General features: G+C 67.5%; 49 protein-coding genes (2 of these 49 only partly in view). 17 read left to right on the forward strand and 32 right to left on the reverse strand.

From position 1 onward, the window contains the following. Together DN412_RS04005 and DN412_RS04010 are read right to left on the reverse strand one after the other, a co-directional pair. On the reverse strand, positions 1-284 hold the beginning of the coding sequence (locus DN412_RS04005; RefSeq protein ID WP_115013334.1) for a LysR substrate-binding domain-containing protein. Its footprint begins 709 nt before the window's first position; 284 of the gene's 993 nt are visible here — the first part of the coding sequence; it begins with the start codon at positions 282-284; the stop codon falls past the left edge of the window. An 82-nt stretch (positions 285-366) separates the two neighbouring features. After that, positions 367-2,265 carry an ABCB family ABC transporter ATP-binding protein/permease gene (locus DN412_RS04010; RefSeq protein ID WP_115013335.1) on the reverse strand — a complete coding sequence of 633 codons (1,899 nt, stop codon included), beginning with the start codon at positions 2,263-2,265 and terminating at the stop codon, positions 367-369. Between the two features lie 109 nt (positions 2,266-2,374). Here DN412_RS04010 and DN412_RS04015 point away from each other — a divergent pair, with 109 nt between their 5' ends. Beyond that, positions 2,375-2,779 (forward strand): acyl-CoA thioesterase, encoded by a 405-nt coding sequence (locus tag DN412_RS04015; RefSeq protein ID WP_115013336.1) that lies wholly within the window; start codon positions 2,375-2,377, stop codon positions 2,777-2,779. Between the two features lie 245 nt (positions 2,780-3,024). Here the strand turns inward: DN412_RS04015 and DN412_RS04020 are convergent, their stop codons facing one another. The 7 genes from DN412_RS04020 to clsB form a co-directional block, all read right to left on the reverse strand. Next, the gene (locus tag DN412_RS04020) at positions 3,025-3,801 is read right to left on the reverse strand and encodes an enoyl-CoA hydratase (RefSeq protein ID WP_115013337.1); all 777 of its coding nucleotides are present in this window, start codon (positions 3,799-3,801) and stop codon (positions 3,025-3,027) included. Positions 3,802-3,835: 34 nt separating this feature from the next. Beyond that, positions 3,836-4,792, reverse strand: a complete 957-nt coding sequence (locus DN412_RS04025; RefSeq protein ID WP_115013338.1) for a DegV family protein — start codon at positions 4,790-4,792, stop codon at positions 3,836-3,838. A 123-nt stretch (positions 4,793-4,915) separates the two neighbouring features. Continuing rightward, positions 4,916-6,115 (reverse strand): acetyl-CoA C-acyltransferase, encoded by a 1,200-nt coding sequence (locus tag DN412_RS04030; protein ID WP_115013459.1) that lies wholly within the window; start codon positions 6,113-6,115, stop codon positions 4,916-4,918. Between the two features lie 20 nt (positions 6,116-6,135). Then, positions 6,136-8,559, reverse strand: coding sequence for a 3-hydroxyacyl-CoA dehydrogenase/enoyl-CoA hydratase family protein (locus DN412_RS04035; protein ID WP_115013339.1), 2,424 nt, complete (start codon positions 8,557-8,559; stop codon positions 6,136-6,138). Between the two features lie 76 nt (positions 8,560-8,635). After that, complete coding sequence (locus DN412_RS04040) at positions 8,636-10,423, reverse strand: acyl-CoA dehydrogenase C-terminal domain-containing protein (protein WP_115013340.1); 1,788 nt, start codon at positions 10,421-10,423, stop codon at positions 8,636-8,638. A gap of 76 nt (positions 10,424-10,499) precedes the next feature. Continuing rightward, positions 10,500-11,090: a TetR/AcrR family transcriptional regulator gene (locus DN412_RS04045; protein WP_078195265.1), complete on the reverse strand. Its 591-nt coding sequence runs from the start codon at positions 11,088-11,090 to the stop codon at positions 10,500-10,502. Between the two features lie 346 nt (positions 11,091-11,436). Continuing rightward, a complete protein-coding gene (clsB, locus tag DN412_RS04050; protein ID WP_244222556.1) occupies positions 11,437-12,783 on the reverse strand; it encodes a cardiolipin synthase ClsB in 1,347 nt (448 codons plus the stop codon). 141 nt (positions 12,784-12,924) lie between these two features. On the opposite strand from clsB, the gene mobB reads away from it, so the two are divergent. Continuing rightward, entirely contained in the window at positions 12,925-13,455 is a 531-nt protein-coding gene (gene mobB / locus DN412_RS04055; RefSeq protein WP_115013342.1) for a molybdopterin-guanine dinucleotide biosynthesis protein B, read from the forward strand. 2 nt (positions 13,456-13,457) lie between these two features. Here the strand turns inward: mobB and DN412_RS04060 are convergent, their stop codons facing one another. The 17 genes from DN412_RS04060 to DN412_RS04140 all read right to left on the reverse strand — a co-directional run bounded on the left by DN412_RS04060 (position 13,458) and on the right by DN412_RS04140 (position 34,082). Further along, the gene (locus DN412_RS04060; RefSeq protein WP_115013343.1) at positions 13,458-14,240 is read right to left on the reverse strand and encodes an endonuclease/exonuclease/phosphatase family protein; all 783 of its coding nucleotides are present in this window, start codon (positions 14,238-14,240) and stop codon (positions 13,458-13,460) included. Then, positions 14,237-14,719, reverse strand: coding sequence for a dihydroneopterin triphosphate diphosphatase (gene nudB, locus DN412_RS04065; protein WP_115013344.1), 483 nt, complete (start codon positions 14,717-14,719; stop codon positions 14,237-14,239). Before nudB ends, DN412_RS04060 begins: the two co-directional genes overlap by 4 nt. Before the next feature lie 76 nt (positions 14,720-14,795). Continuing rightward, the gene (locus tag DN412_RS04070) at positions 14,796-15,707 is read right to left on the reverse strand and encodes a hypothetical protein (protein WP_115013345.1); all 912 of its coding nucleotides are present in this window, start codon (positions 15,705-15,707) and stop codon (positions 14,796-14,798) included. Positions 15,708-15,926: 219 nt separating this feature from the next. Next, a complete protein-coding gene (aspS, locus tag DN412_RS04075) occupies positions 15,927-17,735 on the reverse strand; it encodes an aspartate--tRNA ligase (protein WP_115013346.1) in 1,809 nt (602 codons plus the stop codon). A gap of 65 nt (positions 17,736-17,800) precedes the next feature. Beyond that, positions 17,801-18,514 carry a DUF502 domain-containing protein gene (locus tag DN412_RS04080; RefSeq protein WP_078195259.1) on the reverse strand — a complete coding sequence of 238 codons (714 nt, stop codon included), beginning with the start codon at positions 18,512-18,514 and terminating at the stop codon, positions 17,801-17,803. Between the two features lie 14 nt (positions 18,515-18,528). Continuing rightward, a complete protein-coding gene (locus DN412_RS04085) occupies positions 18,529-18,816 on the reverse strand; it encodes an FmdB family zinc ribbon protein (RefSeq protein ID WP_115013460.1) in 288 nt (95 codons plus the stop codon). Positions 18,817-18,980: 164 nt separating this feature from the next. Next, the gene (locus DN412_RS04090) at positions 18,981-20,417 is read right to left on the reverse strand and encodes a high affinity choline transporter 1 (protein ID WP_078195257.1); all 1,437 of its coding nucleotides are present in this window, start codon (positions 20,415-20,417) and stop codon (positions 18,981-18,983) included. A 1,059-nt stretch (positions 20,418-21,476) separates the two neighbouring features. Then, on the reverse strand, positions 21,477-22,094 hold the full coding sequence (locus DN412_RS04095; protein ID WP_115013347.1) for a methyltransferase domain-containing protein: 618 nt from the start codon (positions 22,092-22,094) through the stop codon (positions 21,477-21,479). 33 nt (positions 22,095-22,127) lie between these two features. After that, entirely contained in the window at positions 22,128-23,705 is a 1,578-nt protein-coding gene (ubiB, locus tag DN412_RS04100) for a ubiquinone biosynthesis regulatory protein kinase UbiB (RefSeq protein ID WP_115013348.1), read from the reverse strand. A gap of 73 nt (positions 23,706-23,778) precedes the next feature. Next, positions 23,779-24,456, reverse strand: coding sequence for a ubiquinone biosynthesis accessory factor UbiJ (locus tag DN412_RS04105; RefSeq protein WP_115013461.1), 678 nt, complete (start codon positions 24,454-24,456; stop codon positions 23,779-23,781). Positions 24,457-24,585: 129 nt separating this feature from the next. Next, positions 24,586-25,578, reverse strand: a complete 993-nt coding sequence (locus tag DN412_RS04110) for a Tim44 domain-containing protein (protein WP_115013349.1) — start codon at positions 25,576-25,578, stop codon at positions 24,586-24,588. 62 nt (positions 25,579-25,640) lie between these two features. Then, entirely contained in the window at positions 25,641-26,372 is a 732-nt protein-coding gene (ubiE, locus tag DN412_RS04115) for a bifunctional demethylmenaquinone methyltransferase/2-methoxy-6-polyprenyl-1,4-benzoquinol methylase UbiE (protein ID WP_115013350.1), read from the reverse strand. A 34-nt stretch (positions 26,373-26,406) separates the two neighbouring features. Beyond that, the gene (locus DN412_RS04120) at positions 26,407-26,829 is read right to left on the reverse strand and encodes a gamma-butyrobetaine hydroxylase family protein (protein ID WP_078195253.1); all 423 of its coding nucleotides are present in this window, start codon (positions 26,827-26,829) and stop codon (positions 26,407-26,409) included. Positions 26,830-26,901: 72 nt separating this feature from the next. Further along, a complete protein-coding gene (locus DN412_RS04125) occupies positions 26,902-28,767 on the reverse strand; it encodes an ABC transporter ATP-binding protein/permease (protein WP_115013351.1) in 1,866 nt (621 codons plus the stop codon). 134 nt (positions 28,768-28,901) lie between these two features. Further along, complete coding sequence (locus DN412_RS04130) at positions 28,902-29,339, reverse strand: HIT family protein (RefSeq protein WP_115013352.1); 438 nt, start codon at positions 29,337-29,339, stop codon at positions 28,902-28,904. Between the two features lie 9 nt (positions 29,340-29,348). Then, positions 29,349-33,323: a DUF3683 domain-containing protein gene (locus DN412_RS04135; RefSeq protein ID WP_115013353.1), complete on the reverse strand. Its 3,975-nt coding sequence runs from the start codon at positions 33,321-33,323 to the stop codon at positions 29,349-29,351. Positions 33,324-33,503: 180 nt separating this feature from the next. Next, a complete protein-coding gene (locus DN412_RS04140; protein ID WP_115013354.1) occupies positions 33,504-34,082 on the reverse strand; it encodes a YqaA family protein in 579 nt (192 codons plus the stop codon). Between the two features lie 281 nt (positions 34,083-34,363). Between DN412_RS04140 and DN412_RS04145 the strand changes: the two genes are divergently transcribed. The 8 genes from DN412_RS04145 (at position 34,364) to DN412_RS04180 (ending at position 42,607) form a co-directional block, all read left to right on the forward strand. Next, positions 34,364-34,861, forward strand: coding sequence for a (2Fe-2S)-binding protein (locus tag DN412_RS04145; protein ID WP_115013355.1), 498 nt, complete (start codon positions 34,364-34,366; stop codon positions 34,859-34,861). Between the two features lie 12 nt (positions 34,862-34,873). Next, a complete protein-coding gene (locus tag DN412_RS04150; RefSeq protein ID WP_115013356.1) occupies positions 34,874-37,249 on the forward strand; it encodes a xanthine dehydrogenase family protein molybdopterin-binding subunit in 2,376 nt (791 codons plus the stop codon). A 27-nt stretch (positions 37,250-37,276) separates the two neighbouring features. Further along, entirely contained in the window at positions 37,277-38,077 is an 801-nt protein-coding gene (locus tag DN412_RS04155) for an FAD binding domain-containing protein (RefSeq protein WP_115013357.1), read from the forward strand. Between the two features lie 194 nt (positions 38,078-38,271). Beyond that, positions 38,272-39,168, forward strand: a complete 897-nt coding sequence (locus DN412_RS04160) for an AAA family ATPase (RefSeq protein ID WP_078195245.1) — start codon at positions 38,272-38,274, stop codon at positions 39,166-39,168. Positions 39,169-39,170: 2 nt separating this feature from the next. Beyond that, positions 39,171-40,427: a vWA domain-containing protein gene (locus DN412_RS04165; protein ID WP_115013358.1), complete on the forward strand. Its 1,257-nt coding sequence runs from the start codon at positions 39,171-39,173 to the stop codon at positions 40,425-40,427. Next, positions 40,418-40,972, forward strand: coding sequence for an SRPBCC family protein (locus DN412_RS04170; RefSeq protein ID WP_078195243.1), 555 nt, complete (start codon positions 40,418-40,420; stop codon positions 40,970-40,972). Before DN412_RS04165 ends, DN412_RS04170 begins: the two co-directional genes overlap by 10 nt. Then, positions 40,945-41,982: an XdhC family protein gene (locus DN412_RS04175; RefSeq protein ID WP_115013359.1), complete on the forward strand. Its 1,038-nt coding sequence runs from the start codon at positions 40,945-40,947 to the stop codon at positions 41,980-41,982. The genes DN412_RS04170 and DN412_RS04175 overlap by 28 nt, the downstream gene beginning before the upstream one ends. Positions 41,983-42,001: 19 nt before the next feature. Beyond that, on the forward strand, positions 42,002-42,607 hold the full coding sequence (locus tag DN412_RS04180) for a nucleotidyltransferase family protein (protein ID WP_078195241.1): 606 nt from the start codon (positions 42,002-42,004) through the stop codon (positions 42,605-42,607). Positions 42,608-43,515: 908 nt separating this feature from the next. On the opposite strand, the gene DN412_RS04185 is transcribed toward DN412_RS04180, so the two are convergent. Genes DN412_RS04185 through otsB form a run of 4 tightly spaced genes read right to left on the reverse strand, consistent with a single transcriptional unit; the run spans position 43,516 to position 48,009 of the window. Beyond that, the gene (locus DN412_RS04185) at positions 43,516-43,860 is read right to left on the reverse strand and encodes a 4a-hydroxytetrahydrobiopterin dehydratase (RefSeq protein WP_115013360.1); all 345 of its coding nucleotides are present in this window, start codon (positions 43,858-43,860) and stop codon (positions 43,516-43,518) included. Positions 43,861-43,894: 34 nt separating this feature from the next. Then, the gene (gene otsA, locus DN412_RS04190) at positions 43,895-45,286 is read right to left on the reverse strand and encodes an alpha,alpha-trehalose-phosphate synthase (UDP-forming) (protein ID WP_078195238.1); all 1,392 of its coding nucleotides are present in this window, start codon (positions 45,284-45,286) and stop codon (positions 43,895-43,897) included. Between the two features lie 50 nt (positions 45,287-45,336). After that, on the reverse strand, positions 45,337-47,202 hold the full coding sequence (locus tag DN412_RS04195) for a glycoside hydrolase family 15 protein (protein WP_115013361.1): 1,866 nt from the start codon (positions 47,200-47,202) through the stop codon (positions 45,337-45,339). Between the two features lie 12 nt (positions 47,203-47,214). Then, the gene (otsB, locus tag DN412_RS04200) at positions 47,215-48,009 is read right to left on the reverse strand and encodes a trehalose-phosphatase (RefSeq protein ID WP_115013362.1); all 795 of its coding nucleotides are present in this window, start codon (positions 48,007-48,009) and stop codon (positions 47,215-47,217) included. Positions 48,010-48,340: 331 nt separating this feature from the next. Here otsB and ilvA point away from each other — a divergent pair, with 331 nt between their 5' ends. After that, positions 48,341-49,879, forward strand: coding sequence for a threonine ammonia-lyase, biosynthetic (gene ilvA / locus DN412_RS04205; RefSeq protein WP_115013363.1), 1,539 nt, complete (start codon positions 48,341-48,343; stop codon positions 49,877-49,879). A 32-nt stretch (positions 49,880-49,911) separates the two neighbouring features. Beyond that, positions 49,912-50,745, forward strand: a complete 834-nt coding sequence (gene queF, locus DN412_RS04210; protein ID WP_115013364.1) for an NADPH-dependent 7-cyano-7-deazaguanine reductase QueF — start codon at positions 49,912-49,914, stop codon at positions 50,743-50,745. Positions 50,746-50,760: 15 nt separating this feature from the next. Here the strand turns inward: queF and DN412_RS04215 are convergent, their stop codons facing one another. Further along, positions 50,761-52,137, reverse strand: a complete 1,377-nt coding sequence (locus DN412_RS04215; protein ID WP_115013462.1) for a carbohydrate porin — start codon at positions 52,135-52,137, stop codon at positions 50,761-50,763. 190 nt (positions 52,138-52,327) lie between these two features. On the opposite strand from DN412_RS04215, the gene DN412_RS04220 reads away from it, so the two are divergent. Genes DN412_RS04220 through DN412_RS04240 form a run of 5 tightly spaced genes read left to right on the forward strand, consistent with a single transcriptional unit; the run spans position 52,328 to position 57,636 of the window. Next, entirely contained in the window at positions 52,328-53,035 is a 708-nt protein-coding gene (locus DN412_RS04220; protein WP_115013365.1) for a TetR/AcrR family transcriptional regulator, read from the forward strand. Beyond that, positions 53,032-54,012 (forward strand): HlyD family secretion protein, encoded by a 981-nt coding sequence (locus DN412_RS04225; RefSeq protein ID WP_115013366.1) that lies wholly within the window; start codon positions 53,032-53,034, stop codon positions 54,010-54,012. Before DN412_RS04220 ends, DN412_RS04225 begins: the two co-directional genes overlap by 4 nt. Beyond that, a complete protein-coding gene (locus DN412_RS04230; protein ID WP_115013367.1) occupies positions 54,009-54,977 on the forward strand; it encodes an ABC transporter ATP-binding protein in 969 nt (322 codons plus the stop codon). The genes DN412_RS04225 and DN412_RS04230 overlap by 4 nt, the downstream gene beginning before the upstream one ends. Further along, the gene (locus tag DN412_RS04235) at positions 54,974-56,137 is read left to right on the forward strand and encodes an ABC transporter permease (RefSeq protein ID WP_115013368.1); all 1,164 of its coding nucleotides are present in this window, start codon (positions 54,974-54,976) and stop codon (positions 56,135-56,137) included. Before DN412_RS04230 ends, DN412_RS04235 begins: the two co-directional genes overlap by 4 nt. 11 nt (positions 56,138-56,148) lie before the next feature. Beyond that, a complete protein-coding gene (locus DN412_RS04240; protein WP_115013369.1) occupies positions 56,149-57,636 on the forward strand; it encodes an efflux transporter outer membrane subunit in 1,488 nt (495 codons plus the stop codon). 9 nt (positions 57,637-57,645) lie between these two features. Here DN412_RS04240 and DN412_RS04245 read toward each other — a convergent pair whose 3' ends face one another. After that, positions 57,646-57,671: the 3' end of a pyridoxal phosphate-dependent aminotransferase gene (locus DN412_RS04245; protein ID WP_115013370.1), read on the reverse strand. The gene runs 1,171 nt beyond the window's last position; 26 of the gene's 1,197 nt are visible here — the last part of the coding sequence; its start codon lies off the right edge, out of view; the stop codon is at positions 57,646-57,648.

Here is a 57,671-nt window from a genome sequence, read left to right on the forward strand (position 1 = left end):
AACTCCAGCACCTGGGCATTGGCCGAGCGCTGGCCGCGCATCAGCGCGCGGGTCTCGCTGACCTGCGCCAGCATGGCCAGCGCCTGCTCGTAGAACACCTTGCCGGCCGGGGTCAGGCTGGTGGGGTAGCTCGAGCGGTCGATCAGCTCGGTGCCGACCCACGCCTCCAGCGACTGGATGCGGCGCGAGAACGCGGGCTGCGTGACGTGGCGCAGCTCGGCCGAGCGCGAGAAGCTGTGCGTCTCGGCCAGGCTGACGAAGTCTTCAAGCCATTTGATTTCCATGACGCGGATTATCCACCCGCGCCCGCCTGTTCGTCACCTGCGCGGCGCCGGACGTGGCCGGCCCGGTGGCGATATTGACCCGTCAGGCGTCCTGCGTGGCGTCGCCCACGTCGAGTGCCAGCGCATCCGCGACCACGGCTTCGCCGCCCTTGGCGGCGGCGCGGGCCTGGATTTCCCACATCTCGGCATAGCGGCCGCCCGCGCGCATCAGCTCGGCATGGGTGCCGCGCTCGACGATGCGGCCGTGGTCCATCACCAGGATCTGGTCGGCATGCACGACGGTGGACAGCCGATGCGCGATCAGCAGCGTGGTGCGGTTCTGCGCCAGCCGCATCAGCTCGGCCTGAATCGCCTGCTCGGTGCGTGAATCGAGCGCCGAGGTGGCCTCGTCGAAGACCAGCACCGGCGGGTTCTTCAGCAGCGTGCGCGCGATCGCCACGCGCTGCTTCTCGCCGCCGGACAGCTTCAGGCCGCGCTCGCCCACCGGCGTATCGTAGCCCTGCGGCAGCTCGCGGATAAAGCTGTCGATCTGCGCGGCGCGCGCGGCGGCGATAACCTCGTCGCGGCTGGCGTCGGGCCGGCCATAGGCGATGTTGTAGAAGATGCTGTCGTTGAACAGCACCGTGTCCTGCGGCACGATGCCGATGGCGCGGCGCAGGCTGTCCTGCCTGATCGCGCGGATATCCTGGCCGTCGATCTCGATGGCGCCGCCGTTAACGTCGTAGAAGCGGAACAAGAGTCGGGCCAGCGTCGACTTGCCCGAGCCGCTGTGCCCCACCACCGCGGTGGTGGTGCCCGCCGCGATGGTGAAGTCCACGCCGTCCAGGATCAGCCGGTCCGGCTCGTAGCTGAAGCGCACGTCGCGGAAGCGCACCTGCGCGCCGTTGACCTGCAGCGGCCTCGCGCCGGGCGCGTCCGCCACCTCCTGGTTCGTGCCCAGCAGCACGAACATGCGGTCCATGTCGGTGGTGGCCTGCTTGATCTCGCGGTAGATCACACCGAGGAAGTTCAGCGGGATATAGAGCTGGATCATCAGCGTATTGACCAGCACCAGGTCGCCCAGCGTAAGCTTGCCGTCGACCACGCCCACGGTGGCGCGCCACAGGATCAGGATCAGCCCCACCGCGATGATGGCCTGCTGGCCGAAGTTCAGGAACGACAGCGAGTTCTGCGAGCGGATTGCCGCGGTACGGTACTTGCGCAGGTTCTCGTCGTAGCGCTGCGCCTCGTATTCTTCATTGCCGAAGTACTTGACGGTCTCGAAGTTGAGCAGCGAATCAATCGCCTTCTGGTTGGCGCGCGAATCCAGCTCGTTCATGCGGCGGCGGAAATGCGTGCGCCACTCGGTCACCACGATGGTGAAGACGATATAGCCTACCAGCGCGCAGCCGGTGATGGCCGCGAACCAGATGTCGTAGTGCAGGATAAAGAAGCCGATCACCAGCCCCATCTCCACCAGCGTGGGCAGGATGCTGTACAGCGAATACGAGATCAGCGACTGGATGCCGCGCGTGCCACGCTCGATGTCGCGGCTCATCCCGCCGGTCTGCCGGTCCAGGTGGAAGCGCAGCGACAGCGCATGCAGGTGCCGGAACACCTGCAGCGCGATCTCGCGCACGGCGCTCTGCGTGACCTTGGAAAAGAGGATTTCACGCAACTCGGTGAACAGCGTCGCCGACAGCCGCAGCACGCCGTAGGCGACGATCAGCCCGACCGGCACCGCCAGCAGCGCGCGCGGGTCGCCCGGCTGCAGATTCATGCTGTCGATCAGCCGCTTCATCAGCACCGGCACGCCCAGGTTGGCCACCTTGGCCGCCACCAGGCACACCAGCGCCAGCATCACGCGCCACTTGTAGTGCCAGACATAGGGCAGCAGGTTGCGTACCGTCTGCCAGTCGCTGCGCGGCGCGCGCTGACCGGGGAAGAGCGTGTTGGAAGCAGGAGCGGGGGCCGGCTCAGCGGTCGTGGAATAGCGGCGCATACGTTAGAATTCGGGCCAATGCGCGATTGTCGCAGAGTTCGCATTACGTGGCAGGCGAAGGGTCTTTCGCCGCGCCCCGCCCCTCTTCCGCAGTCCACCACACACCGTCATGAACGCTCCCGACACCGTCCCCGCCCTGCCCGCCGGCAAGAATCCCGCTCTGCGCGTGGTGCCGATGCCCGCCGACGCCAATGTGCACGGCGACGTGTTTGGCGGCTGGATCATGGCGCAGGTGGATATCGCCGGGTCGATCCCGGCGGTGGAACGCGCCCAGGGCCGCGTGGCCACCGTCGCGGTCAACTCCTTCCTGTTCAAGCACCCGGTGTTTGTGGGCGACCTGGTCAGCTTTTATGCGGACATCGTCAAGACCGGCCGCACCTCGATCACGGTCGCGGTCGAGGTCTATGCGCAACGGATGCGCCACAGCAATGAGATCGTCAAGGTGACGGAGGCCACGCTGACGTATGTGGCCACGGATGAATCGCGGCTGCCGCGGGTGTTGCCGTCAGCTTGAGGGCCTTGCCTGGCCCGAATGCAAAGAAGCCGCCTGCACTGTGCAGGCGGCTTTTTTTTGGGGCTTATTGCTACGCGGTTGGTTTTCGTGCTTGGTGGGCGTGGGCTGTTTCGCCGGCTTTAACCGGCGGGGCTTCTTGCTCGTTGGCTTGCTTGGGTATGTCTACATAACCAAGCCAACGACCAGCAGCCCCGCCAAGAGCCACAAACCAACCGCATAAAACGCTACCCCAAATCCCTCCCCCCTCACTCAAACTTCATAAAATCCGGCCTCCGCTTCTGGAAGAAGGCAGCAAACGCCTCTTTCGCTTCCGGCGCCACCAGCATCCGGCGGAACACCGTGCCCTCGTCGGCCATCTGCTTTTCCACCGCCGCCACATCGCCCGCCTTCATCAGCCGCTTGGTCTCGCGCAGCGAAGACGCCGGCAGCGCCGCCAGCTTGCGCGCCTGCTGCAGCGCGAAGTCATGCAGTTCGGCCACCGGCAGCACGCGCGTCACCAGCCCCATCTCCAGCGCCTCCTGCGCGCTGAAGGCCTCGCCCAGCAGCAGCTTCTCGGCTGCACGCTGGTAGCCGACCAGGCGCGGCAGCAGCAGGCTGGAAGCTGCCTCGGGGCACAGGCCCAACTGCACGAACGGCAGCGACAGCTTGGCCGTGTCGGACGCATAGACCAGATCGCAATGCAGCAGCATGGTGGTGCCCACGCCGACCGCGGCGCCACTGACGGCCGCGACGATCGGCTTGGTGGCGTGGCTGATCTGGTAGAGGAACTGGAACACCGGCGCCTGCTCCGCGCCTTCGCCCGCGGTCGGCGGGCGCTGCATGAAGTCTTCCAGGTCGTTGCCGGCGGTGAAGATCTCCGGCTTGCCGAGCAGCAGGATGGCGCGCACGTTGCGGTCGGTCTCGGCCGCGCGCAGCGCGTCGGCCATGGCCTGGTACATCGCCGCGGTGATGGCGTTCTTCTTGTCGATGCGGTCGAACTCGATGGTCAGGATGCCCTGCTCAATGCCGGTGCGGATGCTCATGGTGTCCTCGTCTGTGGATGCATTGCTGGGAGGGTTATTCAAAAGGCGGCGGCGATTCCGAAAGATAGCTCAGCCCGAACGCGCGCGCGCCGACATTCAGCGCCACGGTCAGGCTCATCGGCGCCAGCATCAGTTCCACGCCCTGGCCGCGCGCGGTGCGCGACAGCGACTGGAACGCCGGCATCGCGCGCACCGCGTCGAGCGGGCCGGCATAGCAGACCGAGATCGCCGGCACCATCAGGTCGCCGCCGCGGATGCACTGCTCGGCATGCTGCAGCACGCGGCGCGCGCCCTCCTCGGAGCCACGCGCCTTGGCGATGGCCTCGGTATGGCCGCGGTGCATGCGCACCACCGGGCGGATATTGAAGGCGCTGCCCATCACGTAGCGGCCCCAGGTGATGCTGCCCTCGCCCTTCTGGCGCGCGCGCGTGTACATGTAGAGCAGCTCGTCGGGCACCAGGAACATGTGGGCGGCATCGCGCATGCGGGTCTCGACCGCTTCCCGCACCGCTTGCGGGCTGGCGCCCGCGGTGGCCATGCGCGCGGCTTCGCGCACGATCAGCGCCTGGCCCGGGCCGATCGCGCCAGTGTCGACCACGGTCAGGTCGAACAGTCCCGTGCGCCCCGCTTCCTTGCGCAAGCGCACGCTGCGCGCCACGGTGCCGATCACGGCGCCGGTGGCATGCGCATACAGCTTGCTGCGCGAACTGGCGATGGTGAACAGGATGGCGCGGTCGCAGTGGGCCACCACGTTGCTCAGCAGGTGTTCTTCCAGCTCGCGCTCGAGCAGCGGAATCGATTCGGCGTAGTGGTCCTGGCGGCCGACCAGGTATTGCTGGTAGAGCGTGGGCAGCGCGTCTTCATCGCGCGTATCGGCGACGAAATGCTCGCCCGCGCGGATGCGGAACGGAATGGTGTGGACCTTCAGCTCGGCCATGACGTCGCGCGGCAGATCGCACGCGGCATCGGCCAGGATGGCTGTCTCCTGCATATTATTGTCTCCCCTACCTGGTGACCCGCGTCGCGGGCGGCAGCCCCGGTACTGCTTTCTTCACCTGACAGAAGGGCGTGACGGTCCGGGGCGGCAATGCCCCGGACCGTCACGCAGGCGCGTTTAGACGCGCTCGAAAATACCTGCGGCGCCCATGCCCGTGCCGACGCACATGGTCACCATGCCGTACTTCAGGTTGTGGCGGCGCAGCGCATGCACCACCGTGGCCGAACGGATCGCACCGGTGGCACCCAGCGGGTGGCCCAGCGCAATCGCGCCGCCCATGCGATTGACCTTGGCCGGATCGAGTTGCAGGTCGCGCATCACCGCCAGCGACTGCGCGGCAAAGGCCTCGTTCAGTTCGATCCAGTCGAGCTGGTCCTGGGTCAGTCCTGCCGCCTTCAGCGCCGCCGGAATCGCTTCCTTGGGGCCGATGCCCATGATCTCTGGCGGCACGCCGCGCACCGCGAACGAGACGAAGCGTGCCAGCGGCACCAGGTTGAACTGCTTGAGGATCCTTTCCGAGACCAGGATCAGCGCGCCGGCGCCGTCGGAGGTCTGCGAGCTGTTGCCGGCGGTGACGCTGCCCTTGTTGGCAAACACCGGGCGCAGCTTGCCCAGGCCTTCCAGCGAGGTCTCCGGGCGCGGACCTTCGTCCAGCGAGATCGTACGCGTCTTCACGCTCACCTGGCCACTTGCGAGATCCGGGAAGCGTTCGACGATTTCGATAGGCGTGATCTCGTCCTTGAATTCTCCCGCCTGTTGCGCGGCAATGGCCTTCTGGTGCGAGGCCAGCGAGAACGCATCCTGGTCTTCGCGGCTGACCTGCCATTGCTGCGCCACCTTCTCGGCGGTCAGGCCCATGCCGTAGGCAATGCCGACGTTCTCGTCGCGGGTGAAGATCTCCGGCGACATCGACGGCGAGTTGCCCATCATCGGCACCATGCTCATCGATTCCACACCGGCGGCGATCATCACGTCGGACTCGCCCACGCGGATGCGGTCGGCGGCCATCGCCACCGCGCTCACGCCCGAGGCGCAGAAACGGTTGACGGTGATGCCGCCCACGGTATTGGGCAGACCCGACAGCAGCGCGCCGATGCGCGCCACGTTCAGGCCCTGCTGCGCTTCAGGAATTGCGCAGCCGACGATGGCGTCTTCGATCAGCTTGGGGTCCAGGTTCGGCACCTGTGCCACCGCGGCCTTCAGGATGGTGGCCAGCAGGTCGTCCGGGCGCGTGTTCTTGAACGCGCCCTTGGGCGCCTTGCCGATCGGCGAGCGGGTGGCCGCAACGATATATGCGTCTTGCAGTTGTTTCATGATGTCGGTTCCTCGCTTGCCTTTTAGTTGCGCACCGGCTTGCCGGTCTGCAGCATGCCCATGATGCGCTCCTGCGTCTTGCCGGTGCCGAGCAGGTCGACAAAGGCCTTGCGCTCCAGCGCCAGCAGCCAGTCCTCGCTCACCAGCGAGCCGGCCTCGACGTCGCCGCCGCACACCGCTTCGGCAATGCGGCTGGCGATCAGGAAGTCGTGCGCCGAGATAAAACCCCCGTCGCGCATATTGACCAGCGATGCCTTGATGGTGGCAATGCCCGAGCGGCCCGCCACCGGCACCAGCGTCGGCAGCGGCGCGCGGTAGCCGGCATTGGCCAGCGCGCGCACTTCGTTCTGCGCCACGTACAGCAACTCATGCACATTGAACACGATCCTGTCGGACGGCTGCAGGTAGCCCATCTGGCGCGCCTCCAGCGCCGAGCCGGACACCTTGGCCATGGCCGCGCTCTGGAAGCGGCTGGTCAAGAATTGCAGGTAATTGGTGCTGCCCGCGGCTTGCGCCGCACGCGCGGCTGCCAGCGCGGCTTCCTTCAGGCCACCGCCGGCCGGCACCAGGCCCACGCCCACTTCGACCAGGCCGATGTAGGTTTCCAGCGCGGCCACGCGCGCGGCCGAGTGCAGCATCAGTTCGCAGCCACCGCCGAGCGCAATGCCGGACGCCGCCGACACCACCGGCACCGAGGCGTACTTCACGCGCATCATGCCGTCCTGGAACTTCTTCACGAACGGCTCGATGCCCTTGGCACCACCCATCATGAAGGCGGGCATGGCCGCTTCCAGGTTGGCACCGGCGGAGAATGGACCACCCGGCGCGCCGAGCTGCAGCGAGGTCGGCTGCCACACCACCAGGCCCTTGTAGCCGGCTTCGGCCAGGTCGATGGCGCGGGTCAGGCCGTCGATCACGTCCGGCCCGATGGTGTTCATCTTGCTCTTGAACGAGACCACCAGCACATCGTCCTGGCCCTCGCTCACCCAGATGCGCACGGCGTCGTTCTCTTCGACGGTGCGCCCCGCCTTGCGCGAATCGGCCGCGGCGGTACCCTTGATCGCAGCGCGGAACGCCTGGCGCTGATACACCGGCAGCGTGCTGCGCGCTTCGAACGACTGGGTCGCGGGCGACCACGAACCGGCGGCGGCGTGCACGCCCTGGTTCTCGGCCACGGGGCCGGAGAACACCCAGGCCGGCAGCGTCGCGTCGGAGAGCGCCTTGCCGCCTTCCACGTCTTCCTTCACCCATTCGGCCACCTGCTTCCAGCCGGCCGACTGCCAGTCTTCGAACGGACCCGAGTTCCAGCCGAAGCCCCAGCGGATCGCCAGGTCGATATCGGCGGCGGAACCGGCGATCTGCTCCAGGTACACGGCGATGTAGTGGAACACGTCGCGGAACACCGACCACAGGAACTGCGCCTGCGGATTGGTCGATTCGCGCAGCAGCTTGATGTGCTCGGCCGGCTCCTTCTTCAGCATGCGCACGACGATCTCGTCGGCCTTCTTGCCGGCATCGACGTACTGGCCGGTCTTGGCATCCAGCACCTTGATGGCCTTGCCTTCCTTCTTGTAGAAGCCGGCGCCGGTCTTCTGGCCCAGCGCGCCCGCGTCGACCAGACCCTTGAGCACGGCCGGGGTCTTGTACACCGGCGCGAACGGGTCGTCGTGCAGGGTGTCCTGCATGGTCTTGATAACGTGCGCCATGGTGTCCAGGCCGACCACGTCCGCGGTGCGGAAGGTGGCGGACTTGGCGCGGCCCAGCTTGGAGCCGGTCAGGTCGTCGACCACGTCGAACGGGATGCCGAACTTCTCGGCTTCGGCAAACACGGCCAGGATCGAGAAGATGCCGACGCGGTTGGCGATAAAGTTGGGCGTGTCCTTGGCGCGCACCACGCCCTTGCCGAGCGTGGTGGTCAGGAAGGCTTCGAGCTGGTCGAGGATCTGCGGCTGCGTGGTCGCGGTCGGGATCAGCTCGACCAGGTGCATGTAGCGCGGCGGGTTGAAGAAGTGCACGCCGCAGAAGCGCGACTTCAGGTCGGCATCGAAGCCATCGGACAGCGCGGTGATCGACAGTCCCGAAGTATTGGTGGCGAAAATCGCGTGCGAGGCCAGGTGCGGGGCGACCTTCTTGTACAGGTCGTGCTTCCAGTCCATGCGCTCGGCGATCGCTTCGATCACCAGGTCGCATTCCTTGAGCAGCGCGATATCGTCTTCGTAGTTGGCCGCCTGGATCAGGCCGGCTTCGTCCTTGATGCCCAGCGGCGCGGGCGACAGCTTCTTCAGGTTCTCGATGGCGCGCAGCGCGATGCCGTTCTTCGGGCCTTCCTTGGCCGGCAGATCAAACAGCACCACGGGCACACGCGCATTGATCAGGTGGGCGGCAATCTGCGCCCCCATGACGCCGGCACCCAGCACGGCGACTTTCTTGACGATGAAATTGGACATGCTCGCTCCTGGATTAGTGAGCGTTAGACAGATGCGAAGCCGCCGTCCCCGGTCGGGAGCGGCGGATAGAGTCGACTCAGAACAGGTCTGCGTCCAGCGCCATCAGCGTGGCCGAGCCGGCGCGCGCCTTGCGGATCTCGGCGGCGGTTTCCGGCAGCAGCCTGGCAAAGTAGAAGCGTGCCGTGGCCAGCTTGGTGGCGTAGAACTTGTCGCCACTGCCTTCCTTCTCCAGCGCGATCTTGGCCATGCGGGCCCAGAAGTACGAGAACACCAGGTGGCCCACCACGCGCAGGTACGGCACCGCGGCAGCGCCCACTTCATCGGCGTTGCCCATCGCCTTCATGCCGATTTCCATGGTGAGCTTCTGCACCTTGTCGCCCAGGTCGGCCAGCGGGTTGACGAACTCCTGCATGGCTTCGTTGGTGCCTTCGGCCTCGACGAACTCCTGCACGATCTTGCCGAAGGCCTTCATCCTGGCGCCCATGTCGCCAAGGATCTTGCGGCCCAGCAGGTCCAGCGCCTGGATGGTGTTGGTGCCTTCGTAGATCATGTTGATGCGCGCATCGCGCACGTATTGCTCCATGCCCCACTCGGCGATGTAGCCGTGGCCGCCGAACACCTGCATGCCCTCGTTGGTGGACGTAAAAGCGTTGTCGGTCAGGAAGGCCTTGATCACCGGCGTCAGCAGCGCGACCAGGTCGCCGGCCTGCTTGCGCACGGCCTCGTCCGGATGCGACAGCTCGCGGTCGATCTGCAGCGCGGTCCAGTAGCTGAACGCACGGCCGCCTTCGGCGTAGGCCTTCTGCGTCAGCAGCATGCGGCGCACGTCCGGGTGCACGATGATCGGGTCGGCCGGCTTGTCCGGCGCCTTCGGGCCGGTCAGCGAGCGCATCTGCAGGCGGTCCTTGGCGTAGGCGACCGAGTTCTGGTACGCCACTTCGGTCAGGCCCAGGCCCTGCGCGCCCACACCCAGGCGGGCGGCGTTCATCATCACGAACATGGCGTTCAGGCCCTTGTTGGCCTCGCCCACCAGCCAGCCGCGCGCGCCGTCCAGGTTCATCACGCAGGTGGCGTTGCCGTGGATGCCCATCTTGTGCTCGATCGAGCCGCACTTGATGCCGTTGCGCTCGCCCGGGTTGCCGCTGGCATCGGGGATGAACTTGGGCACCACGAACAGCGAGATGCCCTTGGTGCCGCCCGGCGCATCCGGCAGGCGGGCCAGCACCAGGTGGATGATGTTCTCGGCCAGGTCGTGCTCGCCGGCGGAGATGAAGATCTTGGTGCCGGTCAGCAGGTAGGAGCCGTCGGCCTGCGGTTCGGCCTTGGTGCGCAGGATGCCCAGGTCGGTGCCGCAGTGCGGCTCGGTCAGGCACATGGTGCCGGTCCACACGCCCGAAACCAGCTTGGGCAGGTAGGCCTGCTGCAGTTCGGGCGTGCCGTGTGCATGCAGGGCCTCATAGGCGCCGTGCGACAGGCCCGGATACATGGTCCAGGCCTGGTTGGCCGAGTTCAGCATCTCGTAGACAACGTTGTTGACCACGATGGGCAGGCCCTGGCCGCCGTAGGCCGGGTCGCACGCCAGTGCCGGCCAGCCGGCTTCGACATACTGCTGGTAGGCTTCCCTGAAGCCGGTGGGGGCCTTGACCACGCCGTCGCCGACGTAGGTGCAGCCTTCGCGGTCGCCCACCTGGTTCAGCGGGAACACGACGTCCGAGCAGAACTTGCCGGCTTCCTCGATGACCTGGTTGATGGTGTCCGCGTCGATGTCCGCGTGCGGGGGCATCGCCTTGAGTTCGGCTTCGGCGCCGAGCAGTTCATGGAGCACGAACTGCATGTCGCGCAACGGTGCGGTGTACTGGCCCATCTGAGACTCCTTGGAGTTATACGATGCCGCCACGCCGCCCGTCCCGCTTGCGCGCGACGGCCTGACCGGGGCGACCTCAGGTACGGTAAGACTGAATCAGTTTGTTGAGCGCGACCATGGCAAGCTCGGCACTGTCAGGCAGGCGCAGGAAACGGGCGTCATGATGCAAGCCTAGTTCAAGGCTGTACATCTCGAACAGCATCAGGCGCGGATCGCAATCCGCGCGCAGGTGCCCCTCTTCCTTGGCCTGTGCGATGGCGCGATTCAGCGCTGCCCGCCAGATCGTGACGCTCTTGACCAGCTCGTCACGCACCAGGCTGCCGGCGCGGTCGTCGTACTCCACGGCGCCGCTGATGTAGATGCATCCCGTCGTCACTTCCTGGATGCGCTTCTCCATCCAGCGCCGCACCATCGACCACAGCCGGGGCAGGCCGCGCGGCTCCTGCAGCGAGGGATAGAACACCTCCTGCTCGAACCGGCGGTGATACTCCCGCACCACCTCTACCTGCAGGTCCTCGCGCGAACCGAAATGCGCGAAGACACCGCTCTTGCTCATCTGCATGCGTTCCGCGAGCAGCCCGATGGTCAGACCTTCGAGCCCGTCGCGGGACGACAATTCCAGTGCGGCATCCAGAATCGCCACGCGCGTCATCTCACCCTTGCGCATTGGCGCGGGGGAGGCGGCGGCGGATTCGAGACGGGCTGACTGGTGTCGCATGTTTTTTCTCCGTTCTGCGGGACCCTGCTGCGGCCCCGCGTATGACCCTGACGTTGCATTCAGTGCTTGCGGCCGACCGGCGGAATTGCCGGTGCATACCGCGAATGCACGCAGTCTAAGCCAAAAAAGAACGGTCGTTCAGATTATTCTGGCGCAGCGGTCGGCCATCAAGCTTTTAATTAGACCGCTGTTTCTAAACGGACTGCGATGCAGCATGTCCGTGTGGCCTGCGCTGCAACCGGTTGCAGCCTGCGCATTGCCGCATGGCAACAAACGCACACCGCGCGTGGCGGGCTCAGTAGCGCCCGGTCACGCCGGCAATGATCACGCCCAGGCGCAACAGCATGTAGGCCGCCCAGTTGGCCAGCCGGTGCAGCGGCGAGCGGCGCGCATGCACGTCCGGCAGCACGCGCACGCTGCGGTGCGCAATGGCGTATTCCAGCGCGGTACGCAGTTCAGCGGCGAAGGTCGCATCATAAACGGCGAGGTTGGCCTCGCGCGCGAGCAGCAGGCTGAAGGGGTCCATATTGCTCGACCCGACCGTGGCCCAGGCTTCGTCCACCACGCCGACCTTGGCGTGCAGGAAGCTCTCGGCGTACTCGTAGATTTCGACCCCGGCCTCCAGCAGCGACGCATACAGCGCGTGGGTGGCGTAGTGCTGCAAGCGGTATTCGACCATGCCCTGCAGCAGCAGGCGCACGCGCACGCCGCGCGCGCGGCAGGCCAGCAGCGCACGCCGCATCTTGTGGCCAGGCAGGAAGTACGCGTTGGCAAGAATGACGTCGTGGCGCGCGGCGCCGAGCGCGCGCAGGTATTCGCGCTCGATGGTGCGGCGGTTGCGCAGGTTGTCGCGCAGCAGCAGCGCGGCGCGCACCCCGCCCGACGCTTCCGGGCGCGGCGGCAAGTCGGTGAGCAACGGGTATTCGGCCACCGCGGCGGCGCGCTCGCTGCCGCGCGCCTCGCGCAGCGACAGCCGCCACCAGAGCCGCTCCGAAGACAGCGCGATGCGGTCCACCAGCGGGCCGCTGACCTGCACCGCGAAGTCATAGCGCGGCCCCAGGTTGGCGCCTTCGAACGGGCCGTGGTTGTGGTCGTCGATGATGTTGATGCCGCCAACAAAGGCCACGCGCCGGTCGATCACCGCCAGCTTGCGGTGCAGCCGGCGCAGGTGGCGCCGCGCCAGCCGGAAGCCGCGCAGCGCGCGGTAGACCCGCAGCTGTACGCCGCCGGCGCGCAGGCGCTCGGCCAGTTCTGCGGGCATGTCGCCGGCGCCAAAGCCATCCACCGTGACGCGCACCGTCACGCCGCGCGCGGCGGCACGGACCAGGGCGTCGGCGACCGCGCGGCCGACGTCGTCGTCGGCATAGATGTAGGTTTCCAGCATGACCTGGAACGCGGCCTGGTCGATGGCGGCGATCAGCGCGGGGAAGAAGTCCTGGCCGCCATGCAGCAGCTGCACGGCGTTGCCGGTGGTGGGCTTGCCGCGGCGCCAGGCCCAGCGCAGCATGTGATGGCGCGATGCCTGCTCGCCGGTTGCGGCCGTGTCGTGCGCGGAGGCTTCCGCCTGCGCGGCCGGGCCTGTCGCGCGGTCCGCCGGGACCTCGGTGCCGGCGCCATGGGCGGAGTGGGATATCCGTGACATGCCGTGATTATCGGACAGTTTGCCGCGCCAGGGCGCCGCCTGCACATTGGCGCGCGGAACTCTGCTATCGTCGATGCCGATGCTTGCCCGCAGGCGACCAGCCCCGGGCAGACCACACCTGACGCCCCCACGGAAACCATTGTGAAGGTATTCGGCATTACCGGTTCTTCCGGCAGCGGCAAGACCACGCTGCTGGACCAGCTCATCCCCTGCTTTGTCGGCGCCGGCCTGCGCGTGGCCGGCGTCAAGCACACCCACCACGGCTTTGATCCCGATACGCCCGGCAAGGATTCCTGGCGCATGCGCGAGGCCGGCTGCGCCAATGTCGTGCTGGTCGGCGCGCGCCACCTGACGCTGATGCGCCACTACCCGGAAGCCGTGCCCTCGCCCGAACTGGACGATGCGCTCGCGGTGCTGCCGCCCGACACCGACCTGGTGCTGGTGGAAGGGTACAAGCGCAGTGATTTTCCCAAGCTGGAGGTCTATCGCCCGGCGCTGGGGCGCACGCCGCTGTGGGACGAGGTGCCGGGCGTGGTGGCGGTGGCCAGCGATGATCCCGCCGCCGTGGCCGCCATGACCGCGCTGCCGGTGCTGGACCTGAACGACCCGCAGGCGGTGTTCGCCTTTATTCGCGACTTCCCCAAGCGCGACTACCCCGGCCGCGCGGGCTGAACTCAGGCCGCCTTGTCGGCGTGCGCGGGTCGCTCCACCGCTTCACCCGGCGGATGGCCCAGTTCCGCCACCAGCGGCACATGGTCTGACCGTTGGGCCCAATCGCGGCCGGTCAGCGCGTGGGCGCGCTCGATCTCGTAGCCGCGCACATAGATACGGTCGAGCTGCCACCACGGCATATGGCTCGGGAAGGTACGCAGCCGCGCGCCGCGCGCGTGCGAGGCCTCGACCGCGCCCAGCGTATTGCAGATCTGCGCGTCCAGCCGGTGGTTCCAGTCGTTGAAGTCGCCGGCGATTACCAGCGGCACGCCCGCGGGCACCACGGTGCGCACGCGTTCCACCAGGGCCTCGGCCTGGCGCGCGCGGCTGCGCGCGAACAGGCCGAAATGCACGCAGATCAGGTGGGTTTCCACGCCGTGCACATCCGCCACCGCATGCAGCAGCCCGCGCTGTTCGAAACGGTGGTCGGAAATATCCAGGTTTTCGGACATCAGGATCGGGTGGCGCGACAGGATCGCGTTGCCGTGATGACCGTGTTCATAGACCGCGTTGCGGCCGTAGACCGAGTGCGGATAGGCATCGGTGGCCAGGTAGTTGAGCTGGGTGTGCTCCGGATCGAACAGCGCCGCGGCCACCAGCCGGTCGTTGCGGTCCTGCACTTCCTGCAGGAAGACGATGTCCGCATCCATCGCATGCAGGCCGGCGCGCACGTTCTGGATGCGCGGGCGCCGCGAGATGCCGGTCACCCCCTTGTGGATGTTGTAGGTGACCACGCGCAGCTTCATGGCTGCGCTCCGCAGGCAGGCTGCAGTTCGCCGGCCTCCGCTGCGCGCCATGCCAGCTGGCGGATGGCTTCGGCATTGCTGCTGGAAAAGCACTGCTGTGCTGCCTGCTCCAACGGCAGCCACTGGTATTGCAGGTGCTCGCGTGGCGCCAGCGCCACCGGCAGCACCTCGGACACGCGCAGGCCGAACCAGTGCTCGGTATTGCGGGTGACGCCTTCGGCGTAGCGATTGCGCCACTGCGGGTAGATTTCGTACTGGATGGTATGGCCCCAGTCGGTCAGCTGGTGCTCGCCGGCGACGATGCCCGTTTCCTCGGCCACTTCTCGCGCGGCGGTCAGGGCCAGGGGTTCGTCCAGGGTGTCGAGGCTGCCGGTCACGGACTGCCAGAACCCCGGGCGATCGGCGCGTTCCAGCAGCAAGACTTGAAGATCTGGCGTGTAAATCACCACCAGCACGGATTCCGGGATCTTGTAGGACATGGGTCTGGGCGAAAGGACAAACCCAAGGATAGCGCAGCCGCGCCCGCTTGCCACGCGAAAGCGCGACGACCCGCCCTCAGGCAGCGTTGCGCGCGCTATGCGTGGTATGCGGTGCCAGATAGGGCTCGGCGGTGCCGTGGCGTTGCCAGGTGTCGAACACTTGCGGCGAGTCGCCGTGACCCCAGGCGGCCCGCAGCTGGTCCATCAGCGGCGCCAGCGCCTGGCGGTAGCGCCTGGATGCGCCATGGGCGTGCGCGGCCAGGGCTTCGGCGCGTTGCCGGACCTCGCCGTGCAACTGCGTGCGCTCCTGCGCGATTTCCTTCTCGCGCTGGCCCAGCGCATTGTATTTCTGGATCAGGAAGCGCTGGTAATCGCCGCCATCCATGCCCTGCGCAGCCTGCGCATTGACCTGCTCGAAGCGCAGCACGATGCTGCCGGTTTCCTGTTCGATATGCGCGACTTCCGCGTCCAGCGCCTGCAGCGCCTCCTGCACGCGCTGGGCATCGCGGCGCAGTGCCTGCACCTGCGCGGCCTCGTCCTCGAACACGCGCTGTGCATCCAGGTAGGCCTGCACTACCGGTTGCGGCGCCACCACCAGCAGCGGGTCGGCGCCGTCGGCGCGCTGGCCGGCCAGCAGCGAGTCGTCGGGCAGGCGCAGATTGCCGAGTTCATCCAGCCAGCGTCCGCGCGTCATCACCACCCCGACGGTATCCAGTGCCAGCCGGCGCAGCGCCTCGGCACGCTGCATCTCCACCGGCTCGGCGGTGGCGGCGGGCGCGGCCGACTGCACGGCGTGGGCAATGTCGGGCACGCAGGCCGCTACCGTGGTGGCCACGGATTCAGACATGGCCTGCGCCGAGCGGCGCACGGCGCGGCGCAGCTCGAAGCGCGCCAGCAGCATCATCAGCAAGCCGGCCACCAGCCAGGTCAGGATGGTTTGGTCATGAGCCAGCAGGAACTGGCGGATCAGGTCGATATCCAGGGTCACGAATTGCTCCCGAGTGCCGGAAGCCTTCGATGCGAGGCCCTCGGCAAATTACGTGTCAAAGAGAGCAGACCCGCCGCGCGTCGCCTTCGTTCCGACCGGTAACAAATCGAAACCAATGCGCCGCCCGCACCACAGTGCAGGCAACCCGACATTCCACATAAAGCAAAAAAGCCGCGCTATTGCGCGGCTTCCTTGCGGGCTTCAACTGACTGGCGCAGCTCAGGCCGTCGGCTTGGGCTCGGCGGCGCGCAGGCGGATATGCAGCTCGCGCAGCTGCTTCTCGTCGACCGAGCTCGGTGCCTGGGTCAGCAGGTCCTGGGCGCGCTGGGTCTTCGGGAAGGCGATCACGTCGCGGATCGAGTCGGCGCCGGCCATCATCGTGACGATGCGGTCCAGGCCGAAGGCCAGGCCGCCGTGCGGGGGCGCGCCGTACTGCAGCGCGTCCAGCAGGTAGCCGAACTTGGCACGGGCTTCCTCGTCGTTAATGTTGAGCGCGCGGAACACCTTGCTCTGGATGTCCGAGCGGAAGATCCGCACCGAGCCGCCACCCATTTCCCAGCCGTTCAGCACCATGTCGTAGGCCTTGGCCACGCACTTGCCCGGATCGGTCTCCAGGTACTCCATGTGCTCGTCCTTGGGACTGGTGAACGGGTGGTGCATGGCCACCCAGCGCGCGTCGTCCTCGTCGTACTCGAACATCGGGAAGTCGACCACCCACAGCGGCTTCCAGGCGTCCTCGAACAGGCCGTTAGCCTTGCCGAAGTCCGAATGGCCAACCTTCAGGCGCAGCGCGCCGATCGAGTCGTTGACCACCTTGGCCTTGTCGGCGCCGAAGAAGATGATGTCGCCGTCCTGGGCGCCGGTGCGCTTCAGGATCTCGGCAATGGCGGCGTCGTGCAGGTTCTTGACGATCGGCGATTGCAGGCCGTCGCGGCCCTTGGCCACTTCATTGACCTTGATCCAGGCCAGGCCCTTGGCGCCGTAGATGCCGACGAACTGGGTGTAGGCGTCGATCTCGCCGCGCGAGATCGCACCGCCGCCCGGCACGCGCAGGGCGACCACGCGGCCGTTGTCGCTGTTGGCGGGACCCGAGAACACCTTGAAGTCGACGTCCTTCATCACCTCGGTCAGCTCGGTGAATTCCAGCTTGACGCGCAGGTCAGGCTTATCCGAGCCGAAGCGGGCCATGGCCTCGCGGAACTCCATCACCGGGAATTTCGCGTCCAGGTCGACGTCGATGGCGTTCTTGAAGACCGTGCGCATCATGTCCTCGAACAGGTCGCGGATCTCCTGCTCGGTCAGGAACGAGGTCTCGCAGTCGATCTGCGTGAATTCAGGCTGGCGGTCAGCGCGCAGGTCCTCGTCGCGGAAGCACTTGGTGATCTGGTAGTAGCGGTCGAAACCCGACACCATCAGCATCTGCTTGAAGATCTGCGGCGATTGCGGCAGCGCGAAGAAGTGGCCCGGGTTCACCCGCGACGGCACCAGGTAGTCGCGCGCGCCTTCGGGCGTGCTCTTGCCCAGCATCGGCGTCTCGATGTCGATAAAGCCCTGTGCATCCAGGAACTTGCGCACTTCCATCGCCACCTTGTAGCGCAGGCGCAGGTTGTACTGCATCTGCGGGCGGCGCAGGTCCAGCACGCGGTGCGTCAGGCGCGTGGTTTCCGACAGATTGTCGTCGTCGAGCTGGAACGGGGGCGTGACCGACGGGTTCAGCACGGTCAGCTCGTGGCACAGCACCTCGATCTTGCCCGAGGTCAGGTTGGCGTTCTCGGTGCCGGCCGGGCGCGGACGCACCTTGCCGGTGATGCGGATGCAGAACTCATTGCGGATCTCTTCCGCGACCTTGAACATCTCGGGGCGATCCGGATCGCACACCACCTGCACCAGGCCTTCGCGGTCGCGCAGGTCGATGAAGATCACGCCGCCATGGTCGCGGCGGCGCTGGACCCAGCCGGTCAGGGCCACTTCCTGGCCCGAGAATTGTTCGGTCACCAGACCGCAGTAGTGAGTACGCATGGAGGACATAAGGAGATTCCCGGTAAAACGCGGCTGCCCGATCGCATCGGGCAGCCCGTGATCAGATTGGATGCTCAAGGATCGGTCGTCTCGACCGTTTCCTCGTTGCTGGCCCTGCCGGCCGGATTGGCGGGGACCGCCGGCCGGGGGACGCTGCCGTTCTTGCGCGGCAATTCCGCCGGTGCCACCACGCCCATCGAGACGATGTACTTGAGCGCGGCGTCGACGGTCATGTCGAGTTCGATGGTGTCGGCCTTGGGCATCATCAGGAAGAAGCCCGAGGTCGGATTCGGCGTGGTCGGCACATAGACGCTGACGTACTCGCCCTGCAGGTGGTTCTGCACGTCGCCGCCAGGGCGCCCGGTCAGGAAGGCGATGGTCCACGAGCCCTCGCGCGGGTACTGCACCAACAGCGCCTTGCGGAAAGCATTGCCCGAGGACGACAGCAGCGTGTCCGAGACCTGCTTGACGCTGGTGTAGATCGGGCCCACCACCGGGATATGGCCCAGCAGCGCTTCCCACCAGCGCACCAGGCGCTGGCCGATGAAGTTATGGGCCAGCAAGCCGACCAGCAGGATGAACAGCAGCGTCAGGATCGCGCCCAGGCCGGTCACGCGCTTGCCGAACATCAGCCGGTCCGGGCGCCAGGCCTCGGGCAGCAGCGCCAGGCTCTGGTCCATCGTGCCGATGACCAGGCTGAGCACCCACAGCGTGATGCCCAGCGGCACCAGTACCAGCAGCCCGGTCAGGAACCAGGTTTTCAGGGCGGAAGTCTTCTTGGCGACCACGGGGCGGGTCCGGCTCAATGGCAGGCGCAGGCGCTGCCGCAGCCGCCGGCGGCCGGCGCCGCCGAAGCGGTGCTGCCCGACGACTCGGCCGCCGCCGGGGCGCTGGCGCCGCCGCTGCCGCCGCGGAAATCGGTCACATACCAGCCCGAGCCCTTGAGCTGGAAACCGGCAGCGGTCAGCTGTTTCTTGAACGCGCCAGCGACGCCGCACGACGGGCAGTCCGTCAGCGGGGCATCGCTCATTTTCTGCAGCACATCGCGCCCGTGGCCGCAGGCGTCGCAACGGTAGGCATAGATCGGCATGGTGTTATTTCGCGAGAAAACTTCGGAATCGGTACAAAGGCGGACATCGCCGCTGGCCATGGCGGCCGCGGGAAATTCCCGCGCGACGATGCAAAGCCTTGAATTATAAACCGTTCCGGGGCTGCCTGATTGCCGGAAATAAAGGGGTTGCGCCCCCCCGTGCGTCAGGCGATATGGACTTCCTTGACCGGCGCGTGATCTGCAATCCACTGCGGCAACAGCGAACCGACCACCATGCCGCTGATCGAGAACAGCAGGCCCACCATCTGCGGCGGCACCACGGCATCGACAAAGCCGACCTCGCAGGTCAGCCAGGAGGACAGTCCCAGCAGGATCGCCGCCAGCCCGCCCTGGCGGGTGGCGTGCTTCCAGAACATGCCGAAGGCCAGCGGCACGAACGACGACACTAGTGTGACCTTGTAGGCATTTTCTACCATATGGAAGATCGACAGGTGCGAGTTCAGCGCGAACAGCGTCACAACCGCCGTGAACACCAGCACCACGGCCTGCATCACGCGCAGGAACTGCCTGTCGTCCAGGTGGCGGAAATACGGCCGCAGGATGTTCTCGGCAAAGGTCACCGACGGCGCCAGCAGCGTGGCCGAGGCGCAGCTCTTGATGGCCGACAGCAGCGCGCCGAAGAACATCACCTGCGCGAACATCGGCGCGTGCTGCAGGATCAGCTGCGGCAGGATCAGCTGCGAATCGGCGTTGATGTACTTGTTGACCATGTCCGGGTCGATCATGGTCGCCGAGTACGCCAGGAACATCGGGATAAAGGCAAAGCAGAAGTACAGCACGCCACCCAGCACCGAGGCCCGCCCGGCGATCTGCTCGGTGCGCGACGATGTCACCCGCTGGAACACGTCCTGCTGCGGAATCGAGCCCAGCATCATGGTGAACAGTGCAGCCGCAAACCCGACGATCTGGATCAGGTCCAGCGAGGGCAGGAACTCGAACTTGCCCGCCGCCGCCGCGTGCGACACCACCGCCGCCACGCCGCCGGCCTGGCCGCTGACCTCGTAGCCGATATAGAGCATGCCGACCACGATGATGATCATCTGGATGAAGTCGGTTACCGCCACCGACCACATGCCGCCGAACAGCGTATAGACCAGCACGCTGGCGGCGCCGATCATCATGCCGGCCTCCTGCGACAGCGCGCCGTCCGACACGGTATAGAACACCAGCCCCAGCGCCTTGATCTGCGCCGCCACCCAGCCCAGGTAGGACACCACGATGCACAACGTGGTCAGCACCTCGGCCAGCCGGCCATAGCGGTTGTGGTAGTAGTCGCCGATGGTCAGCAGGTTCATCCGGTACAGCGGCCGGGCGAAGAACAGGCCCACCAGGATCAGGCACAGCGACGAGCCGAAGGGATCGGAAACGACGCCCGACAGGCCTTCCTTCAGGAAGACGGCGGGAATGCCCAGCACCGTCTCCGAGCCGAACCAGGTGGCGAAGACGGTGGCGGTGACAATATGGAACGGCAGGCTGCGCCCCGCGACGGCGAAATCGGTGGTGTTGCGTACGCGCAGCGCCGCCCACAGGCCGATGCCGACCGAGATTACCCAGTAGATGATGACGAACCAGATCAGCATGCCGCTGCCCTATGCAGAAAGTGCCCTTGTGGCGAGAAACCGAATGCCGGGCGGCGCCTGTCAGTCCAACAGCGCATCCTTGCGCGCCTGCCCGGAGTCCAATTCATCGGTCGGGGCCGCATGGGTGGCCTGGGAGCGGGTCCCGGCCTGCGGTCGTAGCCGAATCAAAACGCGGATTATAGCGAGGGAGGCAAGGGGGGGTTGAAAATATTCCTGTGGGGGGAAGGGGGGTGATTGGGGGGGTGACGTTCTTGACTGGCGTGGGCTGTTTCGCCGGCGTAGCCGGCGAGTCACTTTTTGTCCGAGCGACAAAAAGTAACCAAAAAACGCGTCGCCTCTGGCGGCTGGCCACCGATTTGGTGGTGGGGGTGGTTCGGGCGGCGGTGCTTGCCGTTTGGCGTGGTTGGCCGTTCGGGCCTGCTACGCACCCTGTCTGTGCCCACATCAACGGACTATTGGACGAACCCGACTTAGGCGGTTGGCAGCCTGCTAACCACCGCGTCGGTGGGACGCCTTCGGCTGCGCTTCGCGCCGGCCCTAACGTGGCAGAGCTGCGGACCACGTTCCGATTTGTGCCTTTGGCCCGGCAATACGACCGCGCCGTGCGAGCGCAGCGACGCACTCCGTGCCCGAGCACCCGACCTACGATACTGAGTGCGCGCAGCGCAGCCGTAGGCGTCCTACCAATGACCTGGTTAGCAGGCTGCCAATAGCCTAAAGTCGGGTTCGTCCAATAGTCCGTCGACGCAGGCACCTTACAGGGTGCGTAGCAGGGTCGAACCACCAACCCCATCGAACGGAAATCACCGCCGCTCGCCCCACCAACACCGAGGAATGGATGGCCAGCCGCCTGAGGCGACGCGCTTTTTGGTTACTTTTTGTCGCTCGGACAAAAAGTGACCCGCCCAGCAGGGCGGAACCAGGCGCTTAATCCTACGACAACATGGAACCCGCCCTACAACATACCCAACCCAACAAGCAAGCAGCCCCGCCGGCTACACCGGCGAATCAGCCCACGCCCACCAAGAACCACAACCCAACCGCATAGCAACAAGCCAATCACCCCCTCCGCCGCCAGACCTGCCATCGCTCCTGCCCCTGAAACACCGGCAGCGGCGCCGCCGAGGACCGGTCCTCGAGGCGCTCGAAGCCCGGTGCCAGCAGCGCCTCCAGCTCCTCCGCGGGCATCGCGAACGGCGGCCCGCCGCGGTTTTCGCCCAGGTAGAAGTAGCCGGCCAGCAGCCCGCCCGGCGGCAGCAGTTGCGCGACGCGAGCGGCATAGTCAGCCCGCATCGCCGGCGGCAGCGCGCACAGGAAGGCCCGTTCGTAGATCAGTTCGCACGCCTGCTGCGGCGTGAAGGCGAAGAAATCGCCCTGCTGCACCACCGCCCCGGCCGGGCCCAGCGTCCGCCACGCCGACGCCACCGCCTGCGGCGAGAAGTCGATCGCCGTCACCGGCCAGCCGCGCTCGAACAGCCACGCGGCCTCCCAGCCGTTGCCGCAGCCCGGCACCAGGGTCCGGCATAGCGCGCGGCTTTCAATGAACTGCCGGAATTCCTCGGGCACGCCGCCCTGGTCCCAGGGCGTAAAACCCTGTTCAAAACGCTCGTCCCAGAACGCCGGGTCGGCGGCGTTGCGGGTGGCGAAGGTCGGCGCAGGCTTGGTGGTTTCGCTCATGGTCACCTCTAGTATGGGTCGGTCCCGGGGGCGCTACCAGTAGCCGGCCCACCCCAGCACATGCGTCAGCACAATGCCGGCGACAAAACCGCCCACCAGCAGCACCGCGGTGCCGAGCAGCCGGTTGGTGCGGCGCTGCTCCAGCACCAACATCGCCAGCAGCTTGTCCTGCTCGCCATTGCTGGTGAGCGCGCGCCGCTCCAGGAACTGGTGCGCCAGGCGCGGAAAGTCCGGCAGCATCTTGGCCCACAGCGGCGCCTCGACCTTGACCCGCTCCCAGGCGCCCTTCCAGCCCACCTGCTCGTGCATCCAGCGTTCCAGGAAGGGCTTGGCGGTCTTCCACAGATCCAGGTCGGGGTCGAGCTGGCGGCCCAGGCCTTCAATATTGAGCAGCGTCTTCTGCAGCAGCACCAGCTGGGGCTGGATCTCGACATTGAAGCGGCGCGAGGTCTGGAACAGCCGCATCAGCACCATGCCCAGCGAGATTTCCTTCAGCGGCTTGTCGAAGTACGGCTCGCAGCAGGCGCGCACCGCGCTTTCCAGCTCTTCGACGCGGGTGTCGGGCGGGACCCAGCCGGATTCCACGTGCAGCAGGGCCACGCGGTGGTAGTCGCGCCGGAAGAAGGCGATGAAGTTCTGCGCCAGGTAGTTCTTGTCGAACTCGGACAGCGCACCGACGATGCCGAAGTCCAGCGCGATATAGCGGCCGAAGGTCTCGGGCTGGACCGACACCAGGATATTGCCCGGATGCATGTCGGCATGGAAGAAGCCGTCGCGGAACACCTGGGTGAAGAAGATCTCGACGCCCTCTTCCGCCAGCTGGTGCATGTCCACCCCGGCGGCCTTGAGCGACTCGGTGCGCGAGATCGGGATGCCATGCATGCGCTCCATCACGAACACGGTGCTGCTGCACCAGTCCCAGAACACCTCGGGCACCAGCAGCAGGCTGGTGTCGGCAAAGTTGCGGCGCAGCTGGCTGGCGTTGGCCGCCTCGATCATCAGGTCGAGCTCGTCGTGCAGGTATTTGTCGAACTCGGCCACCACCTCGCGCGGCTTCAGGCGCTTGCCGTCGGCCCAGAAGCGCTCCAGCCACGTGGCCATGTCGCGCATCAGCGCCAGGTCGCTGTCGATCACCGGCAGCATGCCCGGGCGCAGCACCTTTACCGCGACCTCGCGGCCGTGGCAGGGGCCGCCCTTGAGCGTGGCGAAGTGCACCTGCGCGATCGACGCGCTGGCCACCGGCTGGTGCTCGAAGGTCTCGAACAGCTGGTCCAGCGGGCGGCCCAGCGCGCGCTCGATGATCTTCACCGCCACCACCGAATCGAAGGGCGGCACCTGGTCCTGCAGCTTGGCGAGTTCGTCGGCGATGTCCGCCGGCATCAGGTCGCGCCGGGTCGACAGCACCTGGCCGAACTTGACGAAGATCGGCCCCAGCCGCGTCAGCGCCAGCCGCAGGCGCTCGCCGCGCGGCATGTCGAGCTTGCGCCCGATGGTGATGACGCGGACCAGGAAGCGGATCCTGCGGCTGCTGAAGCCCGAGAGCACCAGCTCGTCCAGGCCGTAGTAGAGGATGACGAAGAGGATCTTGCCAAGGCGCAGGAGGCGGGTCATTCGGGAGTCTTCACAGGGCCGGGCAGGCAGTCACGTTGGGGGTTGAGGAAATCGGAGCGCGGGCGCAGCCGGCTCAGCGGTGCGGCGACGGCAGCTTGCCGGACTGGGCGGCCGGCGATGGGCCGCCGCGCTCCAGCCGCTCCAGCCGTTTTTCCAGGCGGGCCAGGCTGTCGCGCAGCCGGCCCACGTCGGCGCCGAAGTCGTCCAGCGCGGCGTGGCGCACCAGGGTCGGGTGTTCGTCCAGCAGGTAGTCGGTGACGTTGTCCACCAGGGCACGGCCCACGCGCGTGGCCTGCTCATGGACCTGGCGCGCGCCGTCGACCACGCGCTGCGCCACGCTGTCGCTGACCGGTCCGCCCAGGATGCCGCGCAGCGCGCGCGACAGGTCCTCGGCGGCGTCCCAGCGCAGGTTGCGCGCCAGCGTCGAGACGGTGTTGGCCAGTTCGGCGTCGCCCTCGATGCGCACATGGCGCATGGCGGCGGCCTGGCCGCCCTCGGCCACGTCGGCGGCCACCAGCGGCCACTGCTGCACCGGCACGCGCAGCGTCACCGCGGGCGCCTCGGTCGCGGGCGCCAGTTCCGTGCAGCCGTGTTCGGTCACCTTCAGCGACAGCATGAAGGCGGCGGCATCGAAACGGATCACGCGCCCGGCAAACAGCGCAAGCTGGTTGCGGGCCCACGGCTCCTGCTCAAGCAGGTGGTTCAGCGCCGAGACTGCGGGCGTGGCCAGGGCGGAAGGCAGAGTATTCATGACAGCGCGGTTGGCGGCGGACGGCGACGCCGCGGGTGGCGGCGTGCCAAACAAAAAGGCCCACGCTTTCACGTGGGCCTCCATTCTAAGCTACTCCCCCCGGCGCATCACCCGCCGCGGGGTGCGGCATCAGGACTCTTGCTGGATCCCGGCCAGCAGCCAGCCGCCGGTGCCGCTGGCGGGCTTGGCCAGGTTCCAGACCTCGTTGAACGGCTGGGCCGCCTCGCCGGCGCGCTCGCGGATCATGCCCGAGAAGCGCACGCTGGCGAGATGCTGGGCCGGCGCCGACTCGATCCCGAGCAGCTTGGCTTCGAGCGTGACCACGTCGGTCTTGTTGACCTCGGCGCCGCGTTCGGACAAGTCCATCTTGATCTCGGCGAACATTTCCGGCGTGGTGAATTCGCGGATGTCGTCCAGGTTGCCTGCATCCCACGCGGCCTGCAGGCGCACGAAGTGGACCTTGGCGTTGCGCAGGAAGGCTTCGGTATCGAAGTCGGCCGGCACGCCCCACGGCTGCTGGGCTGCCGCATCGGCGGCCACCGGCGCGGCCGAGGCGGCCGGCATCACCGGGCTCGACGCCGGGGTTGCCGACGGCGTCGGCTGGCTCAGGCTCGGCTCGACGTTGCGGCCCATGTTGCCGATCGGACCCGTGTTGCCGGCGCCGGCATAGGCCGGCTGCTGGCTACGCTGGCTGCCGCCACGGAACTTGCGGATCAGCCAGATCGCGGCGAATGCGACCAGCGCGATCAGGATCAGGTTGGACAGGAAGCCCAGTGCCGCCCCGCCCAGGCCGAAGTGCGACAGCAGCCAGCCGATACCCAGGCCGGCGGCAATGCCGCCCAGCATCCCGCCCCAGTTGCGCTTGGGCGCTGCCGCGGCAGCCGCGCCGGCGGCGCCGGCGGCGCCAGCCGTGGCCGGCGCTGCCTGATTAGGCTGCTGGGCCGGTTGCTGGGTCGGCGAAGCAGGCTGCGGCGCCTGCTGGCGCTGCTGCGTGACCGTCGACGACTGCTTGCCGATGCTGCGCGAACCGCCCATGCGCTTGGCATTGGCGTCGAACACCATCCCGAAGGCAATCGCGGTAATCAGCGACCCAACCAGGAACTTTCCACGAAATGACGACATATTCTGCTATCCCCTGTCAGTTTCACCCCATATGGGGGTGAGGCATGGCGATTTCAATGCTTCTAATACTTGCGTCCGACATGGAGCGCCACCACTCCGGCCGTCAGATTGAAGTATTCGACATTCTCCAGGCCCGCATGTTCCATCAAGCGTACAAGTGAAGCCTGGTCTGGATGCATTCTGATCGATTCCGCGAGATAACGATAGCTCGGGGCATCCCCAGCCACCCGCTCGCCCAGCCAGGGCAGCACCTTGAAAGAATAGACGTCGTAGGCCTTCTCCAGGGGTTTCCACACTTTGGAGAACTCCAGCACCATGACCTTGCCGCCCGGCTTGACCACCCGGCGCATCTCGGCCAGCGCGGCATCCTTGTGCGTCATGTTGCGCAGGCCGAAGGCCACGGTCACCAGGTCGAAGTGGTTGTCGGGGAACGGGATGCGCTCGGCGTCGCACAGGCACACCGGGGTGACGATGCCCTTGTTCAGCAGCCGGTCGCGGCCCACGCGCAGCATCGACTCGTTGATGTCGGTCAGCCAGACCTCGCCGGTCGGGCCGGCCTGCTTCGCGAACGCCTTGGCCAGGTCGCCGGTGCCGCCGGCGATGTCCAGCACCTTGTGACCGGGGCGCACGCCGGCCTGGGCGATGGCGAACATCTTCCAGAGCCGGTGCATGCCGCCCGACATCAGGTCGTTCATCACGTCGTACTTGCTCGCCACCGAATGGAATACGTCGGCAACCTTGTCGGCCTTTTCCGCTTCGTCGACCTTTTCAAACCCGAAGTGGGTTTCACTCATCTTTCAGACTCCAGGGTAATCAGTGCAGCGCAGCTCAGTGATGGCCGCAGCCGTGGCCGCCGGCAGCGCCGGCGGCGGGCATCGGGGTATCGCGGTCGGCGCCGGCGGCTTCCAGGCGCTGCAGGTAGTCGTGCCACAGCGCATCCTGGTTGTCGCCGAGGCGGTACAGCAGGTCCCAGGAATAGATGCCGGTGTCGTGGCCGTCGGTAAAGCGGATCAGGATCGCGTAGTTGCCGACCGGCTCGACCGCGTTGACGCCCACCTCGCGCTTGCCGGTCTGCAGCACTTCCTGCCCAGGACCGTGGCCCTGGACTTCAGCGGACGGCGAATACACGCGCAGCAGCTCGAACGGCAGCCGGAAGCTGCGGCCGTTGTCGAAGCCGATCTCCAGCACGCGGGATTGCGTGTGGACGGTCAGCGCGGTGGGATGGGGGGTGTCTTTTTCCAGGCCTGCCATGATGATCGCGACCCGGTTAGGGGCGCTCCTGATGGGGTGATTGCCGCGCGACAGCGCCGATGCGGCACCGCATCACGCCTCGCATACGACCCGATAGCTTACCCCAGGCAAGCCGGCTTGCGCAGCCCGGGCCGCTTCCCCGTCCTGCGGCACGTAGCGCAGGCGCTTGCCGTGGAAGGCCGCCACGGTGCTGCGGTGGGCAATGCTGATGATCGCCGCCCGCGGCAGCGACTCCACCATCAGCCGGTACATCGCGCCCTCGGTTTCCTCGTCGAGCGCGCTGGTGGCTTCGTCCAGGAACAGGTAGTCGGGCTTCTGCAGCAGCGCGCGCGCAAAGGCCAGGCGCTGCTGTTCGCCCGGCGACAGCCGTAGCGACCAGTTGTCGAACACGTCGAGCTGGTCCGCCAGCGCGGCCAGTCGCGCCTGGCGCAGCGTCTCCTGCAGGACTTCCGTGCTGTGCTCGGTGCCGGCATCCGGATAGGCCAGCGCATCGGCCAGCGTGCCGATCGGCAGGTAGCTGCGCTGCGGCAGGAACAGCATGCGCGCGCCTTCGGGCATGGTCACGGTGCCGCTGCCATACGGCCAGATCCCTGCCAGCGCGCGGAACAGCACGCTCTTGCCGCAGCCCGACGGGCCGCTGACCAGCCAGCGCTCGCCCGGCGCCACCGACAGCGAGAACGGCGAAACCAGCGGCCGCTGGCCCACCGCCGCGCTGCGCGCGGCGCGTACCGGCAGCGCCAGCGCCAGGCCGTTGACGGTGATGCCGCCCTGAGGCTGGCCCGTGTGTGCCACTTCGATATCACGCGCGCCGTGCAGCGACTCGTCCTGGCGCTCGGCCACGCGGATCGCTTCCTGGAAGTCGATCAGGCGGTTGGTCGCCGCCTTCCAGCCCACCAGCGTGGCGTAGCTGTCGACAAACCACGACAGCGCGCCCTGCACCTGGCCGAAGGCTGAACTGGTCTGCATCAGCCCGCCCAGCGTCATCTTGCCGGCAAAGTAGCGCGGCGCCGCCACCAGGATCGGGAAGATGATGGCGAACTGGGCATAGCCGGAACTGACGAAGGTCAGCCGCCGCGTATAGCGCATCAGCTGGTTCCAGTTGGCGCGGATGCGGTCGAAGCGCGCGCGCAGCCCGGCCTGCTCGGTGGGCTCGCCGCGGTACAGCGCCACCGGCTCGCTGTTCTCCCGCAGGCGCACCAGCGTGAAACGGAAGTCTGCTTCGTACTGTTCCTGCTGGAAGTTCAGGCCGATCAGCGGGCGGCCGACCACGTGCGCCACCAGCGAGCCGATCACCGCGTAGCCCGCCGCGAACCACACCATGTAGCCGGGGATGGTCCATTCAGTGCCGCCCAGCGCAAAGCTGATCGGGCCGGACACGGTCCACAGGATGCCGACGAAGGACAGCAGCGTCACCACGGAATTGAGCAGGCCCAGCGACAGCGACAGCGCGCCATCGGTGAACTGGCGCAGGTCATCGGAGATCCGCTGGTCGGGGTTGTCGGTGGCGTGGGTCTGCTCGATACGGTAGTAGGCCTGGTGCCCGAGCCAGTGGCCCATGAAGCGGCCGGTCATCCAGGTACGCCAGCGCATCTGCAGCATCATGGTGTAGTACTGGCGCGAGATCGCCGCGACGATAAAGAACGCGGCAATCCACGAGAACCGCACCAGCAGCACCTTGAACGAGGCGTAGTCGCGTTGCTCCAGCGCGTTATAGAACACGCGGTTCCACTCATTGAGCAGCACGTTGATATAGACGATGCCCAGGTTGAGCACCACCACCAGGGCCAGCAGGCCCAGCCCGGCAAGGCGGTCGTCGGATTTCCAGTAAGGCTTGATCAGCGCCCAGGTGGCGCTCATGCGCAGCCGGCTCTGGATCTTGAGGGCTCGGGCCGGAACGGCCGGGCCCGGGACGGTGACGGAAGTCGGAGTGGAGGACATAGCGGCAGCGCTTGGCCCGTCAGCGGATGCCGGCCGGGCTTGTTGTTCTGGATACCGTGGCGGCAGGCCACGGTGGCAACAGCATTCAGACGGTCAGGGGCAGGCGCGGGTTCCGCGTGCCTGGTTCGCGCCCCTCAGGCGTCGCCGGCTTCGAGCAGCGCAAGCGCCGTGCGCAGCGCCGGCAGCCGGCTGGCCAGCTCCTGCACGCGCACGGTATCCGCCGCGCGCTGCGGCGCGGCCCAGATGGCCTCGGGGAAATGCGTGTCCCAGCGGTAGCGCGGAATGATATGCCAGTGCAGGTGCGGCACCATGTTACCGAGGGCAGCCAGGTTGACCTTGTCCGGCGTCATCACCTCGCGCACCACCCGCTCCACGCGCGCCACCAGCCGCATCAGCCAGGCCTGGTCGGCCTCGTCCAGGTCGCTAAGCTCGGCCACGTGGTCGTTCCAGACGATGCGGCAGAAGCCCGGGAAACGGTCATGCTCGACCAGGATCAGCCGGGCGCGGTCGCCCATCCAGACCAGTTCGCCGCCGTCGGTCTCGCAGAGCGGGCAATGGGGAGCGCGCGTCATGACGTTGGCTTACACCAGCACCCGCTCGATGCCGCCGGCATTGGCCTTGGCCACGTACTCCGGCATCCAGTTCTCGCCCAGCAAATGCTTGGCCATCTCGATGACGATGTAGTCCGCCTGCACCGAGGCATCTTCCTTGTAGCGCGACAGCCCCTGCAGGCACGACGGGCAGCTGGTCAGGATCTTGACGTCCCCGGTGAAGCCGTCGGCGCGCAGCTTGTCGGCACCCTTCGTCATTTCCTCTTCCTTGCGGAAGCGGACCTGGGTCGAGATATCCGGGCGGGTCACCGCCAGCGTGCCCGACTCGCCGCAGCAGCGCTCGTTCTTCTCGATCTTGCCCAGGCCGGTGTTGCCGCCCATCAGGTCGTTGACCAGCTTGGTCGGGTCCATGGTCTTGATCGGGGTGTGGCAGGGGTCGTGGTACATGTAGCGCGTACCGGTCACGCCTTCCAGCTTCACGCCCTTCTCGAGCAGGTACTCGTGGATATCGATAATGCGGCAGCCCGGGAAGATCTTGTCGAATTCATACCCTGCGAGCTGGTCATAGCACGTGCCGCAGCTGACCACCACGGTCTTGATGTCGAGGTAGTTCAGCGTGTTGGCCACGCGGTGGAACAGCACCCGGTTGTCGGTGACGATCTTCTCGGCCTTGTCATACTGGCCGTTGCCGCGCTGCGGATAGCCGCAGCACAGGTAGCCCGGCGGCAGCACGGTCTGCACGCCGACGTGCCACAGCATCGCCTGCGTGGCCAGCCCGACCTGCGAGAACAGCCGCTCCGAGCCGCAGCCCGGGAAGTAGAACACCGCTTCCGTTTCCGGCGTGGTCGCCTTCGGGTCGCGGATGATCGGCACGATCTCGTTGTCTTCGATATCGAGCAGCGCGCGCGCGGTCTTCTTGGGCAGGTTGCCCGGCATCTTCTTGTTGATGAAGTGGATCACCTGCTCGCGCACCGGCGGCTTGCCCACGGTGGCGGGCGGATGCGCGGTCTGCTTCTTCGCAAACTTCTTCAGCACCTCGTTGCCCAGGCGCTGCGCCTTGTAGCCCCAGTCGATCATGACCTTGCGGGTCAGGTTGATGGTCTCGGGGTTGGTGGCGTTCAGGAAGAACATCGACGCCGCGGTGCCGGGATTGAACTTCTTCTGCCCCATCTTGCGCAGCAGGTTGCGCATGTTCATCGACACGTCGCCGAAGTCGATCTTGACCGGGCACGGCGTCACGCACTTGTGGCACACCGTGCAGTGGTCGGCCACGTCGGAGAACTCGTCCCAGTGCTTGATCGACACGCCGCGGCGGGTCTGCTCTTCATACAGGAAGGCCTCGACCAGCAGCGAAGTCGCCAGGATCTTGTTGCGCGGGCTGTACAGCAGATTGGCGCGCGGCACGTGGGTGGCGCACACCGGCTTGCACTTGCCGCAGCGCAGGCAGTCCTTGACGCTCTCGGCAATCGCGCCGATATCGCTCTGCTGCATGATGATCGACTCATGCCCCATCAGGCCGAACGACGGCGTGTAGGCATTGCGCAGGTCGGCGCCGGGCAAGAGCTTGCCCTTGTTGAAGCGGCCCTGCGGGTCAACTTTCTGCTTGTAGGTGCGGAAGTCGCCGATCTCTTCCTCGGTGAGGAATTCCAGCTTGGTGATGCCGATGCCGTGCTCGCCCGAGATCACGCCGTCGAGCGAACGCGCCAGGTCCATGATGCGGGCCACCGCGCGGTGCGCGTCCTGCAGCATGTCGTAGTCGTCGGAGTTGACCGGGATGTTGGTGTGCACATTGCCGTCGCCGGCGTGCATGTGCAGCGCCACGAAGACGCGGCCGCGCAACACCTGCTTGTGGATCTTCTGCGCCTCGTCCAGGATCGGCTTGAATTCGCCGCCGTTGAAGATCTTGCGCAGCTCGGCGCGGACCTCGGTCTTCCAGGACACGCGGATGGTGCGGTCCTGCAGCAGGTGGAACACGGTGGCGTCCGGCTGCTGCGCCAGGCGCGCGTCGAACTCCTGGCCGAGCAGCCCCAGGCCATGCCCGATCAGCGAGGCCTTGGCCTGCGCCAGCGGCACGTCCATGTGGCCCTGCAGGTAGCGCCAGCGCGCGCGGATCTCGCGCAGCAGCGTCAGCGCGTGCTGCACGCGGTCTTCCAGCAACTCGGCGCTGGGGATCTCGTTGGCGTCGTCGCTACGGCCCAGCGGCAGGTTGCCGCGCGCAAAGAACGCTTCCAGCGTGTCGACCAGCTTGAGCTTGCTCTTGATCGACAGCTCGATATTGATGCGCTCGATGCCGTCGGTGTACTCGCCCATGCGGTTCAGCGGGATCACCACGTCTTCGTTGATCTTGAAGGCGTTGGTGTGCTTCGCAATGGCAGCGGTGCGCGAACGGTCCAGCCAGAACTTCTTGCGGGCCTCGGGGCTGACGGCGATAAAGCCTTCGCCGCTCTTGCCGTTGGCCATGCGGATCACTTCCGAGGTGGCGCGCGCCACGGCGTCTTCATCGTCGCCGACGATATCGCCGATCAGCACCATCTTCGGGAAGGCGTTGCGCTTGCTCTTGGTGGCATAACCCACCGCGCGCAGGTAGCGCTCGTCCAGGTGCTCCAGGCCGGCCAGGATGGCGCCGCCGGGCTTCTTGGTCTCGGCGTCGAGGAAGTCCTTGATCTCGACGATGCTCGGAATCGCGTCGCGTGCCTGGCCGAAGAATTCCAGGCACACCGTGCGGATGAACTTCGGCATGCGGTGCAGGATCCAGCGCGCGCTGGTGATGATGCCGTCGCAGCCTTCCTTCTGCACGCCGGGCAGGCCCGCCAGGAACTTGTCGGTGACGTCCTTGCCCAGGCCTTCCTTGCGGAACTTGCGGCCTTCGATCGCCAGGGTCTCGGTGCGCAGCACCTTCTCGCCCGGGGCGCGGTTACCGTCGGACCACTTCAGTTCGAAGGTGGCCACCGGCACATCGTGGATCTTGCCCAGGTTGTGGTCCAGCCGGGTGATTTCCAGCCAGTTGCCTTCCGGGTCCACCATGCGCCACCAGGCCAGGTTGTCCAGCGCGGTGCCCCACAGCACGGCCTTCTTGCCGCCGGCGTTCATGGCCACGTTGCCGCCGATGCACGAGGCATCGATCGAGGTCGGGTCGACCGCGAACACCAGGCCGGCCTTGTCGGCCGCATCGGCCACGCGGCGCGTCACCACGCCGGCGCCCGAGAAAATGGTCGCGACCTTGCGCGACACGCCGGGCAGGTCGGTTTCCTCGACCTGCCCGAGCTCCTCCAGCTTCTCGGTGTTGATCACCGCGCTCATCGGCGTCAGCGGCACGGCGCCGCCGGTATAGCCGGTGCCGCCCCCGCGCGGGATGATGGTCAGGCCGAGTTCGAAGCAGCCCTTGACCAGGCCGGCGATCTCTTCCTCGGTATCCGGCGTCAGCACCACGAACGGGTACTCCACGCGCCAGTCGGTGGCGTCGGTCACGTGCGAGACGCGCGACAGGCCGTCGAACTTGATGTTGTCCTTCTGCGTGACCCGGCCCAGCACGCGCTGGGCGCGCTTGCGCAGGTCGTAGGCGGCGGCGAACTCGTTCTTGAAGTCCTCGATCGCCTGCTTGGCGAACACCACCAGCTGCTCCACGCGGTGCGAGCGGTCCTCGGCGGCGGGCTCGGCGTGCTCGGCACGGTCGGCGGCGCGGCGCTTCTCGATCTCGCTCAGGCGGTGGTGCAGCGCGGTCACCAGCATCTGGCGGCGCTTGGGATTTTCCAGCAGGTCGTCCTGCAGGTAGGGATTGCGGCGGACCACCCAGATATCGCCCAGCACCTCGTACAGCATGCGGGCCGAGCGGCCGGTGCGGCGCTCGCTGCGCAGCTCGTCCAGGATGCGCCAGGCTTCCTCGCCGAGCAGGCGGATGACAATCTCGCGGTCCGAGAAGGACGTGTAGTTATAGGGAATTTCACGCAGGCGCGGCGGGGCGTCCTGCGCGGCGAGCTTGGCGTCGAGCACGAGTGGGGCGTTCATTGGGGGACCGCTTCCTGCTGCGCACGGGGACTGTGCGCGAATCGTTCATTAAAGCGCGATTGTACTGCAAGGCCCGGTTTCGCCGCACCGCAACATCGAGGAATCCTTGTTGGAACAAGGGATTAGGCGACATTTCGGCCTGGCAACGGCGCCCCACGGCGGTGCCGGCAGCGCACCGGGTCAGAACCAGGCCTTGAACATTTGCGCAATGTTGTGCCAAAAGCTGTCCGGGATCCACAGCAGGCTGGCGGTCATGAACAGGTAGCGCAGGAACTTGCCGACCGCCATCCAGGCCAGGCTGGGCCAGAACGGAAGGCGCAGCCAGCCGGCTAAAGTGCACAACGGATCACCAATGCCAGGCAACCACGAGACCAGCAGCGTGGGCGGCCCGAGCCGGCGCATCCAGCGGAAGTACCGGGCATCAAGCTTGGGCTTGGGCGGCTTGCGCGCGTGCTCGCGGTGCGCCTCGTGCTCGGCTTCGTGCTCGCGCGCCCGGCGCCGCCTGTGGTAGCGCACCAGCGCCAGCTTGGCGGCGTAGCCCAGCCACCAGTCGATAGCGCCGCCGACCGTGTTGCCAGCGGTGGCCACGATGATCGCCGGCCAGAACATTTCCGGATTGAGCTTGACGTAGCCGAACACCGCCGGCTCCGAGCCCAGCGGCAGCAGCGTGGCCGAGACCAGGCTGACGATAAAGATGGCAGGCAGCCCCACCTTCGGCAGGGCAAGGGTCTCGAACAGCCAGGCGAAAAAAGCTTCCATGTCAGCGGGTTCGCAAGCGCACGCATGGCGCGCGGCCATTCTAGCAGCGCGGCCCGCCCCCCTTTCGGGTTGCGGGCAATCCACATGGCAGGGGCGCAGGTTTTGTGATTAACTGTTAGAGCCTGTCGCGGCCGATCGTTCGCCGACCGCAGGGAATATCGCACCCTCAGCACCCATATCACGAAATAGCCGTATCAAGCGGCAGTACCGCGCAGTGGCCAGTCCCGCGCAGTGACCTTTCGGGAAGTTGGCCATGCGCGTCCACCCACATGGAGACAAGCATGGCGATCCCTATCCGCCTGACGGTCAACGGCAAGTCCGTTGACGCGCAGGTAGAACCCAACACCCTCCTGGTCCAGTTCCTGCGCGAACAGCTGCGCCTGACCGGCACCCACGTCGGCTGCGACACCGCGCAGTGCGGCGCCTGCACGGTCCACCTGGATGGCCGGGCGGTCAAGTCGTGCAATATCCTCGCGGTCCAGGCCGACGGCGGCGCCGTGACCACCATCGAAGGCCTGGCCGGCGACAGGATCGGCAACGGGCTGCATCCGATGCAGGAAGCCTTCCGCGAATGCCACGGCCTGCAATGCGGCTTCTGCACGCCCGGCATGGTGATGAGCGCCACCGCGCTGGTGCAGGAACACCCGGGCGCAGATGCCGCCACCATCCGCGCGCACCTGGAAGGCAACCTGTGCCGCTGCACGGGGTACCACAATATCGTGCGCGCGGTGCAGCAGGGCCAGGCAGCCATGCAGGGCACCGCCGCCAGCGCGGAATAAGGGGGACCGGCCATGAACGCACCCGAAAGCCAGCGCCTGGTGGGCGCACCCGTCAAGCGCAAGGAAGACTATCGCTTCCTGACCGGCAACGGCCAGTACACCGACGACATCGTGCTGCCGCAGCAGAGCTACGCGTTCTTCCTGCGCTCGCCGCACGCGCATGCGCGCATCCGCTCGATCGACAAGACCGAGGCCCAGGCCTCGCCCGGCGTGATCGCCGTGCTGACCGGCGACGAGCTGGCGGCCGACAAAGTGGGCGGCCTGCCCTGCGGCTGGCTGATCCACAGCATCGACGGCTCGCCGATGAAGGAGCCGCCGCACCCCGTGATTGCCCACGACAAGGTGCGCCACGTCGGCGACCAGGTCGCGCTGGTCATCGCCGAGACCCTGCAGCAGGCGCGCGACGCCGCCGAGAAGATCGACGTCGACTATGAAGAGCTGCCCGCCGTAGTCAGCGCCGCCGATGCCGCCAAGGCTGCCACGCTGGTGCACGACGACGTGCCGGCCAACACCTGCTACACCTGGGGCCACGGCGACAAGGCCGCCACCGACGCCGCCTTCGCCAGGGCCGCGCACGTGACTACGCTGGAGATCGTCAACAACCGGCTGATCCCCAACGCGATCGAGCCGCGCGCGGTCAATGCCAGCTACACGCGCCAGGACGACAGCTATACCGTCTACGTGGCCAACCAGAATCCGCACGTCGAACGCCTGCTGATGGGCGCGTTCGTGCTGGGGCTGCCCGAATCGCGCCTGCGCATCATCGCGCCGGACGTGGGCGGCGGCTTCGGCTCCAAGATCTTCCTGTACCCGGAAGACGTGGCGCTGACCTGGGCCTCGAAGAAGATCGGCCGCCCGGTCAAGTGGACCGCCGACCGGTCCGAGTCCTTCCTGACCGATGCGCACGGGCGTGATCACGTGACCAAGGCGGAGCTGGCGCTCGACGCCGACGGCAAGTTCCTGGCGATGCGGGTGCATACCACCGCCAATATGGGGGCCTACCTGTCGACCTTTGCCAGCAGCGTGCCCACCATCCTGTACGCGACCCTGCTGGCCGGCCAGTACGCCACGCCCGCCATCTACGCCGAAGTGCAGTCGGTCTTCACCAACACCGCGCCGGTGGACGCCTACCGCGGCGCCGGCCGGCCCGAGGCCACCTACGTGGTCGAGCGCCTGGTCGAAACCGCCGCGCACGAGATGAAGATCGACCCGGCCGAGCTGCGCCGCAAGAACTTCATCCGCCAGTTCCCCTACGCCACGCCGGTGGGCCTGACCTACGACACCGGTGACTACGAGCCGTGCCTGGCGCGCGCGCAGGAGCTGGCCGACGTCAAGGGCTTCCCGGCCCGGCGCGACGAGGCGAAGCAGCGCGGCAAGCTGCGCGGCCTGGGCTATTCCTGCTACATCGAGGCCTGCGGGCTCGCGCCGTCGAATATCGCCGGCGCGCTGGGCGCGCGCGCGGGGCTGTTCGAGGTGGGCGAGATCCGCGTGCACCCGACCGGCACCGTGACCGTGTTCACCGGCTCGCACAGCCATGGCCAGGGGCACGAGACCACCTTCGCACAGGTGGTGGCCGACCGGCTCGGGCTGCAGCTGGACCAGGTCGAGATCGTGCACGGCGACACCGGCCGGGTGCCGTTCGGCATGGGCACCTATGGCTCGCGCTCGCTGGCGGTGGGCGGCTCGGCCATCGTCAAGGCGCTCGACAAGATCGAGGCCAAGGCCAAGAAGATCGCTGCGCACCTGCTCGAAGCCGCCGACACCGACATCGAGTTCAGCAACGGCGTGTTCCGCCTGGCCGGCACCGACCGCACCAAGACCTTCGGCGAGGTTGCGCTGACCGCCTACGTGCCGCACAACTATCCGCTCGACAAGCTGGAGCCGGGCCTGAACGAAAACGCGTTCTACGACCCGACCAACTTCACCTACCCGTCCGGCGCCTATGTGTGCGAAGTGGAGGTCGATCCCGATACCGGCGAGTCGCAGGTGGTCAAGTTCACCGCGGTGGACGACTTCGGCAACATCATCAATCCGATGATCGTCGAAGGCCAGGTGCATGGCGGCATCGGCCAGGGGCTGGGTCAGGCGATGCTGGAGCAGTGCGTCTACGATAACGACAGCGGCCAGTTGCTGACCGGCTCGTACATGGACTACGCCATGCCGCGCGCGGGCGACCTGCCCGACTTCACCGTCGAGACCGCCGCCGGCACGCCCTGCACCCACAACCCGCTGGGCGTGAAGGGTTGCGGCGAGGCCGGCGCGATCGGCTCGCCGCCGGCGTTCATCAACGCGCTGGTGGATGCGCTGAGCCCGCTGGGCGTGAAGGACATCCAGATGCCCGCCACGCCGCACCGGGTCTGGCAGGCCATCCAGGCCGCCCGGCCGTGATCGACGCACACCGCAAAGGAAACCGACATGTACGCATTCAATTTTGAACGCGCCGCGGATGCCAAGGCGGCCGTGGCCACGCTCAAGGCCGATCCCGATGCCAAGTTCCTCGGCGGCGGCCAGAGCCTGCTGGCCGCGATGAAGCTGCGGCTGGCACAGCCCTCGGTGCTGGTCGATGTGGTGCGCATTCCCGGCATGGCCGAGATCCGCGTCGAAGGCAATGAGATCGTGGTCGGCGCCGCCGCGCGCCATGCCGACGTGGCCGAGAACGCCGAGGTGCGCCGGCGCATCCCGGCGCTGGCGGCACTGGCCGGCGGCATCGGCGACCGCCAGGTGCGCGCGATGGGCACCATCGGCGGCGCACTGGCCAATGACGATCCCGCTGCCGACTATCCAGCGGGCGTGCTGGGGCTGGGCGCGACCGTGGTCACCGACCGCCGCACCATTGCAGCGGACGACTTCTTCAAGGGCCTCTATGAAACCGCGCTGGAACCGGACGAACTGATCACCGCGGTGCGCTTCCCGATCCCGGACCAGGCTGCCTATGCCAAGTTCCCTAACCCGGCCTCGCGCTTTGCGCTGGTGGGCGTGATGGTGGCGCGTACCGGCAACACGGTGCGCGTGGCGGTGACGGGCGCGGCCGACAGCGTGTTCCGCTGCCAGCCGCTGGAGCAGGCGCTGTCGGGCAGTTTCACGGCGCAGGCGGCGCGCGGGGTGAAGGTGGATGCGTCAACGCTGAACGCCGACCTGCATGCGTCGACGGAATACCGGGCGCATCTGATCCCGGTGCTGGCGGCGCGGGCGGTGGAGACGGCGGCGAAGGGGTAGCGCGAGTTTCACCTCAACCCATTGTGGTCTCCCCTCTCCCGCACGGCGGGAGAGGGGTCGGGGGAGAGGGCCAGCGCTTGAATCAAGCGTTATTGCGCGCGAACCTCCTGCCCTCTCCCCCTGCCCCTCTCCCGCAAGCGGGAGAGGGGAGCAAACCGCCGGCACCCTTTCCGCGTCGGCACAAAAGAATGCTCATGCTGCCCACCTCCATCGACGACACCATCGCCCAGCTCGAACGCCAGCAATACTTCGCCGACCGCGAGACCGCCACGGTGCTCTATCTCGCCATGCGCATGCAGCGGCCGCTGTTCCTGGAAGGCGAGCCCGGCGTCGGCAAGACCGCCATGGCGCATGCGATGGCGGGGGTGCTCGGCACGCGGCTGCTGCGGCTGCAATGCTATGAAGGACTGGATGCCGCCAGCGCGCTGTACGAATGGGACTACCCGCGCCAGATCATGGCGCTGCGCCTGGCCGAGGCGCGCGGCGAGCGGCCCGAGGCGCAGTCGCTGTACCACGACGACTTCCTGCTCAAGCGCCCGCTGCTGGAAGCGCTGCTGCCCGACCCCGCGGCGCCCGACGTGCCGCGCGTGCTGCTGATCGACGAGATCGACCGCGCCGACGAGCCGTTCGAAGCCTTTCTGCTGGAAATACTGTCCGAATTCCAGGTATCGATCCCCGAGATCGGCGTGATCCGCGCCGAGCGCCCGCCGCTGATCGTGATTACCTCCAACCGCACGCGCGAAGTGCACGACGCGCTCAAGCGCCGCTGCCTGTACCAGTGGATGGGCTACCCCGCGCGCGACCGCGAACTGCAGATCGTGGCCGCGCGCGCACCCGAGGCCGCCGCCGCGCTGCAGACCCAGGCGATCGACTTTATCCACCGGCTGCGCGGCATCGACCTGTTCAAGGCGCCCGGCATCGCCGAGGCCATCGACTGGTGCCGCGCGCTGTCGGCACTGGGCGCGACCGAGCTCGATCCGCAGTCCGTGCGCGACACGCTGGGCGTGCTGCTCAAGTACCAGGACGACCTGGCGCGCGTGGACGGCCCCACCGTGGCCGAACTGCTGGCGGGTGCCGCGCCGGGAGGCTGAAAGTGGCCACTCTGCACGCCGCTGTACGACCTGCCCCACCGGCGCTGCCGGTGCTGGCGCGCAACGTCACGCACTTCATGCGGCTGTTGCGCGACGGCGGCTTCGCGCTGTCGCCGGCCCATGCGGTCGATGCCTTGCACGCGCTGCGCCATGTCGATATCGGCCAGCGCGACGAGGTGCGTGCCGCGCTGGCGGCGCTGGTGCTGTCCGGCCCCGACCAGCGCCCGCTGTTCGATGCCGCCTTCGACCTGTTCTGGCGCGACCCCGACTGGGAGGGCAAGCTGCGCGCGCTGCTGCTGCCGCGCGTCGATAGCGGGGCCCCGCCGCCGAAGCGCAGCAACCGGCTGGCCGATGCGTTGGCTGCGCGCCAGCCCGAGCCGCCGTCGCGCCCGGCACAGGGTGAGGCCGAGCGCATCCACGTGCCGCTGACGTTTTCCGACCAGGAGCAGCTGGCACAGCGCGACTTCGAGACCCTGACCGCGCAGGAATGGCGCGCGCTGCAGCACCTGGTGCGCACGCGCCGCGCCCACCTGGCCATGCAGCGCACCCGCCGCCTGCGCGCCGCCACCTGCGGCACCCATGCCGACCTGCGCGCCAGCGCGCGCCTGGCGGTGCGCCAGCATGGCGAGTGGCTGCGCTGGAAGTTCCGCAAGCACGCCGAGCGCAAGCCGCCGGTGGTGCTGCTGCTCGACATCTCCGGCTCGATGAGCCAGTACTCGCGCGCGGTGCTGTACTTCTGCCATGCGCTGATGCAGTCGCGCGAGCGGCTGTCGGTGTTCCTGTTCGGCACGCGGCTGACCAACATCACCCGCTCGATGCGCGAACGCGACCCGGACGAGGCCGTCGCGGTGATCACCGGCCAAGTGCGCGACTGGGCCGGCGGCACCCGCATCGGCGCCGCGCTGGCGAGCTTCAACCGCCACTGGGCGCGGCGCACGCTGTCCGGGCGCGCCACCGTGCTGCTGGTCACCGACGGGCTGGACCACGAGCAGATCGACCTGCTGGGCGACGAGATGGCGCGCCTGCGCCGCTTTGCGCACCGCATCGTCTGGCTCAACCCGCTGCTGCGCTACCCCGGCTTCACCCCGCAGGCGCGTGGCGTGCAAGCCATCCTGCCGCACGTCGACGCGCTGCGCTCCGCCCACAACCTGGACAGCCTGCTGGCGCTCGAGACGCTGCTGTCCGACCACGGCGGCCCGCCCCGGGCCACCACCCCTGCCCTCGCCACGCATCACAAGGAAGCCCCGCCATGGAAATGAACCAGAGCCAGCGCCTGCCGGTCCCGCAGCAGGTGGCATGGGAAGCGCTCAACGACACCGAGCTGCTCAAGCAATGCATCCCCGGATGTGAGAGTATCGAGCCCGACGGCGACAACGCCTACCTGCTGGCCCTGACGGCCGCGGTGGGCCCGGTCAAGGCGCGCTTCAAGGGCCGCATGGCGCTGGAAGACATCCAGGCCCCCGACAGCTACACCATCCGTTTCGACGGCCAGGGTGGCGCCGCCGGGTTCGGCAAGGGCACCGCCCGCGTCCGGCTCGAGCCCGACGGCGACGAGACTGTGCTGAGCTACACCGTCGACGCCCACGTGGGCGGCAAGCTCGCGCAGATCGGCTCGCGGCTGGTGGATGCCGCGGCGCGCAAGATGGCCGACACCTTCTTTGCGCGCTTCACCGAGGCATTGACGCCGGACAATACAGAAACGCCAGCGGCCGAGGGCGCCCCCGCCGCAGCCGCCGGCGACAATGAACCGACAGAGGAACCGAAGCGGAAACGATCATGGACAGCGTGGATCTCGAAGTCCTGAAGAACAGCGTGCAGTGGCAGCAGCAAGGCCATCGCGTGCTGCTGGTCACGGTAGTGCGGACCTGGGGCTCGTCGCCCCGGCCCGAAGGCGCGATGCTGGCCGTGCGCGACGACGGCCTGGTGGTGGGCTCGGTCTCGGGCGGCTGCATCGAGGACGACATCATCGACCGCGTGCGCCGGCAAGGCATCACCGCCGACCACCCGGAAGCGATCAAGTACGGCATCAGCGCCGAGGAAGCCCACCGCTTCGGGCTGCCGTGCGGCGGCACCATCGAACTGGTCACCGAACCGCTGACCCCGGCCAGCGGCATTGCCGAACTGCTCGACGCCGTGGAAAACGGCCGCCTGGTCGCGCGTACGCTGGACATGGCCACCGGCACCGCCACGCTGGGTCCGGCCAACGCCACCGACGGCCTGGTCTTCGACGGCAAGATGCTGCTGACCATCCACGGCCCGCGCTACCGCATGCTGGTGATCGGCGCCGGCCAGCTGTCCAAGTACCTGTGCCAGATCGCCGTGGGCCTGGGCTTCCAGGTCACCGTATGCGACCCGCGCGAGGAATACACCGAGACCTGGGACATCCCCGGCGTGACCATGGTGCGCACCATGCCGGACGACACCGTCACCGAGATGAAGCTGGACGAGCGCTGCGCAGTGATCGCGCTCACGCACGACCCCAAGCTCGATGACCTGGCATTGATGGAAGCGCTGCGCACCCGGGCCTTCTATGTGGGCGCGCTGGGTTCGCGCCGCAACAACCAGGCGCGCCGCGAACGGCTCAAGGAATTCGACCTGACCGAGCTGCAGCTGGCGCGGCTGCATGGCCCCGTGGGCATCTACATCGGCAGCCGCACGCCGCCGGAGATTGCCATCTCGATCCTGGCCGAGGTGATCGCCGCCAGGAACCACGTATCGCTGCCCGACATCCTGCAGGTGGAAGGCGCCAAGGCCGCGCGCGAGATGGCTGCCAGCACCGGCAGCGGCTGCGACGTCGCCCCCGACCCCACCTGACGACTTAGCGAGTGCCGCCATGACCGCCGCCCCCAACGCCCCCCTGCTCCGCACCGACCTGCCAACCGGCATCCTGCTGGCCGCAGGCTTCGGCCGCCGCTTCGACGCGGCCGGCAAACGCAACAAGCTGCTGGAGGTGCTGCCCGGCGGCCGCTCCGTGGCCTGGCGCAGCGCGCGCACGCTGGCCGCGGCGCTGCCGGAATCGATCGCCGTCATTCGTCCGGGCAATCCGGCCCTGGCGGAGGAACTGCGGCGCGGCGGTTGCCGCGTGGTGGAGTCGCCCGACGCCGAAGCCGGCATGGGGGCTGCCCTGCGCGCTGCAGTGGCGGCCACGCCTGAGGCGCGCGGCTGGGTGGTGGCGCTGGCGGACATGCCCTGGCTGCCGATGGAACTGGTCCGGGCGGTGGCGTTGACGATCACCACGCCGGATACCATCGCCGCGCCCTGGCGCAACGGGCAGCGTGGGCATCCGGTGGGCTTTGGCGCGGCCTGGCGTGAGGAGTTGCTGAAGCTGGATGGGGATGAGGGGGCGCGGGCGTTGTTGAAGGACAAGCCTGTTACCCGGATCCTGACTGAGGATGAGGGAGCGTTCCGGGATATCGATTTGCCGGGGGATTTGAAGTAAGGGCTGGTGTTTTGAGGGGTGGGGCTTTGGGGGACTGTGGTTGGTTGTCGCTTTTGGCTAGTGTGGGCTGTTTCGCCGGCTTTAGCCGGCGGGGCTTCTTGCTCGTTGGCTTGCTTGGGTATGTCGGTCGGGTTCGATGTTGTCGTAGGTTTAAGCGCCTGGTTCTGCCCTGCTGGGCGGGTCACTTTTTGTCCTAGCGACAAAAACCAAAAAACGCGTCGCCTCTGGCGGCTGGCCATCAATTTGATGGTGGGGGTGGTTCGGGCGGCGGTGCTTGCCGTTTGGCGTGGTTGGCCGTTCGGGCCTGCTACGCACCCTGTCTGTGCCCACATCGACGGACTATTGGACGAACCCGACTTTAGGCTGTTGGCAGCCTGCTAACCACCGCGTCGGTGGGACGCCTTCGGCTGCGCTTCGCGCCGGCCCTAACGTGGCAGAGCTGCGGACCACGTTCCGATTTGTGCCTTTGGCCCGGCAATACGACCGCGCCGTGCGAGCGCAGCGACGCACTCCGTGCCCGAGCACCCGACCTACGATACTGAGTGCGCGCAGCGCAGCCGTAGGCGTCCTACCGATGACCTGGTTAGCAGGCTGCCCATAGCCTAAAGTCGGGTTCGTCCAATAGTCTGTCGACGCAGGCACCGGACAGGGTGCGTAGCAGGCTCGAACCACCCACCCCATCGACGGGAATCACCACCGCCCGAATCACCAACACCGTGGAATGGATGGCCAGCCGCCTGAGGCGACGCGTTTTTTGGTTACTTTTGTCGCTCGGACAAAAAGTGACCCGCCCAGCAGGGCGGAACCAGGCGGTCAAACCTACGACAACATCGAACCCGACCTACATAACCAAGCCAACGAGCAAGAAGCCCCGCCGGCTAAGCCGGCGAAACAGCCCACACTAGCCCTCACCCAATCCCCCCCGCCACCTCCCCAGTCTTCACCGCCATAATGAAATCATTCCGATGCAACCCCTTGATCTTCTTGGTCCGCCACGACACCGTGGCATGCCCCCACCCGAAGCTGATCTCCGGATGATGCCCCTGCGCCTCGGCCAGCTGCCCGACGCCGTTCACAAACGCCAGCGCCTGCGCAAAATTCCCGAAGGTAAAACGCCGTTCGAGCCGCGTCGCGCCATCGGCCAGTTCCCACCCGGGCGCCTGCTGCAATAGCGCCTCGGCTTCATCCGGCGTCAGCGGTGACACCCCACCGCGGCAAGGCGTGCACGATTGCGCTGCCAGGTCTTCGCTCATGGTCTAGCTCCCCGACCGGAAGACAGCCCGCCTCTCAGGCCCCTTCGGTCTCAGTCAGTGCGCGCAGGAACTCACGGCTCCACCAGTGCACATCCTGCGCGCGGATGCGCTCCAGCAGTTTCTGGTGGCGCTGCTGGCGCTCGGCCAGCGGCATGTGCAGCGCCTGCTGGATCGCCTGCGCGGTGGCGCGCGTGTCGTAGGGATTGACCAGCAGCGCCTCGCGCAACTGCTCGGCGGCGCCTGCAAAGCGCGAGAGCACCAGCACGCCCGGGTCCTCCGGGTCCTGAGCGGCGATAAACTCCTTGGCTACCAGGTTCATGCCGTCGCGCAGCGGCGTCACCAGCGCCACGCGGCTGGCGCGGCACAGGCCCGGCAGCCGCTTGCGCGCGGTGGTGCGGTGGATATAGCGCACCGGCATCCAGTCCAGTTCACCGAACTCGCCGTTGATGGCGCCGCTCAGCTGCTCCATCTCGCGGCGCAGGTCGACGTAGGCATCCACCGACTCGCGCGAGGGCGCGGCGATCTGCACCAGCGTCGCGCTCGAGCGGTTCTCGGGGTACTCGGCCAGCAGCCGGTAGAACGCCTTGAGCCGGTGCGGCAGACCCTTGGAATAATCGAGCCGGTCGATGCCCAGCAGCAACCGGCGGCGCGCGTACTGCGCGCACATCATCTCGTAGGTCTCCCGCGCGTCCGCGCCGCGGCCCAGCTCCATGAACTCGTCGACGTCGATGCCGATCGGGAAGGCCTGCGCCCGCACCGTGCGGTGGAAGGCGCGGTAGCGGTATTCGCCCATCGGCTCGGCCTGCGCCTCGGTTTGCACGTAGCGCGAGAAATGCTCGACATCCGCATGGCTCTGGAAACCCAGCAGGTCGTAGGCGAACAGCGCCCGCATCAGCCACTCGTGCTGCGGAATGGCGGCCAGGATCAGCGGCGGCGGCAGCGGCACGTGCAGGAAGAAGCCGATCTTCTGCCCGCAGCCGATCGCGCGTAGCTCGGACGCCAGCGGGATCAGGTGGTAGTCGTGGATCCAGATGATGTCGTCGGGCTGCAGCAGCGGTGCCAGCTTGCGCGCGAACAGCTGGTTCACGCGCCGGTAGCCGTTCAGGAAGTTGGAGTCGAAATCCGCCAGGTCGAGACGGTAGTGGAACACCGGCCACAGCACGCCGTTGCTGTAGCCCAGGTAATAGGCATCATGATCCTCGCGGCTCAGGTCGACGGTGGCCAGCGTGACGTTGCCGGCCTGCTGCAGGTGCAGGTCGCCTTCCCCCGGGGTGCCGCCCTGGGCGGTCTCCAGCGCCTTGCCGCTCCAGCCGAACCACATGCCGCCGGTCTGGCGCAAGGCTTCGGAAAGCGCGACGGCGAGGCCGCCCGCCGCCACGTTGCGGGGATCGGCGACCCGGTTGGATACCGCTACAAGTCTTGGCATATCTGCTCTTCTTGAGTCCTTTTTTCTGTCTGCCGCAATGCGCGGCCGGCTCAGATCACCGTGTCCCACGGCGCCGACAGCCGCATGGCGCCATTGATCAGCCCGACCATCGAATAGGTCTGCGGGAAGTTGCCCCACATCTCGCCGGTCACGGGATGGGTATCCTCGGACAGCAGCCCGAGCGGGTTGCGCGCGGCCAGCATCGCCTCGAAGATCTCGCGCGCCTCTTCGCGGCGGCCAATGCGGGCGAGCGCGTCGATGCGCCAGAAGGTGCAGATGTTGAACGCGGTCTCGGGCTTGCCGAAATCGTCCGGCGCCTCGTAGCGGCGCATATAGGGACCGTCGCACAGCGACGTCTCCAGCGCCTTGACGGTGGCGATGAAGCGCGGGTCGTGCGGGTCGATAAAGCTGACTTCGGCCATCAGCAGCACGCTGGCATCCAGCTCGCGTCCGCCGAAGCTCTCGGCAAAGGCCTGGCGCGATTCGCTCCACGATTCGGCCAGGATCCGTTCCTTCATGCGGTCGGCATGGTCATGCCAGTAGGCGGCACGCGCGTGCAACTGCAGCTTGTCGGCAATCTTGGCCAGGCGGTCGCAGGCGGCCCAGCTCATCAGCGCCGACGACGTATGCACGCGGGCCCGTGTGCGCAACTCCCACATGCCGGCATCGGGCGTGCCGAACACCTTCACCGCCTGCTCGCCCACCTCTTCCAGCCGGCGGAATTCGGCGGGGCCGCCGCGGTGCAGCAGCCGGTGGTCATGGAAGGCCTGCGCCGCGCCCAGCACCACGTTGCCATAGACATCGTGCTGGAAGTGCTCCTGCGCCTGGTTGCCCACGCGCACCGGGCCCATGCCCCGGTAGCCGGGCAAGTGATCGAGCATGCTTTCTGGCAGCTCGCGCTCCAGGCCGATGCCATACAGCGGCTGGATATGGCCGTCCTGCGACTGCATCACCACGTTGGACAGCCAGCGCAGGTAGTCCTCCATGGTGCCGACCTCGGACAGGCTGTTGAGCGCGCGCACCACGAAAAAGGCGTCACGCAGCCAGCAGAAGCGGTAGTCCCAGTTGCGCCCGCTGCCCGGCGCCTCGGGAATGCTGGTGGTCATGGCCGCGACGATGGCGCCGGTCTCTTCGAACAGCGACATCTTCAGTGTAATGGCGGCGCGGATCACCGCATCCTGCCATTCGCGCGGCACCGCCAGGCGGCGGCTCCACAGGCGCCAGTAGGCGGTGGTTTCCTGCTCGAAGTCGCGCGCGGTCTCCTCCACGCCGTGCGCCAGGGTCTCGTCCGGACCCAGGATGAAGCTGTACCCGCGCGTGACCAGGAACGGCGTGTGCGACAGCACGTAAGCCAGCGGGGCGTCGGTGGTCATGCGCAGGGTCATGTCGCCGCCGATATAGCGCACATGGCTGCTGCCGCGCGTCATCTCCGGCGCCTTGCGGCCCCACTCGAAGCGCGGCGCCACCACCACGCGCACGCGCGGCGCGCCGCGCACCGGACGGATGCGCCGGATCAGTGCGGTCGGCCGGAAATAGCGCCCCAGCCGGAAGAAGCGCGGCGCGAAGTCGGTGATCTCCAGGCAGTTGCCGTGGATGTCCGTCAGCCGCGTGCGCAGTACCGCGGTATTGGGCTCGTACCACTGCCGCGACGACTGGAAGTCCTCGATCTCGATCGAGAAATGGCCCGCGTTCTCGCTTGGGTCCAGCAGCGCATTGAAGACCGGATCGCCGTCAAAGCGCGGCAGGCACGACCAGACGATGCGCCCGCGGCAGTCCACCAGCGCAGAGATGGCGCAGTTGCCGATCATGCCCAGCGACAGCGACGGATTGGCAAAGCGGCCGCCGCCATCCACGGTCTTGTGCACGCCTTCGGTCGGCGGCTTGCCCGGCTCGCTCGGGCTGCTCGGATTGGTCACGGCGATTCCTCCTCAGGATGTCGTTGTGCGCCGGCCCGGGCCAGGCCCGGCCTCATGCGGCACGGCGCGCGCGCTGGTGCTTTCCAGCGCGCGCGCCGAGCGGTGCAGCCAGCTGCGAAGCGCTGCCGGCCCGGGCACGCTGACGCTGGCCAGGGTCTCGCGCTGGCCCACCAGCACGCCCAGGCCGCCGAGCTTGCGCACGGCGGCGAAGCCGGGTTCATCGGTCATGTCGTCGCCGGCAAAGAGCGGCACGCGCGCGGCAAAGGGGGCGGCCTTCATGAAGGCCGCGATGGCATCGCCCTTGTCGACGCCGGCGGGCTTGATCTCGACCACCATCTTGCCCGGCAGCGCTTCCAGGCCGACCGCATGGCGCAAAACGTCAGTGACTGCGGCGTCGACAATGCCGGCCAGTTCGGGTGCCTGCCGGTAGTGGATCGCGACGGCGACCGACTTGCGCTCCAACCGCAGCGCCGGGTAGGCGCGCACCAGCGCTTCCAGGTGGGGGATCAGGGGCTCCAGGCCGGGGGCCGGGGTCTTGGACACCATGCCGCCGTCGGTGCGGAATTCGGCGCCGTGGATGCCGGCGGCCGGCAGCTGCAGCGGCTGCAGGAAGTGATCGAGTTCAAGGATGGGCCGCCCGGAGATGACGGCCAGCGCACCGTCCAGCCGCTGGTACAGCGTGCGCAGCGTGCCGACCAGTTCGGGTTCGACCTGCACCAGTTCAGGCCGCGGGGCCAGGTCGGCCAGCGTGCCGTCGAAGTCGAGAAACAGGGCGGTATTGGGTTCGATTAGCGGTAGCTGGGGCATCGCGTTACACCGTAACACGTCGTTTTGACCGGCGTCCACCGGGCTCCGTCCTACATGGCGCAAGCGCAACCCGGGGCCGATGCAAGTCCGGGGCCAGCGCCCGCCACCTGGAATTGCGCAGCGGCAGCGAGTGAACTGTCATCCACACACATGGCGCATCCAGCCTCGCGCAGACCAGGGCGCGAGGCGGCGGGTGCGTCGCCCCGGCCGGTGCGCCCGGCCGCCATCCTTTATCATTGACGGTTTCCGCCAGAATTTCCGGCTTTTTTGTGGCGCCCTACCGGCGCCCTACCAGCGCCTAATCAGCGCAACACCGGCCAGCCCCAAGACCATGACCCGCCACTCCGCCGCCAAACCCGACTACCTGAAGAAGATCCTGACCGCCAAGGTCTATGACGTGGCGCAGGAGACCGAACTGACCTACGCGCATCAATTGTCGGCGCGCACCGGCAATGCGGTCTGGTTCAAGCGCGAGGACACCCAGCCGGTCTTCTCCTTCAAGCTGCGCGGCGCTTACAACAAGATGGCCTCGCTGACGCCGGAAGAACTCAGGCGCGGCGTGATCGCCGCGTCGGCCGGCAACCACGCGCAGGGCGTGGCGCTGTCCGCGGCGCGCCTGCAGTGCAAGGCCATCATCGCCATGCCGGTGACCACGCCGCAGGTGAAGATCGACGCCGTGCGCGAGCGCGGCGGCCAGTGGGTCGAGATCGTGCTGCACGGCGAGTCCTACAGCGACGCCTACAACCACGCTGCGGAACTGGAGAAGAAGCACAAGCTGACCTTCATCCACCCGTTCGACGATCCCGAGGTGATCGCCGGCCAGGGCACCATCGCCATGGAGATCCTGCGCCAGCACCCGGGCCCGATCCATGCCGTGTTCGTCGCCATCGGCGGGGGCGGGCTGATCTCGGGCATCGCCTCGTACATCAAGGCGGTGCGCCCGGAGATCAAGGTGATCGGCGTGCAGACGGTGGACTCGGACGCGATGAAGCGCTCGGTCGACGCCGGCAAGCGCGTCGAACTGAAGGAAGTGGGGCTGTTCTCGGACGGCACCGCGGTCAAGCTGGTCGGCAAGGAGACCTTCCGCATCACGCGCGAACTGGTCGACGACATCATCCTGGTGGACACCGACGCCATCTGCGCGGGCCTGAAGGATGTGTTCCAGGACACCCGCAGCATCCTGGAGCCGGCCGGCGCGCTGGCCGTGGCGGGCCTGAAGGCCTATGCCGAGCGCGAGAAGCTCAAGGGCCAGCACCTGGTGGCGATCGCCTGCGGCGCCAACATGAACTTCGACCGCCTGCGCTTTGTCGCCGAGCGCGCCGAGGTAGGCGAGGCGCGCGAAGGCGTGTTCGCAGTGACCATCCCGGAAGAGCGCGGCAGCTTCAGGCGCTTCTGCGAGCTGGTGGGCACGCGCAGCGTGACCGAGTTCAACTACCGCATTGCCGACACCAGCATGGCGCATATCTTCGTCGGCGTGCAGATCGCCAGCCGCGCCGAGAACGACAAGATCGCCGCGAGCTTCCGCAAACACGGCTTCGACACGCTGGACCTGTCCAACGATGAGCTGGCCAAGCAGCATATCCGCTATATGGTGGGCGGACGCTCGGCGCTGGCGCATGACGAACTGCTGTACCGCTTCGAGTTCCCGGAGCGCCCGGGCGCGCTGATGAGGTTCCTGTCCAGCATGAGCCCGAACTGGAACATCAGCCTGTTCCACTACCGCAACCAGGGCGCGGACACCTCCAACATCCTGGTCGGCATCCAGGTGCCGAAGAACGAGAAGCGCGCCTTCCGCGCCTTCCTTTCGACGCTGGGTTACGTACACTGGGACGAGACCGAGAACCCGGTGTACAAGCTGTTCCTGTCCTGAAACACCCGCTGACCGCATCTGCTGAGCGCCCCATGAGCCTCCCTGAACATTCGCCGCTGGGCAAGCCCTCGGCCTACAAGACCGAATACGACGCCTCGCTGCTGTTCCCGATCCCGCGCCAGCCAAAGCGCACCGAGATCGGCCTGCCCGAAGGCAAGCCGGTGCCGTTCTTCGGCGTCGATATCTGGAATGCGTATGAGCTGTCGTGGCTGAACCTGAAGGGCAAGCCGCAGGTGGCGCTGGCCAGCTTCATCATCCCGTCGGACACGCCCAACATCATCGAGTCCAAGTCGTTCAAGCTGTACCTGAACTCGTTTAACCAGACCAAGATTGCTTCGCCCGAGGCGCTGCAGCAGCTGCTGCACCACGACCTGTCCGAAGCCACCGGCGGCACCGTGCAGGTGCGGCTGGTGACGGAGGCGGACCTGGGCAAGCAGAAGATGGGCGAGCTCGACGGCCTGCTGCTGGACCGGCTCGATATCGAGGTGGACCGTTACGAGCCCGCGCCGGAGCTGCTCAGCGCGGACCAGGAAGAAACGCCGGTGGAAGAAACGCTGGTGTCGCACCTGCTCAAGTCCAACTGCCTGGTCACCGGCCAGCCGGACTGGGGCAGCGTGCAGATCCGCTACGTCGGTGCGCCGATCAACCAGGAAGGGCTGCTCAAGTACCTGATCTCGTTCCGCAACCACAACGAGTTCCACGAGCAGTGCGTGGAGCGGATCTTCATGGACGTGATGCGCCAGTGCAAGCCGGTCAAGCTGGCGGTGTATGCGCGCTATACGCGCCGCGGCGGGCTGGATATCAACCCGTTCCGCACCAACTTCAATACGGCTTGGCCGGATAACAAGCGCAACGCCCGGCAGTAAGGCTGGCGGGGAGCGTCAGAACTCCCCGTGAAACCGCACCCCGTAGAACTTCGCCGGCCCGCGGTCGCGGTTGTAGCCGGGGTTGCGCACATACTGGAAGTCCGGGCTGATGCTCAGGTACTTCACCGGCTGGAAGCTGTAGTAGATCTCCAGCACCTGTTCGGGCCCGTAACGCAGCGCACCGTCACCCAGGAACGCGCCCTGCCCGCCCGCGGCCAGGTAGTTGCGGTGGTTGGGACCCAGCATGTTGACCGCCACCGCCACGCCCAGCGCATCGCGCGCCCGGCCCCACGCATCGCCCTTGAGCACGCCGCCCACCGACACCTGCCGGCCGATCTCGGTAAAGGCATAGGTCTCGGTCTTGTCGTCGGACAGGTTCGCGCGCGCGAACATCCCCAGTGAATCCGTGACCTGCTGCAGCAGCGTCACGCCCACCCCGCTCTTGGCGTGCTCGCGCCGCACGTCGGCCACGTCGGGCGCGGTGTTGTTGGCGATGCTGAAGCTGGTGGCATCGCTGAACGCGCCCATGCGCGCCTTGTTGCGGAACCACAGCAGGCGCGCGGTGCCGGGCCGGCCGGCCAGCTGGTAGCGCTTCTCCACCTCGATGATGTCGCCGTAGTGCTCGAACATGCGGGTGTCGAGCTCCAGCCCGTTGGACTCCAGCGGCTGCAGGAAGCGCCCGATGCGCGCCGACCAGCCGTCGCCGATGTATTCCAGCGACAGGCCCCAGTTATAGCCGCGCGCATCGGCCGGATAGTCGAACGCGCCGTGCGTCATGAATGACCAGTTCATGAACTGCGTGCGCGGGTCGGAGCCGAACTCGTTCTGGTCGAACACGTCCAGCACGCCGAAATTGCCCGCGGTCAGCACTACGCGCTGCCGGTCGACCGTGCGCGCGAACTGGTTGAAGTCTTCTTCGAGGGTTTCGCTGCCGCCCCCCATGTTCCAGTTCTGCCGCAGGAAAGCGCGCGCCCGGTAGAACACCGGGTTGGTGCTGGACACCTTGGCCAGTTCGCCGTTGGGCAGGCCGCCCAGGCCGTGCAGTCCGGAAAACGGCACGCCCTGCGTGACTTCCGGGTTGAAATGGAATTCGGCGCCGCGCCACAGCTTCACTCCCAGGTCCAGCGTGGCGCTGAACGAATAGCTCTTGGCACGTTCAGCAGCGAGGCTGTTGGGGCCGGAATACGCGGCGTTAAAGGCCGGCTTGCGCTGCCAGACGTACGTGCTCTGGCCGTGGATGGCAAACGGGCTCTCGGCCACGGCGGCCGCCTGTTCCGGTTCCGCCTGCTGCGCCAGCGCGGGCAGGCATGCGCCGCAGGCCAGCGCGGCCAGCGCGCGGCGGAAACGGACCGGGCCGCGCCCTGGCGCGGTAGAAAGTGGCGAAAACAGCATCGAGAACGGGTTGAGTAAGGATGTGCGGGCAACGGCGCGCTTCGGCGCCCGCAGCATAGCCAAGCCCACATGACATGTCCACCGCGCGTGTCGCCCCGGCTCGTGTGCCCAGGTGCCGAGTTGTAACCGGGCTTGAATTAATTAACTCAAAAATTAATATCGAAGCAACCCTTCCGCATTGGGTCGTCACATGCCGCGCCAACCCGCCAAACCCAGACCTTCACCGCGCCGCAGCCCCGGCCGCCCGGGTCGCCCTGAGGCCGGCCAGCCCGGCCAGCGCGAGCGCATCCTCGACGCGGCCACCGACCTGTTCTCGCGCCAGGGGGTCGCCGGCACGCCGGTCAAGGCGATTGCCACGCAGGCCGGCGTAACGCCGGCACTGGTCCATTACTACTTCAGCGACCGCGACTTGCTGCTGGACGCCGTGGTCGAGGAAAAGCTGCAGCCGCTGGTGGCTGGCGTCTTTGCCAACGTCGCCGGCGATGCCGAGCCGATGGCGATGCTGGTCGGCATGGCTGGCCGGCTGATCCGCACCGCGGCCGCCACGCCGTGGTTTCCCGGGCTTTGGATCCGCGAAGTCGTGAGCGACGACGGCGCCCTGCGGGAGCGCGTGCTCGGCCGCTTTGCACTGCAGCGCGCCGTCGCGCTGAGCGCGCCGCTGGCGGCTGCGGTCGCGCGCGGCAAGCTCAACCGCGGCCTGGAGCCGGCGCTGGTGATGCCGTCGCTGATCGGCCTGACGCTGCTGCCGCTGGCCACCACGCATATCTGGCGCCGGCTGCCCGGCGGCGAAGCGGTCGATATCGACACAATGGTGCGGCACGTATCCGCGCTACTGACGCACGGGCTGGCCCCGGCGCCCGACGCCGGCGAGTCCAGGCTTTCTCCGGAGTCATCATGAACCACGCCCATCCCACCCGACCGCAACTGCCGGCAGCGGTGCTTGCCACGCTCGCGGCGGTGCTGCTGGTTGCCGGTTGCAGCCGTGAACGCGCCGACACCTGGCAAGGCTATGTCGAAGGCGAATTCGTCAGCGTGGCCTCGCCCTTCGCCGGACGCCTCGATACGCTGTCGGTGCAGCGCGGCCAGCAGGTCGGCCAGGGCGTCGCACTGTTCGCGCTCGAATCCGACGATGAGCGCGCCGCGCGGCAGCAGGCCGAAGACCAGCTGCGCGTGGCCGAAGCGCAGTTGCAGGACCTGAAGACCGGCAAGCGCCCGGTCGAAGTCGAGGTCAGCCGCGCCCAGCTGGCGCAGGCGCAGGCCCAGGCACAGCGCAGTGCCGCGGCCTGGCGGCGCGACCAGCGCCAGTTCGAGATCGGCGGCATTGCGCAGGCGCAGCTGGACGAATCGCGCGCGCAGGCCGGCAGCGACGCCGCGCGCGTGCGCGAGCTGCAGCGCGATATCGACGTGGCCCGGCTGCCGGGCCGCGATGCGCAGCAAGCCGCGCAGGCCGCGCAAGTGGCCGCCGCGCGCGCGGCGCTGGCGCAGGCCGAGTGGAAGCTGTCGCGCAAGACCGTGGCGACGACGCAGGCGGGCCTGGTCTACGACACGCCCTATCGCCTCGGCGAGTGGGTGCCCGCTGGCAGCCCGGTGGTGCGCATGCTGCCGCCGGGCAACGTCAAGGTGCGCTTCTACGTGCCGGAGACGGTGGTCGGCGCGTTGCGCAACGGCCAGGCCGTGCAGGTACGCTGCGACGGCTGCGCCGCGCCGGTGGCCGCCACTATCAGCTATGTCGCCAACGAGGCCGAGTACACGCCGCCGGTGATCTACAGCAACGAGACGCGCCGCAAGCTGGTATTCCTGGTCGAAGCGCGCCCGTCCACGACCGATGCACCCAGGCTGCGGCCGGGCCAGCCCGTCGAAGTGGTGCGCCAATGAACACCAGAATGAACGGCGGCGCGGGCGGACTCGCCATCGACGTGCGCGGCCTGAACAAGCACTTTGGCGACAAGCACGTGGTCAACGACCTCAGCATGCAGGTCGCGCGCGGCGAGATCTTCGGCTTCCTCGGCCCCAACGGCAGCGGCAAGACCACGTCGATCCGCATGATGTGCGGGCTGCTGACGCCGGATTCCGGCCAGGGCACCTGCCTGGGCTACGACATCCTGACCGAGTCCGACGAGATCAAGCGCCGCGTCGGCTATATGACGCAGAAGTTCTCCTACTGGGACGACCTGTCGATCCGCGAGAACCTGGACTTCGTCGCGCGCGTCTACGGCATGCCGAACCGGCGCGAGGCGGTCGACCGCGCGCTGGAAGACCTGGGCCTGGCCACGCGCTCGGCGCAACTGGCCGGCGCGTTGTCGGGCGGCTGGAAGCAGCGGCTGGCGCTGGCGGCCAGCCTGCTGCACGAGCCCGAACTGCTGCTGCTCGACGAACCCACCGCCGGCGTGGACCCCAAGGCCCGGCGCGACTTCTGGGAGCAACTGCACCAGCTGGCCGCGCGCGGCATCTCGGTGCTGGTCAGCACGCACTACATGGACGAGGCCGAGCGCTGCCACAAGCTGGCCTATATCGCCTACGGCAAGCTGCTGGCGCAGGGCACCGCCGATGAAGTGGTGGCCAGCCAGAATCTGTCGACCTGGAGCGTGGAAGGCGACGACCTCGCCGCGCTGTCCGAACAACTGCAAGGCGCGCCGGGCGTGGAGCAGACCGTGGCTTTCGGCACCGCGCTGCACGTGACCGGGCGCGATGCGCAGGCACTGGCCGATACACTCGCGCGGCTGGCCGGACCGGGCCGGCGCGTCGAAGAGACCCAGACCAGCCTGGAAGACGTGTTCATCCACATGATGAGCGGGGCCGAGGACAATATGGCGGCGCGCAAGGCCAGGGAGGCGTCATGACAGCCGCCGCCCGCAAGCCGGCCGCGCAACCGCGCTTCTCGCTGCAGCGCTGGTGGAGCATCGTGCGCAAGGAGTTCCTGCAGCTGCGGCGCGACCGCGTCACCTTCGGCATGATCATCGGGCTGCCGATCATGCAGCTGCTGCTGTTCGGCTTTGCCATCAATACCGATCCGCGCCAACTGCCGACCGCCGTGATTGCCGCCGACCAGAGCGAATTCACGCGCTCCTTCATCGCCAGCATGGAGCAATCGACCTACTTCAGGCTGGTCGCCACGCTGCCGGACGAGCAGGCCGGGCGCGAGGCGCTGATGAAGGGCGAGGTGCAGTTCGTGCTGACCATACCGCCCGACTTCACGCGCCGGCTACTGCGCGGCGAACGGCCCGCCCTGCTGGTCGAGGCCGATGCCACCGATCCTTCGGCCACCGGCCAGGCCATCGCCGCGCTGCCGCAGCTGCCCTACAGCGTGGCCACGCATGACCTGAAGGGAGCGCTGGCGCCGCTTGCAGGCGGCAAGCCGCCCTTCGACGTGCAGGTGCAGCGGCTTTACAACCCGGAAGGCATCACGCAATACAACATCATTCCCGGCCTGATGGGCGTGATCCTGACGATGACGATGGTGATGATGACCGGCCTGGCGATGACGCGCGAACGCGAGCGCGGCACCATGGAGAACCTGCTGGCCACGCCGGTACGTCCGCTCGAGGTAATGACTGGCAAGATCGTGCCCTATATCTTCATCGGGCTGATCCAGTCGACCATCGTGCTGCTGGCCGCGCGCTGGATCTTCAGCGTGCCGTTCGTCGGCTCGGTGCTGGCGGTGTACCTGGCGGCGCTGCTGTTTATCGCGGCCAACCTGACCGTGGGTATCACGTTGTCGTCGCTGGCGCAGAACCAGTTGCAGGCGATGCAGCTGACGTTCTTTTACTTCCTGCCCAACATCCTGCTGTCCGGCTTCATGTTCCCGTTCGCCGGCATGCCGGGATGGGCACAGGTCATCGGCAATATCCTGCCGATGACATATTTCCACCGCATGGTGCGCGGCATCCTGCTCAAGGGCAACGGCTGGATCGAGCTATGGCCCAATGTGTGGCCGATGGCGCTGTTCATCGTGGTGGTGATGGCGATCGCGGTGCGCTTCTACCGCCGCACGCTGGACTGAAGGGATTCGCCATGCAACGACTCACGCCTCTGCTTGCCGCCGCGGCACTGCTGTGCGGCTGCGCCGTCGGGCCCAACTTCCGCGCCCCTGCGCCGCCGGACGACGCCGGCTACGTGCCGGGTCCGCAGCCGGTGGCAACCGTCGCGGCCGACAGCGCCGACGCGTCGGGGCAATCCCACGCGCAAACCCTGGCCGCTGGTGCCGACGTCCCCGCGCAGTGGTGGACGCTGTTCCGCAGCCCGGGGCTGGACGCCACCATCCGCGGCGCGCTCGACGCCAGCCCCACGCTCGCGCAGGCGCGCGCCCGGCTGCGCGAGGCGCAGGAGAATCTGGCCGCGCGCACCGGCGCGACGCGCTGGCCCGCCGTCGATGCAAAGCTGAACACCACGCGCCAGCAGGTGGATTTCCAGTCCCTGGGCATCAACGCGATTCCCAGCCCCGGCCCGTTCACGCTGTACGGCGCCACGGTGCAGGTCTCTTATGTGCTCGACCTGTTCGGCGGCCAGCGGCGCGAGCTGGAGGGGCTGCAGGCCGCGGTGGACTACCAGCGCTATGAACTGGAAGCCGCGCGCCTGGCGCTGGCCGCCAACGTGGCCACCGCGGCCATCCGCGAAGCCGGCCTGCGCGCGCAACTGGCCGATACGGTCGCAGTGGCGACGGCCCAGCAGCGCCAGCTTGGCATCACCGAAGAGCGCTTGCGTGCGGGCGGCGTCGCGCGTGTCGACGTGCAGCGCCAGCGTGCCGAGCTTGCGCAAACCCAGGCGCTGGTGCCGGCCCTGCAGCGCCAGCTCGATGCCACGCGGCACCAGCTCGCGGTCTACACGGGCCAGACCCCGGCCTCGGCCACGCTGCCCGAATTCCGCCTCGACGAACTGCACCTGCCCGACACGTTGCCGGTCAGCCTGCCCGCCACGCTGGCGCGCCGCCGGCCCGATATCCGTGCGGCCGAGGCCCTCCTGCACCAGGCCTCGGCCAATATCGGCGTGGCTACCGCCAATCTCTATCCGCAGGTCACGCTGAGCGCCAGCGGCGGTACCCAAGCCACCGCGGCGCGCGACCTGTTCAGCAGCCTGAACGTATGGAGCCTGGCTGCGGGACTGGTGCAGCCTGTATTCCGGGGCGGCGAACTGCAGGCGCGCAAACGCGCGGCGGAAGCGGCGTATGAGCAATCGCTGGCTGCGTATCGGCAAGCCGTGCTGCAGGGCCTCCAGAACGTGGCCGACTCACTGCGCGCGCTCGAGGCGGACGCCGCCGCGCTGCGCGAACGCGCCGACAGCGCGCGGCAGGCGCGCGATACGCTGGCGGTGGTGTCGGAGCAATACCGGCTCGGCGGCGTCAGCCAGCTGACGGTGCTGGATGCCGAACGGCAGTCGCACCAGGCCTCGCTGGAACTGGCGCAGGCACGCGCCGACCGGCTGGCGGATTCGGCGGCGTTGATGCAGGCGCTGGGGGGTGGGTGGTGGGACGAGCCAGCGCAGCCCGAGGCGGCCATGCGCTGATGGCGCCAGTCAGCGTCCGATGAATTCGCGCAGGC

It is taken from the genome of Cupriavidus lacunae, from assembly GCF_003353055.1.
GTDB lineage: Bacteria > Pseudomonadota > Gammaproteobacteria > Burkholderiales > Burkholderiaceae > Cupriavidus > Cupriavidus lacunae.

What these genes read in the sequence shown, in the direction of transcription:
- DN412_RS04150 (WP_115013356.1), top strand. Translation starts at nt 34,874, where the DNA reads ATGAACGCACCCGAAAGCCAGCGCCTGGTGGGCGCACCCGTCAAGCGC.
- otsA (WP_078195238.1), bottom strand. Translation starts at nt 45,286, where the DNA reads ATGCCAAGACTTGTAGCGGTATCCAACCGGGTCGCCGATCCCCGCAAC.
- DN412_RS04155 (WP_115013357.1), top strand. Translation starts at nt 37,277, where the DNA reads ATGTACGCATTCAATTTTGAACGCGCCGCGGATGCCAAGGCGGCCGTG.
- DN412_RS04120 (WP_078195253.1), bottom strand. Translation starts at nt 26,829, where the DNA reads ATGGCAGGCCTGGAAAAAGACACCCCCCATCCCACCGCGCTGACCGTC.
- clsB (WP_244222556.1), bottom strand. Translation starts at nt 12,783, where the DNA reads ATGTCACGGATATCCCACTCCGCCCATGGCGCCGGCACCGAGGTCCCG.
- ilvA (WP_115013363.1), top strand. Translation starts at nt 48,341, where the DNA reads ATGACCCGCCACTCCGCCGCCAAACCCGACTACCTGAAGAAGATCCTG.
- DN412_RS04020 (WP_115013337.1), bottom strand. Translation starts at nt 3,801, where the DNA reads ATGAGCATCCGCACCGGCATTGAGCAGGGCATCCTGACCATCGAGTTC.
- nudB (WP_115013344.1), bottom strand. Translation starts at nt 14,719, where the DNA reads ATGTCCTACAAGATCCCGGAATCCGTGCTGGTGGTGATTTACACGCCA.
- DN412_RS04015 (WP_115013336.1), top strand. Translation starts at nt 2,375, where the DNA reads ATGAACGCTCCCGACACCGTCCCCGCCCTGCCCGCCGGCAAGAATCCC.
- DN412_RS04095 (WP_115013347.1), bottom strand. Translation starts at nt 22,094, where the DNA reads ATGAGCGAAACCACCAAGCCTGCGCCGACCTTCGCCACCCGCAACGCC.
- DN412_RS04025 (WP_115013338.1), bottom strand. Translation starts at nt 4,792, where the DNA reads ATGCAGGAGACAGCCATCCTGGCCGATGCCGCGTGCGATCTGCCGCGC.
- DN412_RS04180 (WP_078195241.1), top strand. Translation starts at nt 42,002, where the DNA reads ATGACCGCCGCCCCCAACGCCCCCCTGCTCCGCACCGACCTGCCAACC.
- DN412_RS04090 (WP_078195257.1), bottom strand. Translation starts at nt 20,417, where the DNA reads ATGCTGATCTGGTTCGTCATCATCTACTGGGTAATCTCGGTCGGCATC.
- ubiE (WP_115013350.1), bottom strand. Translation starts at nt 26,372, where the DNA reads ATGAGTGAAACCCACTTCGGGTTTGAAAAGGTCGACGAAGCGGAAAAG.
- DN412_RS04040 (WP_115013340.1), bottom strand. Translation starts at nt 10,423, where the DNA reads ATGGGCCAGTACACCGCACCGTTGCGCGACATGCAGTTCGTGCTCCAT.
- DN412_RS04145 (WP_115013355.1), top strand. Translation starts at nt 34,364, where the DNA reads ATGGCGATCCCTATCCGCCTGACGGTCAACGGCAAGTCCGTTGACGCG.
- DN412_RS04105 (WP_115013461.1), bottom strand. Translation starts at nt 24,456, where the DNA reads ATGAATACTCTGCCTTCCGCCCTGGCCACGCCCGCAGTCTCGGCGCTG.
- ubiB (WP_115013348.1), bottom strand. Translation starts at nt 23,705, where the DNA reads ATGACCCGCCTCCTGCGCCTTGGCAAGATCCTCTTCGTCATCCTCTAC.
- DN412_RS04220 (WP_115013365.1), top strand. Translation starts at nt 52,328, where the DNA reads ATGCCGCGCCAACCCGCCAAACCCAGACCTTCACCGCGCCGCAGCCCC.
- DN412_RS04185 (WP_115013360.1), bottom strand. Translation starts at nt 43,860, where the DNA reads ATGAGCGAAGACCTGGCAGCGCAATCGTGCACGCCTTGCCGCGGTGGG.
- DN412_RS04160 (WP_078195245.1), top strand. Translation starts at nt 38,272, where the DNA reads ATGCTGCCCACCTCCATCGACGACACCATCGCCCAGCTCGAACGCCAG.
- DN412_RS04110 (WP_115013349.1), bottom strand. Translation starts at nt 25,578, where the DNA reads ATGTCGTCATTTCGTGGAAAGTTCCTGGTTGGGTCGCTGATTACCGCG.
- DN412_RS04045 (WP_078195265.1), bottom strand. Translation starts at nt 11,090, where the DNA reads ATGCGCAAGGGTGAGATGACGCGCGTGGCGATTCTGGATGCCGCACTG.
- DN412_RS04035 (WP_115013339.1), bottom strand. Translation starts at nt 8,559, where the DNA reads ATGTCCAATTTCATCGTCAAGAAAGTCGCCGTGCTGGGTGCCGGCGTC.
- DN412_RS04170 (WP_078195243.1), top strand. Translation starts at nt 40,418, where the DNA reads ATGGAAATGAACCAGAGCCAGCGCCTGCCGGTCCCGCAGCAGGTGGCA.
- DN412_RS04215 (WP_115013462.1), bottom strand. Translation starts at nt 52,137, where the DNA reads ATGCTGTTTTCGCCACTTTCTACCGCGCCAGGGCGCGGCCCGGTCCGT.
- DN412_RS04125 (WP_115013351.1), bottom strand. Translation starts at nt 28,767, where the DNA reads ATGTCCTCCACTCCGACTTCCGTCACCGTCCCGGGCCCGGCCGTTCCG.
- DN412_RS04085 (WP_115013460.1), bottom strand. Translation starts at nt 18,816, where the DNA reads ATGCCGATCTATGCCTACCGTTGCGACGCCTGCGGCCACGGGCGCGAT.
- DN412_RS04130 (WP_115013352.1), bottom strand. Translation starts at nt 29,339, where the DNA reads ATGACGCGCGCTCCCCATTGCCCGCTCTGCGAGACCGACGGCGGCGAA.
- DN412_RS04175 (WP_115013359.1), top strand. Translation starts at nt 40,945, where the DNA reads ATGGACAGCGTGGATCTCGAAGTCCTGAAGAACAGCGTGCAGTGGCAG.
- DN412_RS04060 (WP_115013343.1), bottom strand. Translation starts at nt 14,240, where the DNA reads ATGAAGCTGCGCGTGGTCACCTACAACATCCACAAGGGGGTGACCGGC.
- DN412_RS04135 (WP_115013353.1), bottom strand. Translation starts at nt 33,323, where the DNA reads ATGAACGCCCCACTCGTGCTCGACGCCAAGCTCGCCGCGCAGGACGCC.
- DN412_RS04240 (WP_115013369.1), top strand. Translation starts at nt 56,149, where the DNA reads ATGCAACGACTCACGCCTCTGCTTGCCGCCGCGGCACTGCTGTGCGGC.
- DN412_RS04140 (WP_115013354.1), bottom strand. Translation starts at nt 34,082, where the DNA reads ATGGAAGCTTTTTTCGCCTGGCTGTTCGAGACCCTTGCCCTGCCGAAG.
- DN412_RS04235 (WP_115013368.1), top strand. Translation starts at nt 54,974, where the DNA reads ATGACAGCCGCCGCCCGCAAGCCGGCCGCGCAACCGCGCTTCTCGCTG.
- DN412_RS04225 (WP_115013366.1), top strand. Translation starts at nt 53,032, where the DNA reads ATGAACCACGCCCATCCCACCCGACCGCAACTGCCGGCAGCGGTGCTT.
- DN412_RS04230 (WP_115013367.1), top strand. Translation starts at nt 54,009, where the DNA reads ATGAACACCAGAATGAACGGCGGCGCGGGCGGACTCGCCATCGACGTG.
- otsB (WP_115013362.1), bottom strand. Translation starts at nt 48,009, where the DNA reads ATGCCCCAGCTACCGCTAATCGAACCCAATACCGCCCTGTTTCTCGAC.
- queF (WP_115013364.1), top strand. Translation starts at nt 49,912, where the DNA reads ATGAGCCTCCCTGAACATTCGCCGCTGGGCAAGCCCTCGGCCTACAAG.
- DN412_RS04010 (WP_115013335.1), bottom strand. Translation starts at nt 2,265, where the DNA reads ATGCGCCGCTATTCCACGACCGCTGAGCCGGCCCCCGCTCCTGCTTCC.
- aspS (WP_115013346.1), bottom strand. Translation starts at nt 17,735, where the DNA reads ATGTCCTCCATGCGTACTCACTACTGCGGTCTGGTGACCGAACAATTC.